Below are 57,671 nucleotides of genomic sequence, written 5' to 3'. Positions count from 1 at the left end.
GCGCTGAGGCCCGGCCCGTCCTCCCCCGCCAGCCCGTTCCGGGCCAGGGCCAGCGCCTGGCGCAACACGGCCAGGTCGCCGACATGGTTGGCCAGGATCAGCACCAGCCTGGCATCCAGGGCGCGGGAGGCCGCCGGGTCCAGCCCGCGATGCGCCTCCATCAGCAGGGCGAAGGCGGCGTCCGCATCGGCCAGTCGGGGCGTGGTGTCCAGGCTCATGGCACCAGGCCTCCGCCGCCGCGGGCGCGTTCCAGCGCCGCCCGTACCGCCACCGGGTCCGGCATCGCCAGCCGGGCCGCGATGTGCTGGTCCGGCCGCAGCAGCACCGCGCCGCCCGGCATCGCGCCGAAGCGCGCGGCGGCCAGCCCGCTATGGTCCCACAGCGCGCCGGGCCGTGCCTCTGCCGCCACATGCACCGGGCGCAACCCGGGCGGGGTGGGGAAGTCCGGCGCGTCGAACAGCAGCAGGCCGAAATCGCCGCCCAGGTGGCGCAGCAGCCAGTCCGGCTGCCCTTCGCACAGCACCGGCGCATCCGGCGCCGCCGCCCCGGCCGGCGCGCCGCCCGCCCAGCCGCCCTGGTCGGCGCTGTTCAGCGGGCTTTCGGCCAGCACCGCCGGGCGCGACAGCCGGCCCGAATTGACCAGGGCGCGGGCGAAGGCGTGGTCCGCCGCCAGATCCAGCACCGCATCGCGATAAGCGCGGGCGTGGTCGGATTTCGGGGTGATGAAGTCCGTCGCCCGCATGGCGTGCAGGATATTCTCCTCCGCCGCCGCGATCCGCTCCGCCTCGTAGCTGTCCAGCAGCCCCGGCCCGGCCGACCCGTTCAGCACCGCCGCGAGCTTCCACGCCAGGTTGTCCGCATCCTGAACCCCGCCATTGCCGCCGCGGGCACCGAAGGGGCTGACCTGGTGCGCCGAATCGCCGGCGAAGACCACGCGGCCATGCACGAAGCGGTCCAGCCGGCGACAGCGGAAGGTGTACAGGCTGACCCATTCCAGTTCGAAGGGCACATCCGGCCCCAGCATCGCCCGCACCCGCGCGGCGACGCGCGCCGGCTGCTGCTCCGCCTCCGGGTCCGCATCCCAGCCCAGCTGGAAGTCGATGCGCCACAGATCGTCCGGCTGCTTGTGCAGCAGCACGGATTGCCCGGGGTGGAAGGGCGGGTCGAACCAGAACCAGCGTTCCGCCGGGAAGCCGACCTCGCCGCGGATCACCACATCGGCGATCAGGAACCGGTCCTGGAACACCTGGCCCTGGAAAGGCAGGCCCAGGGCACGGCGGATGGCGCTGCGGGCACCGTCGCAGGCCAGCAGCCAGTCGGCGCGCAGCGTATAGGGCCCCTGCGGCGTCTCCACCGCCAGCGTCACCCCCGCCGCCTCCGGCGCCAGGCCCGCGACGCGATGGCGCCAGCGCAACTCCACCCCCGCCGCCTGGCAGGCTTCCACAAGCCATTCTTCCACATGGTATTGCTGCAAATTCACGAAGGCCGGGTATTCGTGGCCGGCTTCCGGCAGCAGGTCGAAGTGGAAGGCCTCCCGCGCGCCGTGGAACACCCGGCCGGTCTGCCAGGTGACGCCCTTTTCCAGCATCCGTGGCCCGAGGCCGAGCCGGGCGTAGATCTCCAGCGTCCGCTTGGCGAAGCAGATGGCGCGGCTGCCGGTGGCGACGCTGTCCTCCTCATCCAGCAGCGTCACCGCCACGCCGTGGCGCGCCAGGTCCAGCGCCAGGGTCAGCCCGACAAGGCCGCCGCCGACCAGCACGACGCGGCGGTGGTCGGTGCCGGAAGCCGGCGGCGGCGCGGCGGGGTAGCGGGGCGGCGCCTGCGGCACGGCTCAGCCCCGCGCCTCCGCGCTTTTCATCGCCGTGCCGTGTTCCAGCGCCTGCCACATCGCCACATCGCGCTCCGCGGTCCAGATGCGCGGATGGGCGAGACCCTGCGCCTCGTCGAAGGCGCGGGTGACGTTGAAGGGCATGCAGTGTTCGAAGATCACCCAATGCCCGTATCTGGGGCGCATGAAGCCCATGGTGTCGTCGTAGATCGCCTTCAGGTCCCAGTCCTTCGCCACGCCTTCCCGCACGCGGGTGAACAGGTCCGTGGTGAAGGACCGCGTGCCCTCGATCGCCTCCCGGCAGTCGGCGGCGGTCAGCAGCGCGCGGCCGCGGCCGGGCACCAGCTTCTCCGCCCCCAGCGCCGCCACGGCATCCAGCGTGGCGGACCAATCGGCGAAATGCGCGTCGCCGCAATAGGGGGTGGCGCCGAATTCCACCGTATCGCCGGCGAACAGCACGCGCTCCTTCGGCAGCCACACCACCGTGTCCCCGGCCGTGTGGCTGCGGCCGACATGGATCACCTGCGCCTCCCGCTGCCCCAGCCACAGCGTCATCCGCTTCTGGAAGGTATGGGTGGGCCAGGTCAGGCCGGGGATGCTTTCCCGCCCGCGGAACAGGCGCGGGAAGCGGCCGATCTCGCTGTCCATGTCGGCCTGGCCGCGTTCCACGATCAGGTCGCGCGTGGCCTCGCTGGCGATGATGACGGGGTTGCCATAGCCGCTGGCGCCCAGCACCCGCACCGCGTGGTAATGCGTCAGCACCACCTGGCCGACATGCCGCGGGGTGACGGTGGCGATGCGCGCCATCACGTCCTGCGCCATGGCCGGCGTCGCCTGGGCGTCCACCACCACCACCCCGTCCGGCCCGACGATGACGCCCGAATTGGGGTCGCCTTCCGCCGTATAGGCGAAGAGCCCCGGGCCGAGCTCATCGAAGGAGACGGTCTTGTCGGCCATGTCATTGGCCGAGGCGAATCCGGACATCCTGGGCGTCTCCCTTGCGACCGGCGCAGGTTCAACCGCCGCGGCGCCCACTGCAAGTCGCCGTGTGGTGCCACGCAAAGGGGTGCCCCGGGGCAGCCATGACGCAAACGCGCATTCCCTTCACGGGGTTGAGAGCGTAGGTTGCAGGTGTGGGATGGACTGCGCGTCCCGCCAGGAAAACACAGCCGATGAGCCGCAACGCGAACCTCACCCCGCTGCCCGGAAGCTGCGCCGCCTGCGCGGTCCGCCCCTTCGCCCTGTTCCGCGTGATCCCGCAGGCCCGGGTGGGGGAGATCGCCCGGATCCGGTCCGGCGTCCGGCTGGTGCGGGCGGGCGATGCCATCCTCGATTCCATCTTCACCATGTATGCCGGCTGGGCCTTCAGCTGGACCGCCACGCCGGATGGCCGCCGCCAGGTGCTGGATTTCCACCTGCCCGGCGACCTGGTGGAACGGAGCGAGGATGCGGCGGAGGTGGAGGCGCTGACCGATTCCAGCTTCTGCATCCTGTCGCGCGAAAGGCTGTGCGCCTTCATGGGCCGCGACCCGGGCCTCGCCATGTCCTATGTGGACGGGCTGACCCGCGACCGGGCGCGAATGCGCGAAAGACTCACCAGCCTGGGCCGGCGCGATGCGGCCGGGCGCGTGGCGCATCTGCTGCTGGAACTGCATGGAAGGCTGCTGCGCCGTGGTGGCGCCGATGCGCGTGGCGCGGCGGTACCGCTGAAGCAGGCGCATCTGGCGGATGCGCTGGGGCTTTCCGTGGAACACGCCAACCGCGCCCTGGCGGCGCTGCGCAAGGATGGCGTGGCCACGCTGAACAAGGGGCGGCTGGAGATCATGGACCGCACGGCGCTGGAGGATCTGGCCGGCTGGGCCGGCCTGCCGCCGCCGGAAAGCCTGGCGCCGCAGACCCTGGCCGGGTGAGCGACCGACCCACGGCCGAGGGCCGGTCGAGGCTCCGGCCAAAGGCTGGTTGAGCAGCCCGCCGCGCCCGGTTAGGCTGACCGCATGACCCGCCAGACGCCGCCGCCGCCACGCCCGCCCCGCCGCCTGGTCCTCGGCCTGCTGCTGCTGCTGGCATCCCTGGTCCTGCCGGGCACCACGGCCCTGGCGCAGGGCGATCCCTCCTTCACCCTGGTGAACCGCAGCGGCCAACCGATCCGGGAGGTCTATGTCTCGGCCAGCCAGGACCAGTATTGGGGGCATGACCTGCTGCAGACATCGGTGCTGGCGAATGGCGCCGCCATGCCCATCCGCATCGCCCCCGGCGCCGGCTGCCTGCAGGATGTGCGGGTGGTCTATGCCGATGGGCGGCCGGAGGAACGGCGCCGGCAGGATACCTGCCGGATCACCCAGATGGTCTTCGGCAGCGCCGCGGCGGTGCAGTCCGGCCGCCAGGCCAACCCCTCCTTCAACCTGGTGAACCATGGCGGCCAGCCGGTGCGGGAGGTCTATGTCTCCTCGGTGCGGGACAATGCCTGGGGCGAGGACCGGCTGGGGACGGAGGTGCTGCCGCCCGGCCGCCATCTGGCCGTGCGTCTGCCGGCCGGCGATTGCGTCAACGACGTGCGGATCGTCTGGATGGACGGGCGCAGCGAGGAAAGGCGGCGTCTGGACACCTGCCGTCTGATCAACCTGGTCTTCCGCTAGAGAAAAATGCGGTCAGATGGCATCATCTGAACGCATTTTTGCCGCAGAATCAAAGATTTCTAGCGCACGAGCTGGGTTCGAGCGAACGCAGCCTGCTCTGGCCCAGACCATTTTCAAGCCTTGCGGCTTCGCAAGGCGAGCCAGAAAATGCGTCAAGACAATAGGCCGGAGCCGTTTCACCGTCTTCGCTGGCGGTGAATCGGCTCCAGCCGGCAAACAGCGCAAGGACCCACCGGATGCCGTCCCTTGCCGAGCAATATGCCGCGCTGCGCGACCGGCAGAAGGCCGGCCGGCCGGTGGATTACGAGGCGCTGCTGCGTCGCTTCTACACCGGCCTGCTGCATCCCGGCGACATCGCCATCGACATCGGCGCCTTCAAGGGCACCCACACCATGCCGATGGCGGACGCCATTCGCGGCCCCGGCGGGGCGCTGCACGCCTTCGAGGCCAATCCCGGCATGGCCGCGGATCTGCGCCCCGGTCTGGCATGGCCGGGGCGGGAGCATGTGACCCTGCATGAATGCGCCGTGGCGGCCGTGGATGGCGAGGCCGACTACGTCGTCGCCGTGGATGCGCCGGGCTACAGCGGCCTGCAGCAGCGCGAATACGACCAGCCGAACATGCGCACCCGGCGCATCACCGTGCGCACGGTGAAGCTGGACACGCTGCTCGGCCACCTGCCGCGGCTCGCCTTCATCAAGATCGACATCGAGGGCGGCGAGTTCGACGCCATCCGCGGCGGCGCCGCGCTGATCGAGCGGCTGCGCCCGGCGATCAGCTTCGAATTCGGCCACCGATCCTACGGTGCCTATGGCGTGGAGCCGGCGGCGGTGTTCACCTGGTTCGCCACGCGCGGCTACATGCTGTTCGACATCATCGGCAACCCGCTGCTGACGCCGGAACGCTTCCTGCGCGCCGACAGCATTCCGGGGCTCTGGGACTTCCTGGCGGTGCCGGAGGAGGCGCCGCCGCTGCGCCGGCTGGCCCGGGCGCAGCATCGGCTGGTGGCGACGTAGCGGTGCCACCCGCCCCCCCAGAGGGGGGCGAGGGCATCCGGCTCAGGCTGCCTTCGCGGCCTGCAGCGCCTTCCACACCGTCTCCGGCGTGGCCGGCATGTCGATATGCGTCACGCCGGCCGGCGTCAGCGCATCCACCAGCGCGTTCATGGCGGCGGGCGGGGAGCCCACGGCCCCGGCCTCGCCCGCGCCCTTCACGCCCAGCGGGTTGGTCTCGCAGGTCACCTCGATCAGGTCGACATCGATGTCCGGCAGATCCTCCGCCCGCGGCAGGCAGTAATCCATGAAGGAGGCCGACAACAGCTGGCCGGATCCGTTGTCATAGGCCGTGCGCTCATGCAGTGCCTGGCCGATGCCCTGCGCCACGCCGCCATGCACCTGGCCGCGGACGATCAGCGGGTTCAGCGCATGGCCCACATCGTCCACCACGATGTAGCGCGGCACGGTGACGATGCCGGTCTCGGGGTCCACCTCCACCTCCGCCACGTGGCAGCCATTGGGGAAGGTGTGGGTGTCGATATTCGCGGTCTCCATCGCATCCAGCAGGATCGCGCTTTCGCCCGCCGCCACGCGCCGGCGCTGCACGGCGGCGAGGTCGAGGATGCCGATGCCGCGATCGGTGCCCGCCACTTCGAAGCGCCCGCCCGCGGAGACGAATTCGATATCGGCGACGGAGGTCTCGAGCTGCTCGGCCGCGGCCTGCTTGCCCTTCTCCACCACGCTGGCGGTGGTCACCAGGATGGCCTGGCCTTCCGAGTAAAGGCTGCGCGCGCCGCCGGTACCGCCGCCGGAGGGCAGCGTCTCGCTGTCGCCCTGCCGCACCCGGATCTTGTCGATCGGGATGCCCAGCTCGTGGCTGGTCATCATGGCATAGGCTGTCTCGTGGCCCTGGCCGGTGGATTGCGTGCCGACATAGAGGTCGACCATCCCGTCATCGGCAAAGACGACCTTGGCATTCTCGGTCGCCGCGCCGCCGGTTGCTTCCAGGTAGTAGGCCAGGCCGATGCCGCGCTGCTTGCCGCGTCGCGCGGCCTCCGCACGCCGCGCCGGGAAGCCCGCCCAGTCGATCTTCGCCAAGGCGGCGTCCATCAGCTGCGCGAAATCGCCGCTGTCGTAGCGCTGGCCCATGGCGGAGAGCCAGGGCATCGCGCTCTGCTGCACCATGTTGCGGCGGCGCAGCTCGATGCGGTCCACGCCGATCTGCCGCGCCGTGGCGTCGATCAGCCGTTCCACCAGGTAGTTGCTCTCCGGCCGCCCGGCGCCGCGATAGGCGTCCACCGGCACCGTATTGGTCAGCACGCCGATGACATGGGCGTGGATCGCCTCGAAGCCGTAGACGCTGGCCAGCACCTTGGTGCCGGCGCCGGTCGGGATGAAGGGCGCGAAGGTGGACAGGTACGCCCCCATGCCGGCGTAGTTGCGCGTCCGCAGCGCCAGGAACTTGCCGTCGGCATCCGTGGCCAGTTCACCGAGGGTGATGTTGTCGCGGCCATGGGTGTCCGAGAGGAAGGCCTCGCTGCGCTCGCTGGCCCAGCGCACCGGGCGGCCCAGCTGGCGCGCGGCGAAGCAGACCAGCACATGCTCCGGGTAGAGGAACAGCTTCATCCCGAAGCCGCCGCCGACATCCGGCGTCACCACGCGGACCTTCTCCGCCGGGATGTTGAAGATGCTGCCCGAGAGGATGTTCTTCAGCAGCCAGGAGCCCTGGGTATTGGTGTGCAGGGTCAGCTTGTCGCCATCCCAGGCGGCGGCGGCGGCGCGGGCCTCCATGCTGGCGACGACGACGCGGTTGTTCACCACGGTCAGCCGGGTGACATGGGCGGCGCGGGCGAAGGCGGCATCCGCCTTGGCCTTGTCGCCGGCTTCCCAGTCGAAGACCACGTTGTTGGCGATTTCCGGCCAGACCGCGGGCTGCCCCGGCTCCCAGGCCGTGGCGAGGTCGGTCGCGGCGGGCAGCGCGTCATACGCCACCTCAACCGCCTCGGCGCCGTCGCGGGCGGCCTGGGCGGTCTCCGCCACGATGAAGGCGACCGGGTCGCCGACATGGCGCACCACGCCATCCGCAAGCGCCGGGCGCGGGGTATTGCCGCGCGGCGAGCCGTCGCGGTTCTTCAGCGGGATCAGGCAGGGCAGGTCGCCGATGCCGGCGGCCTTGAGGTCGGCGGCGGTGATCACCGCCAGCACGCCGGGCACGGCCAGCGCTGCGCTGGTGTCCAGGCTGGCGATGGTGGCATGCGCCTGCGGGCTGCGCAGCACGATGCCATGCGCCTGGCCCGGCATGGCGATGTCATCCGTGTACTGGCCGCGCCCCGTCAAGAGGCGCGGATCCTCGACCCGCCGCACCGACTGGCTCAATCCGAACTTCGCCATGGCGTCACATCCCCGCTGCTTCGCACCAGTATCTGCTGCCGAAGGGCCTGCCGTGAAGGGGGTGGGCGCAGCGCCGGCGGAAGCTTGAGCGGCGGGCGCCCGACATGGCGCTCGATCACCGCGCAGGCGGCCACCACGCCCTCCTCCGCCACCACCAGCGCGCCCAGCGCCGCGGCCTCCTGCACCACCGCCGGGCGCTGCAACCGGGCCAGCGCGGCGGCGATCCGCGCCTCGGTGCAGCGCCCGGCACGCAGGACCTCGGCCACCCCGCGCCGGGCCAGCCGCGCGGCATTGTCAAGCTGGTCGCTGGTGAAGGGCACCACCAGCATCGGCCGTCCCGCGGCCAGGGCAAGGTCGGTGGTGCCCGACCCGCCATGGTGCAGCACCAGCGCGGCATGCGGGAAGATCACGTCCATCGGCGCGCGCGGCACCGCCAGCACCCCGGGCGGCAGCCTCGCCGGCAGCCGGGCCTGCGCGGCGTCGGAGCCCGAGAGCAGCAGCACGCGCAGGCCCAGCCGGCCCGCCGCGGCGATGGTTGCGGCATAGATCGCATCCGACCGGTCGCCGCCGATCACCGCCATGGAGCCGCCGAGGCTGGCGACCAGCGGCGCTGGGCCGGAGAGCAGGAAATCCGCCACCTCCGGCGCCAGGGCCCCGCCCGGCCAGCGGCAGAACCCGGTGGGCGTGGCGCCACCCGCCCAATCCGGCTGCGGCCGGGCCAGCTGCGGTGAAAACAGCGCCAGGCCGAAGGGTGGCACCGCCGCGTGGTTCAGCAGCGCATCCCGGGCCGGCGGCAGGCCAAGCTCGCGCCGCGCCTCGGCCAGCGCCCGGCCCCAGCGCGCCAGCGCGGCCTGGGCGAGCAGGCGCAGCGGCCGCCCGACCAGCGGACCCAGCCCGACCAGCCCGGCCAGCCAGGGCAGGCCCGGCGGCACTGGCGGGTCATGGGCGGACAGGAAGGCGATGGGCTGCATCAGCGCCGGTACCCAGGGGAGGCCCAGCGTCTCCGCCGCCATCGGCGCCACCGGCTGGCTGGCGCTGCCCAGCAGCAATTCGCAGCCGAAATCGCGGCAGGCGGCGACCAGCTCCGCATGGGTCTGCCGCACCCCGGGGCCGATCACCTCCCGCATCCGGAAGCTCTCGCCGCGGCCGGGATCGGCCAGCAGCCGGCGTTGCGAATCCTGCCGCACCGTCCTCGGCGGGTCCGGCCCCGCCCGAACAAAGCCTATGCCGGCGCCTTCGATCAGCCCCTGGTGGTGCCCCGGTGCGGCCAGGCGCACCGGATGGCCGCGCGCCTGCAGGCCATGCGCCAGCGCCAGGAATGGGAAGATGTCGCCCTGCGCGCCCCGTGCCGCGATGACGATGCGCGCCAATCGTCACCCCCCTGCGGATCGATCCTGATTCCGCATGGCCAAGGTGGCATATCCAGCCCGGCCGGCAAACCGCGGCGTCCGCCGGCAGGGCCGAATTCACCGCCGCCGCGGGCGCCGCGCTACTCCGCCGCAGCCGGCGTCGGGGCGTCGGGCCGGCGCGCCCCGCCGAAGCGCGCCCGCGTCTTCTCCCGCATCGTCTGGAACACGACATAGAGCATCGGGATGATGAAGATGCCGATCAGCGAGGCCGCCAGCATGCCGCCGAACACCGGCGTGCCCACCGCGCGGCGGGAGGCGCTGGCGGCGCCGGAGGCGATGATCAGCGGCACCAGGCCCAGGATGAAGGCGACGGAGGTCATGATGACGGCGCGGAAGCGCAGCCGCGCGCCCAGCACCGCGGCCTCCCGCACCGGCATCCCTTCCTCGCGCTTCTCCTTGGCGAATTCGACGATCAGGATGCCGTTCTTCGCCGCCAGCGCGATCAGCACCACGAGGCCGACCTGCGCATAGACGTCCAGCGACAGGCCGGCGACGGAGATCGCGGCGAAGGACCCCAGCGCGCCGACCGAGATCGACATCAGCACCGGGATCGGGATCACCCAGCTTTCGTACAGCGCCACCAGGAACAGGTAGGCGAACAGCAGGGCCAGGGCCATGATGATGCCGGTCTGCCCGCTGGCCTGCTTTTCCTGGAACGCCGTGCCGGTCCATTCATAGCCATAGCCGGCCGGCAGCGCGGTGTCCGAAAGCTGCTCCATCGCCGCCAGCGCATCGCCCGAGGAGATGCCCGGGCGCGGCGAGCCGCCGATGCGCACGGACCGGACGTTGTTGTAGCGGTTGATGGTCTGCGGTCCGAGCACGATGCGGATTTCCGCCAGGGCACGCAGCGGCACCATCTCCCCGGCGCTGTTGCGCACATGGATGCGCCACAGATCGGGGATGTCGTCGCGATCCGTCGCCTCGCCCTGGATGTTCACCTGCCAGGACCGGCCATACAGGTTGAAGTCGTTGACGTAGAAGCCGCCCAGCGTGGTCTGCAAGGCGTTGAAGATGTCGCTGATCCGCACCCCCAGCGCCTGCGCCTTGTCCCGGTCCACATCGAGGTAGAGCGAGGGCGTGTTGGCGGTGAAGGTGGAGAACACCGCCGTCAGCCGCGGATCCTGGTTGGCCGCCGCCGCCAGGCCCTGCATGGCGGCGAACATCTCCTCCGGCGGACGGCCTTCCAGGTTCTGCATCTGGTATTCGAAACCGCCACCGGTGCCGAGCCCGATGATCGGCGGGATGTTGAAGGCGAAGGTGTTGGCCGAGCGCACCTGCTGCGTCGCGCCGAACACCGTGCCGATGGCGGCGAAGACCGATTCCTGCGCCGTGGTGCGGTCCTCGAAGGGCTTCATGCGCACCACGATGAAGGCGGCGTTGGACTGCGAGCCTCCATCGATCAGGCTGAAGCCGACGATGGACAGGATGCGGTCCACGCCCGGCACCGGGCGGATGATCGCCTCCACCTGCTCCACCGCCGCGCGGGTGCGCGACAGGCTGGCACCCTGGGGCAGCTGCATCTGCACGAAGAAGGCGCCCTGGTCCTCGGCCGGCAGGAAGCCCTGCGGCGTCCGGTTGGCCATGAACAGGATGCCGCCGCCCGCCAGCGCCACCAGCACCAGCGACAGGAAGGAAAAGCGCACCAGCCGCACCACGATGTTGCCGTAGCGGTCGCGCACCCAGTCGATGCCGCGCATCACCGCGGCCAGGAAGCCCTTGCGCGGCCCATGCCCCACCGGGTGCGGCCGCAGGAACATGGCGCAGAGCGCCGGCGACAGGGTCAGCGCGTTGAAGGCCGAGATCACCATGGCGACGGAGACGGTGACCGCGAACTGGCTGAACAGCACGCCGGACAGGCCGGGGATGAAGCCCACCGGCACGAAGACCGACAGCAGCACCAGGGTGATGGCGATGATCGGGGCGGTGATTTCCCGCATCGCGCGCTTGGTGGCTTCCGCCGGCGTCAGCTCCGGGTGTTCGGACATCACCCGCTCGACATTCTCCACCACCACGATGGCGTCATCGACCACGATGCCGATCGCCAGCACCATCGCGAGGAGGGAGACGGTGTTGGCCGAGAAGCCCAGCAGCAGCAGCACGGCGAAGGTGCCGATCAGGCTGACCGGCACGGCGATGGTGGGGATGATGGTGGCGCGGAAGCTGCCGAGGAACAGCAGCACCACCAGCACCACCAGCACGAAGGCCTCCAGCAGGGTCTTGATGACTTCCTGGATCGTGTCCACGACGAAGGTGGAGGTGTCGTAGAAGACCTGGGTCTGCATCCCCTGCGGATAGCGGCGGGACATCTCCGCCAGCACGCCGGCCAGGTTCGAGGCCGCCGTCACCGCATTGGCGCCCGGCGACAGGTAGGTGGCGATGGTCACCGCCGGGCGGCCGTTCAGCCGGCTTTCCTGGTCGATGCGCGCCGCACCCAGCTCCACCCGCGCCACGTCGCGCAGCCGCAGCAGGGACCCGTTGGGGTTGGCGCGGATGACGATGGCGCCGAATTCCTCCGGCGTCGTCAGGCGGCCCTGGGTCTGCAGGTTGATCTGGTATTGCTGGTCATCCGAGATCGGCTGCGCGCCGATGCGGCCCACCGCCGCCTGCACGTTCTGCGCCTGGATGGCGGCGACCACGTCGGCCGGCGTCAGGTTCAGGCTGATCAGCCGGTCCAGCTCGAACCAGATGCGCATGGAATAGTCGCGTGCGCCGAAAATCTGCGCGGAGCCGATGCCCGGCGTGCGCGCCAGCCGGTCCAGCATGTTGATGGTGACGTAGTTGGACAGGAACAGCGCGTCATGCTCCGGATTCTCGGAGGTGACGGCGATGAACTGCAGCACGGCGGAGGATTGCTTGCGCACCGTCACGCCGGCGCGCTGCACTTCCGACGGCAATCGCGCCAGCGCCGACTGCACGCGGTTGTTCACATTGACCGTGGCGATGTCCGGGTTGGTGCCCAGGGCGAAGGAGACGGAGAGCGAATAGCTGCCGTCATTGGCGCTGTTGGAGGACATGTAGATCATCCCCTCCACGCCGTTGACCGCGCTTTCGATCACCTGCGCCACGGTTGATTCCACCACGGCGGCGGAAGCGCCCGGATAGCTGGTGGTGACGGAGACCTGCGGCGGCACGATATCCGGGAACTGCGCCACCGGGATGCGCAGCATGGCCAGCCCGCCCGCCAGGGTGAGCAGGATGGACAGCACGATCGCCAGCCGGGGGCGATCGACGAAGACGGCGGAGATCATGCGCGGTCAGCCCTGCCGGCCGGCCGGGGCAGGGGCGGCGCCGGGCGGGCGGATCGGCGCGCTGGCCGGGCCGGGCTGCACCGGCTGGCCGGGGCGCACGCGCTGCACGCCTTCCACCACCACGCGCTCCCCGGTCTCGAGCCCAGCTTCCACCACCACCTGGTCGGCGATGGATCGGCCGAGCGTCAGCGGCCGGCGCCCGGCCCTGTTCTCCGCGTCCAGCACCCAGACATAGCTGCCCTGCTGGTCCTGCAGCACGGCGCTGCGCGGGATCACCACCAGCGGCACCGGCTGCGCGCCTTCCACGAAGACATTCACGAACATGCCGTCGATCAGCGCGCGATCGACGCTGCCATCGCTGTTCGCCTGGCCGCGCGGCGGGTTCGGGATCAGGGCGCGGACCAGGATGGTATCCGTGTTGCGGTCCACCTGCGGGTCGATGAACGCGATCCGCCCGACCTCGTCATAGATCTCGCCGGTGATCAGGCGGATGCGCACCCGCGTGGCGTCCGCCCCGCCGCGGCCGGCATAGCGGTCGCGCAGCTCGGTTCCGGTGCGCAGGTTGACGGGGAAGGAGACGCGCATCGGGTCCTGGCTGACGATGGTGGCCAGCGGGTCGCTGCTCGGCCCGACCACGGCGCCGACCGAGAAGGTGGAACGCCCGATCTTGCCGGCGAAGGGGGCCTTCACCTCGGTATAGCCCTGGTTGATCTCCGCCACCCGCAGCTGCGCCTGGGCGGCCAGCAGGTTGGCCTGGGCGGTGCGCTGGGCGGCGGTTGCCTCCTCCACCCGCACCTGCGTGCCGGCGGCGCTGCGCACCAGGTCCCGCGCCCGGGCCAGGGCGCTGTTGGCGTTCTGCAATTCCGCCTGGGCGGAGGCCACCTGCGCCTGGGCGCGCGCCACCTCGGCCTCGAAGGGCGGGCGTTCAAGCCGGAACAGCACCTGCCCTTCCGTCACCTCCTGCCCTTCGCGGAAGGCACGCTCCTGCAGGAAGCCGGTGACGCGGGCGCGCAGGTCGACGCGGTTCTGCGCCTCCACCCTGCCGACGAATTCCGTGCTTTCGCGTACCGGGCGGCGTTCCACCGCCAGCACGCCGACGGCCGGCGGGCCCTGCGGCCCGAACTGGGCCAGTGCGGCGGGGGAGGACAGGGTCAGGCCGAGAAGCGCGCCAGCCAGGAGGCGCCCCAGGAAAGGAGACAAAGCCGCGCGACGCGCGGCCGGGGCAGGGAAACGCATGGGGGACATCCGATTTTCGGAAGGCACCCAAACCGATCCTGACCGCTCGCGTCAAGTTTCCTGCAGGTTACCTTGCTGCGTCACGCCGCGCCTCGAAGGCGGCGATATCGGGCGCCAGGGTCAGGGTCAGCCCGATTTCGTCCAGGCCCCGCAACAGGCATTCGCGGGCGAAGCCTGGAATGGCGAATTGATGCGCGGTGCCATCCGGCCCGGTCAATTCCTGCCGCTCAAGATCAACCGAAAGTGTGGTACCCGGGCTGGTTGCGACGGCCTGGCGCAGGGCATTCACCGTCGACTCGGGCAGGCGCACCGGCAGCAGCCCGTTCTTCAGCGCGTTGGAGAAGAAAATATCGCCGAAGCTGGGCGCCACGACGCAACGATGGCCCATGGCCAGCAGCGCATAGACCGCCGCCTCCCGCGAGGACCCCACGCCGAAATTGCGCCCGGCCACCAGGATGCCGGCGGCATCGAAGGGCGGCTGATTGAGGATGAAGTCGGGCCGCTTCGCGCCCTCCGGCGTGTAGCGCTGGTCATGGAAGCCGTAGGTCGCATAGCGTTCGTCACGCGGGCGGCGCATGAACCGCGCCGGCATGATCTGGTCGGTATCGACATTCGCCTGGTCGAAGGGCGCCGCGATGGCGGTGTAGCGGGTGAAGGGTTCCATCAGGCGGCACTCACCAGCCGGCCGGCCAGGGCGGAGGCGGCGGCCGAGGCGGGCGAGACCAGATGCGTCCGCGCCCCGCGCCCCTGGCGCCCCGCGAAGTTGCGATTGGAGGTGGAGGCGCAGCGCTCCCCCTCCCCCACCGTCTCGCCATGCATGGAGACGCAGAGCGCGCAGGCGCTTTCCTCCCACCGCGCCCCGGCCTCCCGGAACACCCGGTCCAGCCCCTCCGCCTCCGCCGCGCGCTTGACGCGGGAGGAACCGGGGGAGACCAGCATGGGCACGGCGATGCGCCGGCCGCGCAGCACGGCGGCGGCGGCGCGCAGATCCTCGATCCGCGCATTGGTGCAGGAGCCGAGGAAGACGCGGTCCAGCCGGACATCGGCCATCGCCTCGCCACCCTGCAGGCCCATGTAGTCCAGGCTGCGCGCCCAGGCCTTTTGCCTGGCTTCGTCCGGGGCTTCCTCGGCGCGCGGTATGCGACCGGACAGCGGCACGGCTTCCTCCGGGCTGGTGCCCCAGGTGGCCATGGGGCGGATCGTCGCGGCGTCCAGCGTCACCGCCGAGTCGAAGGTGGCGTCGGCATCGGTGAACAGCGCCTCCCAGGCCGGGTCGGGCTGCGCCGGGGCGTGCGGGCGGCCGGCCAGCCAGGCGGCGGTGGTGGCATCGGGCGCCACCATGCCGGTGCGCGCGCCGGCCTCGATCGCCATGTTGCACAGCGTCAGGCGGGCTTCGACCGAGAGCGCGCGCACGGCGGACCCGGCGAATTCGATGGCGCCGCCCAGGCCGCCGCCGGTGCCGATCTGCGCAATCAGCGCCAGCGCCATGTCCTTGGCGGTGCTGCCTTCCGGCAGCGTGCCCTCGAAGGCGCAGCGGATCTGCTTCGGCGGGGTCTGCCAGATGGTCTGGGTGGCCAGCACATGCGCCACCTCGCTGGCGCCGATGCCAAAGGCCAGCGCGCCCAGCGCGCCATGGGTGGAGGTGTGGCTGTCGCCGCACACCACCGTCATCCCCGGCAGGGTCAGCCCCTGTTCCGGCCCGGCGACATGGACGATGCCCTGGTCCGGGTCCGCCAGTTCGAAGGCGCGGATGCGGTGCGCCCGGGCATTGGCCTCGAAGGTCTCGATGATGCCGCGGATCTCGGGGTCCGCCACATCGGCGGTGCGGCGCGCCGTGGTGGGCGCATAGTGGTCGCCGAAGCCGAAGGTCAGGTCCGGCCGGCGCACCGGAAGGCCACGGGCCCTCAGCATGTTGAAGGCGTGGAAACTGCCCTCATGGAAATAGTGGCGGTCCACATACAGCAGCGCCAGCCCGTCATCGCGGGCCTGCACCACATGCTGGTCCCAAATCTTCTGGAAGAGCGTTCGTCCCATACGGGGGAGTCTGGCGCCGGCTTGGCGGAACGGCAAGACCCGGGCAGGCTTGGCGCATGTGGACCGCCCCCCCAGCCGTCATCGCCCCCGCCCTGCTCTCCCGCCTGCCGGAGGCGCAGCGCCGGCTGCGCCGCAGCGCCTGGGCGGACGCCAATCGCGGCGGCGCGCCGGTGGACAGCTTCCTGGAAGGCCCCTGCTTCGATGCGGCGGGCAACCTGTTCTGCACCGACATCCCGCATGGCCGCGTGTTCCGCGTCTCCGGCAGCCAGTGGGAGACGGTGGTGGAGTACGAGGGCTGGCCGAACGGCCTGGCGGCGCGGGAGGGGGAGCTGCTGGTGGCGGATTACCGCCATGGGCTGCTGACGCTCGATCCGCGTTCCGGCGCCATGGCGCCGCTGCTGGAGACGGTGCTGTCCGAGGGCTTCCGTGGGCTGAACGACCTCATCCTGCACCCGGATGGCAGCGTGATCGTCACCGACCAGGGCCAGACCGGCCTGCAGGACCCCACGGGGCGGGTGTGGCGGCTGCATGCGGATGGGCGGATGGACCGGCTGATCGGCAACGGGCCAAGCCCGAATGGCCTGGTGCTGAACCGCGCGCGCACGCATCTGCTGGTGGCCATGACCCGGTCCTGCGAGGTCTGGCGCTTCGCCCTGCGGCCGGATGCGGTGGTGGCCAAGGCCAACCTGTTCTTCCGGGTGCCGGCCGGCACCTCCGGCCCCGATGGCATGGCGGTGGATGCGGCGGACCGGCTGTTCGTCTGCAACCCGGGGCATGGGCAGGTCTGGGTGGTGGACCCGCATGGCGTGGCGACGCACCGGGTGGATTGCACCGGCTTCGGCCGGATGCCCACCAACTGCGCCTTCGCGCCCGATGGCCGGACGCTGGTGATCACCGAAAGCCAGTCCGGCAGCCTGCTGGCCGCCGAGATTCCGCCGGGCTGACACGGGGCGCTTGACGCCGGGCCGGGCGCTCCGGCAATCATATTTGGATAACAGAACGACGTTCTGACAGACAGAACGCAGAACGTCCAGGGAGAACCGTCATGACCATCGCCCGCCGCTCGCTGCTCGCCACCCCTGCCCTGCTGGCCCTGGCCCGGCCCGCCCTGGCGCAGGAGGCCTGGCCCAGCCGCCCGATCCGCATGGTGCTGCCCTATGCCGCCGGCGGCGCCACGGATGTCATCGGCCGCCTGATCGCGGACCGCCTGTCGCAGCGCCTGCCGCAGCGGGTGGTGATGGAAAACCGCACGGGCGCGGGCGGGTCCATCGGCAGCGCCTTCGTCGCCAAGGCGCCGGCGGATGGCCACACGCTGCTGTTCCACAATATCGGCCACGCCGTCATCAAGTCGCTCTACGCCACGCTGGACTACGACCCGGCGGCGGATCTGAAGGCCGCCACCATCGTCGCCGAAAGCCCGATGGTGCTGCTGGTGCCGCCGAATTCGCCGCACCGGACGCTGGCCGAGCTGGTCGCCTTCGCCCGCGCCAATCCCGAGAAGCTCAGCTATGGCAGCACCGGCGGCGGCGGGGCGCTGCAACTGGTCTCCCTGCTGTTCCTGCGCGCCGCCGGCCTGCGCATGACGGAGGTGCCCTATCGCGGCGGCGCGCCGGCGGCGCTCGACCTCGCCTCCGGCACGCTGGACATGCTGTACGATGCGGGGCTGACCGGCTTCGCCCTGGCCAAGGGAGGGCGGGCGCGGGCGCTGGCGCTGTCCGGCCCCAGCCGCAGCCCGGTGATGCCGGAGGTGCCGACCATGGCCGAGCTGGGCTTCCCCGACGCCACCTTCATGGTCTGGCAGGGCATCTTCGCCCCCGGCGGCACGCCGGACCCCCTCCTGGCCCGCCTGCAGGCGGCGGTTGCCGCCGTGCTCGCCGAACCCGCCACCAGGGCGCGCCTGATGGAACTCGGCGCCGAGCGCCTGGTGGGCAACCCGCCCGCCGAGGCGCAGGCCTTCGTCACCGCGGAGATGGCCAAATGGGCCACCATCCTGCGCGAGGCCGGGGTGCGCGCCAGCTGATGCAGCCGCAGGATGGAGGCGAGGCGGAGCGGGCGGAGGGTGTTCCGGCCGATGGCCGCGCGGAAGGTGTCGCGGCGGTGGATCGCGCGCTGTCCATCCTGGGTGCGTTCCGGGAAGGCGATGCGGCGCTGTCGCTGGCGGAACTCGCCGCCCGCACCGGCCTCTACAAATCCACCATCCTGCGGCTGCTGGCCTCGCTGGAACGCGGCCGCTGCGCCGCGCGGCTGGCGGATGGCCGCTGGGCGCTGGGGCCCATGCTGTTCCACTGGGGCGCGCTCTATGCCCGCGCCCAGCCGGTGGAACGGCATCTGCCGGCCATGCTGGCCGAACTCGCCCGGCGCAGCGGGGAGACGGCGAGTTTCTGGGTGCGCCATGCCGACCAGCGGCTGTGCCTGGCCCGGGTGCGCAGCCCGCACCGCATCCGCGACGACCTTTCGGCCGGCGACCTGATCCCGCTGCCACTCGGTGCCGCCGGGAAGGTGCTGACGGCGGCGGACCCCGCCGGGCTCGGCGTGGTCGCCACCTTCGGGGAGCGCAATCCGGAAGCCGCGGGCTGCGCCGCCGCCGTGTTCGGCCTGGGCGGCCGCCTCGCCGGGGCCATCGCGCTCTCCGGTCCGAAGGAGCGGATGCAGAGCCAGGCGCCGGCGCATCTTGCCGCCGTCGCCGAAGCGGCCTCCGATCTCACGAGACGACTCGGCGGCGATCTGACGCCGCGCAGGGAGCAGCACGCATGACCAGCCCGACCCCGCTCGCCGGGATCCGCGTCCTGGAATTCACCCATATGGTGATGGGTCCCACGGCCGGGATGACGCTGGCCGACCTCGGCGCGGAGGTCATCAAGGTGGAGCCGGCCCCGGAAGGCGACAGCACGCGCCGCCTCACCGGCTCCGGCACCGGCTTCTACGCCGCCTTCGGCCGCGGCCGCCGCAGCCTCTGCGTGGACCTGAAGCAGCCGGAGGGCCTGGCGCTGGTGCGGAAGCTGGCGGCGCGGGCGGATGTGCTGATCGAGAATTTCCGCCCCGGCGCCATGGCCAGGCTCGGCCTGGGTTTTTCCCAGTTGTCCGGCACCAATCCCGGCCTGGTCTACTGCTCCTGCAAGGGTTTTCTGCCCGGTCCCTATGAGCATCGCACGGCGCTGGACGAGGTGGTGCAGATGATGGGCGGGCTGGCCTACATGACCGGGCTGGAAGGCCGCCCGCTGCGCGCCGGTTCCTCCGTCATCGACATCATGGGCGGGTTGTCCGCCGTCATCGGCATCCTCGCCGCGCTGTCCGAGCGCCAGCGCACCGGCCTCGGCGGGGAGATCCAGGCCGGGCTGTTCGAGACGGTGGCGCTGCTGATGGCCCAGCACATGGCGCAGACGAAGATCACCGGCGAGGCGCCGCCGCCCATGTCCGTCCGCCGCCCGGCCTGGCCGGTCTACGACATCTTTGCCACCGCCGATGGCGGGCAGGTCTTCGTCGGCGTGGTGACGGATACCCAGTGGCCGGCCTTCTGCGCCGCCTTCGGGCTGGAGGACCTGGCCGCCGATGCGTCGCTGGCCACCAAGCAGCAGCGCGTGGCGGCGCGGGAGCGCACCATCCCGCGCATCGCCGCGGCGCTGGCCGCCTACACCAAGCCCGATCTGATGGCGAAGTGCGAGGCGCTGGGCCTGCCCTTCGCCCCCATCGGCAAGCCGGCGGAATTGTTCGAGGACCCGCATCTGCTGGGCTCCGGCGGGCTGGTGCCGCTGACCCTGCCGGATGGCAGCGCCATCGCCCTGCCGGCCCTGCCGATCTCGGTCGATGGCGCGCGCCCCGGCGGCACCGGCGACCTGCGCGCGCCGGGCGCCGATGGCGACAGCATCGCCGCGGAGCTGGGCTATTCCGCTGCGGAGATCGCGGCGCTGCGCGAGGCCGGCGTGCTGGCCGGCTGATGTACGTCCTGGCGCCGGGCGTGAAGCAGGACCCGGTCCGGCGCTGGGCGCTGCCGGACCGGGTCTTCTTCGCCGCCGGCGCCTGCCACATCCTTTGCTTCGCCTTCCTGCGCCGCTGGCCGCAGGCCGGCGCCGCGCCGCTCTGGTTCCGCCCGGCGCCGGGCTTCACCGGCAACCACATCGTCGCGGCGGCGCCAGGTTGGGTGTTCGACTATCACGGCTACAGCCGGCCGGCCGCGTTCCGGGCGCATATGTGGGCCAAGGCCCAACGCTGGTGGCCCGGCTGGTCGGCCGAGGAGATCGCGCTGCCACCGCAGGTGCTGGTCTCCGAGGCGGAGTCGAAGACCTATCGCGGGCTGTGGCTGCGCGAGCCGGAGCAGTTCCTGCACGATGCGCTGCCCCGGGCGGAGGCGTTCCTCGACCGCTTCCCGCCGCCGCCCTCGGCCGGGTTCAGTCCACCTTGATGTTGCCGGCGCGGATCACCTCCCGCCACTTGGCCAGCTCGGCGCGGATCATCGCCGTGTAGGCCTCCGCGCCCAGCGTGCCGGGGCGCACTCCGATGCGGCCGAACTTCTCCGCGATCTCGGGGGAAGCCATGGCCTTGCCCATCTCCTCCTCCCACCGCGCCTTCACCCCGGCCGGGATGCCGGCGGCGGCGGAGAAGCCGAACCAGTTGGTGGAGGCGACCGCCGGGAAACCGGCCTCGGCGAAGGTCGGCACGTCCGGCAGGGCCGGGGAGCGTTGCGCCTCGCTGGTCGCGATCGGCCGCAGCCGCCCGGCGCGCAGATTGGGCAGGGCGGTGGGCAGGCTTTCCATCAGCGCGGGGATCTGCCCGCCCATCACATCCGTCATCGCCGGCGCCGATCCACGATAGGGCACATGCGTAAGCTCCACCCCCGCCGCGCGGGCCAGCAACTGGCCGATCAGGTGGTTCATCGTGCCATTGCCGCCGGAGCCGTAGTTCATCTCCCCCGGCTTCGCCCGCGCCTGCGCCAGGAAGGCCGCCAGGTCCGGCGCCGTCACGCCCGGCCCCACCGCCAGCACGCTGGGGAAGGTGCCGACCAGGTGGATATGCGTGAAATCGGCCACCGGGTCGTAGGGCACATTGGCATAGAGCACAGGCCCGATGCCGTGCGAGGCGGCGTTGGAGATCATCACCAGGTGCTGGTCGCCGCGCGCCTTGGCCAGCAGGTCGCTGCCGACCATGCCGCCGGCGCCGGGCCGGTTCTCCACCACGATGGGCTGGCCGAGCTTCGTGCCGAACCATTCTGACAGGATGCGGGAGAGGATGTCCGCCGCGCCACCGGGCGGGAAGTTCACGATCCAGCGGATCGGCCGCTCCGGCCAGGCGGGCTGGGCGCGCAGGGCGGGGGCGGCCAGGCTGGCGAGGCCGCCGAGCAGCAGGGCACGGCGCTTCGGGCGGGGCAGATCGAACATCAGGACATTCTCCATTTCTCCCCGCCGGGCAAAGCAACTTCGGTGCCGTAGACGGCACCCGGCTTGCATGGTTCGGTGCAGGCCCCTGCCTCGGCCCCTTCCGGAGACATTGCATGGCGTTCGACCTCATCCTGCGCGAAGCGCGCCTGCCTCTTTCCGCCGCAACTGACCCGCTGGTGGACATCGGCGTGGCCGGCGGGCGCATCGTCGCGGTGCGGCCGGGGCTGGAGGGCGCGGCGGCGGAGGTGGTGCCGGCGCGCGGCCGGCTGGTCTGCGCCGGCTTCGTGGAAACCCACATCCACCTCGACAAATCCTGCCTGTTCAACCGCTGCGCCTGCGAGACCACGCGCTTCCCGCATCTGGCGATGGAGCGCGTTTCCGCCATCAAGCCGCAGATCACGGTGGAGGATGTGACGGCGCGGGCCGGCCGCACGCTGGAGAAATGCGTGCTGCATGGCTGCACCCGGATGCGCACGCATGTGGAGGTGGACCCGCGCATCGGACTGCGCTTCTTCGAGGGCGTGAAGGCGCTGATCGACGCCTATGCCTGGGCCATCGATGTCGAGATCTGCGTGATGCCGCAGGAGGGGCTGACCAACAATCCCGGAACGGACGAACTGATGGTGGCCGCGCTGCGCAACGGCGCGAAGGTGGTTGGCGCCGCGCCGAACTACGACAGCGACCGCGCCGCGCAGATCCGCCGGGTGTTCGAGATGGCCCGCGACTTCGACGTGGACATCGACATGCACCTGGACAGCGGCACCAGCGGCGCGGACCTCGACACGCTGCTGGTCTGCGACCTGACCGAGCAATATGGCTGGGGCGGCCGGGTTGCGATCGGCCATGTCACCAAGCTGTCCACCATGAAGCCGGCGGAGGTGGATGCGGTGGCCAGGCGCCTGGCCGATGCCGGCGTGGCGCTGACCGTGCTGCCGGCCACCGACCTCTATCTCGGCGGCCGCCACCGGGATGCCGATGTGCCGCGCAGCGTGGTGGATGCGAACCGGCTGGTGGAGGCGGGCGTGCTGTGCTCGCTTTCCTCCAACAACATCCAGAACCCCTTCACCCCGTTCGGGGATGGCCAGCTGATCCGCCAGGCCAGCCACTACGGCAACATCATCCAGCGCGGCAATGCGGCGGATGTGCAGGCCATGTGGTCGATGATCACCGACAGCTCCGCGCGGCTGCTGCGGCAGGACGATTACGGCATCCGCGAAGGCGCGCCGGCGGATCTGGTGATGGTGGATGCGACGGATGAGGTGGACGCGCTGCGCGGCATCGCGCCGGTGCTGGCCGCCTTCAAGCGCGGCCGCCGCACCGTGACGCGGGAAGCCGCGGTGCTGCACCGGCCAGGATGAGGCCGAGCCCTTGGGGGCCGGCGCCAGGCGGAGGCAGGCCCCCGCAGTGTCAGGCCAGCAGGATGAAATCCGCCGCGCTGAGCGTCCCGACCCCGGTCAGCACCGCGACCCGGCTGGCGCCGACGCCGCCCACCCCATCCGGGTCCCACAGCAGCGCCTGCTGGTTGGTCTGGTAGATGAACTGCCCGGTGCCGGCCGCCCCGGTGGCCAGCGGCGAGGCATGCGCCACGAAGCGCGCCGCCGGAAGCAAGCCCTCCGCCAGCCCGCCGCCGAAACCCGCCACGGAAATGCCGAGAAGATCCTCGCCGCGGGTGAAATCCGCGATGCGATCCGGCAGGCCGGCGCGTTCGAACAGGAAGGTGTCCTGGCCCGGACCACCGGTCAGCAGGTCGCGCCCTTCGCCGCCCACCAGCGTGTCGTTGCCGGCGAAGCCGAGCAGGTTGTCGCCGCCATCGAGCCCGCGAAGCAGATTGGCGCCGGCATTGCCCGCGATCCGGTTCACCAGCGCATTGCCGGTGCCTTCCGTATCCGCCGCGCCGTTGAAGTTCAGGCGCTCGAGCTCCGCGCCCAGGGTGTAGGAGAGGGAGGAAATCACCAGGTCCAGGCCCTGTCCGGCCAGTTCGACCACGATGTCCTCCGCATTCTCGACCACGTAGCGGTCATTGCCCAGGCCGCCGACCATGCTGTCGCGGCCAGCGCCGCCGCTTAGCACATCCAGCCCATCGCCGCCGATCAGCGTGTCGTCGCCGGCGGCACCGGCCAGCAGGTTGTTCTGCGCATTACCGGTGATCCGGTTGGCCTGGCCGTTGCCGGTGCCATTGACCGCGCCGTCCAGCAGCGTCAGCCGCTCCACATTGGCACCGAGCTGGAAGGTGACGGAGGCCCGGACCTCATCGATGCCCGCGTCGAAGGCTTCAAGGACGACGTCCAGCGGATTGTCGACCCAGTAGGTGTCGTTGCCGGCCTCGCCCAGCATGCTGTCACCGCCCGCCCCGCCGATCAGCAGGTCATTGTTGGTGCCGCCGATCAGCGTGTCGGCGCCGGCGCCGCCCGCCAGCGTGTCCGCCCCGCCCAGGCCACGCAGCCGGTCATCCGCCAGCCCACCGAACAGCGCATCCGTCGAATTGGTGCCGCTGCTGTCCAGCGCCGCCAGGCTGGTGTTGAAGACGAAGCGGTTCGCCGCCAGCGCGCCCAGCGTGGTGTCGCGCAGCGTCACCCGCTCCGTCGCGCCGGCCCACCCCGCCTCGAACACCACATCGGTACTCACCTGGGACAGGAAGGGCTGCAGCGTCGCCAGATCCGCCACGCCCAGGAAGGACAGGTCCAGCACATCGCCCGCGCCGAAATCCTGGATCGTGTCCCGGCCGAACTCCCGCACATCGATCAGGAAGCGGTCACCGCCAGCCCCGCCGATCAGCAGGTCATTGTTGGTGCCGCCGATCAGCGTGTCGGCGCCGGCGCCGCCCGCCAGCGAATCCGGACCGCCGAGGCCCCGCAGCAGGTCATCGCCTTCCAACCCGATCAGCGTATCGGCACTGTTGGTGCCAGGAAGATCGCCGCCCTCCGGCGCAGCCGTGCGTACCGCCATGAAACCCGCCCGAATCCATTTGCCGAAATGATAGGATTAAGCAACGGATTACGGAAGATCAACTCTTGTTGCGGCGACGCGGCGGCGCATGGCCCGCCGCCGAAGCTCCTCAGTGGTGGATGAAGACCGGGCAGCGCGCGCGGCGCAGCAGCTCATGCGTGGCGCTGCCGGTGAACAGCCGGCGCAGGCCGCTCTCCTCGAAGGACCCCACCACCAGCAGCCGCGCGCGCAGGCCCTCCGCCTCCGCCAGCAGCAGGTCCGCGGGGCGGTCGCCCAGCAGCGGCAGGGGCGTTGCCTCCAGCCCGTGCCGGCGCAGATAGGTGCAGCCCTCCTCCGCCATCGCCAGGGCCTCCGCCCGCGTCTCCGCCGCCGAGGCGACGCGCACCGGCGCGCCCTCCGCCATGCCGAGCAGCGCGAACAGCTGCAGCGCCGCCATGGCGGGAATGGAGGCATCGTAGCCCACCAGGATGGGGCCATCGGCCGGCGCCGCCTCCGGCGGCACCACCAGCAGCGGCCGGGCGCCTTCCATCAGCAGGCGCTCGATCACCGGCGCCACGCCATCCTCCGTCGCCTCCAGCCCCAGGGTGCTGTCGCGGCCGATCACCAGCAGGTCATGCGTCGCCCCGGCGCGCAGCAGCGCGGGTTCCGGTGCGTCCTCCAGCCGCATTTCCTCATAGGGGTGGCCGGCGGCCGCCTGGGCGCATTCGGCCAGCGCCAGCTGCGCATCCTCCTGCGCCCGCTTCACCCGCGCCGCATCGCGCCGGGCCTTGAAGGCGGCGCCACCAATCGGCACGAATTCATGCTCGCTGTCTGTATGGGGGCGGTCCAGCACCACGGCGGCGGTCAGCGCCGCGCCGCTGCGCCGGGACAGGGCGATGGCGGCGTCCCGCGCGGCCTTCGCCCCCTGGGTGTCGTCCAATGCGACCAGAATGCTGCGCAGCATGCGTGGCTCCTCCTGCCGCCGCGACTGTAGCCCAGCCGCGCCGGCGGCGGCACCCCGTGCCCGGCGCAGGAACCGCCGACCTGCGCCCCCGAGGGTCGAGCGGCCGCCTTCAGTGGCAGGCGGCGCAGGTGCCGGCGGCCAGGCGGCCGAGCTCCGTCTGGCTGGTGGCACCCTGCACCAGCAGCCAATGGCCCAGCACCGCAACCCCGAGCAGCACCACCACAAGCCCGACCAGCCGCGGCATCGCCAGCCTCCCCGCCATCAACATGCGCAGCTAGGACATTTTCAAGGTTTGCGGCTTCGCAAGGCGACTCGGAAAATGCGTCGAAACAATAAGCTGGAGCCGTTTCACCGTCTTTGCCGGCGGTGAAACGGCTCCAGCTTACCGGACCGGGCGCGCGGTAGCGGCGGCTATGGGAAGCCGGCCCGGCCGCGCGGCCGCAGCGCGAGAAAGCCCAGCGAGCACACCACCAGCCCCACGGCGAAGGTCGCCAGCGCCGCCGCCGGCCCGCCCCAGCCGGCCAGGGCCCCGGACAGGCCCTGGAACACCGCCGCGCCGAAGAAGAAGAACAGGTTGGCGGCGGAAAGCGCCCGCCCCGCCTGCTCCGCCGGCACCGCTTCCCGCACGATGGAAAAGGCCAGCACCTGGAAGGAGATGATGACCCCGAAGGCAACCAGCAGCGCCAGGTCCCAGGCCACCGGCAGCATCGCCACGCCCAGGGCACGGGACAGCATGCCGCCCGGCCCGCCGGCCACGATCAGCAGGATGAAGCCGGCGCAGAGCAGATGGCTGCCGGCCAGCAGCGCCGTGGCATGGCCGATCCGCCGCAGCACCAGCCCGGCCAGCAGCGGCCCCACCGTCAGCGCCACGGTGCAGGCCAGCAGCACATGGCCGGCGGCGATGCGGTCCAGCCCCTTCACCTCCATCAGCCAGGGTCCGCCCCACAGCCCGCGCAGCCCCAGCACCGCGGCGAAGGAGGCGAAGACGAAGACCATCACCGCCCGCACCGCCGGCAGCGTGGCCATCCGCGCCACCTCGCGCAGATCGGCCGCCAGGGTGCGGCCCGGCGCCGCCGCCGGCCGATCCGCCGGCACCAGCAGCAGCACGGCCGGCACCGCCAGCGCGGCGATGGCGGAACAGGCCCAGAAGCCGGCGCGCCAATCCACCGCCTCCACCAGCAGCGCCAGCGGGCTGGCGGACAGCAGCATGCCGGTGTTGCCCACCGCCTGGATCAGCCCGGACCACACCGCGAAGCGCCCGGTGGAAAGCCGCCGCGCGGCGAAGGTGATGGGGCACATCAGCATCCCCGAACACCCCGCCCCCAGCACCACCTGCGCGGCCAGCATGGACCACGGCCCGGTCGCCACCGCCCCCAGCACGGCACCGGAGCCCGCCACAATCAGCAGGCCGAGCGAAACCCGCTTCACCCCGAAGCGGTCCAGCGCGATGCCGACCGGGATCATCACGGCGGCGAAGGCCAGCGGGAAGGCGCCGGTGATCTGCGCCAGCGCCTCGGCGGAGATGCCGAGGTCGCGCGTCAGCACATCGACGGCAATCGCCGGGATGGTGCGCACCGCGTTGGAGAAGACATGCCCCAGGCACAGCACCAGGATGGCCAGCGGCAGGCCGGGCGGCATGCGATCAGTTCCGGAACATCTTCCCCGGGTTGAGGATGCCGCGCGGGTCCAGCGTGGTCTTCAGGCTGCGCATCACCGCCAGCGCCTCCGCCCCATGTTCCTGTTCCAGGAAGTCCCGCTTGCCCAGGCCGATGCCGTGCTCGCCGGAACAGGTGCCGCCCAGCGACAGGCCGCGCGCCACCACGCGGCGGTCCATGTCCCAGGCGCCTTCCAGCCCGTTCGGGTCCGCCGGGTTGTAGAGGATCATCTGGTGGAAATTGCCGTCGCCGACATGGCCGACGATGCAGGTGGTGTGGCCGAGTTCGCGGGCTTCCTGCTTGGCGCCCACCAGCGCTTCCGCCAGGCGGGAGATCGGCACGCAGACATCGGTCGTCAGCGCCTTGTGGCCGGGCTTCCAGGCCACCCCCGCCCAATAGCTGTCATGCCGCGCCTTCCACAGCTTCGCCCGGGCGGCCGGATCGGTTTCCCAGCGGAAGCCGGACCCGCCATGTTCGCTGGTGATCGCCTCCACCAGCCCGGCCTGTTCCGCCACGCCCGCCTCGGTGCCGTGGAATTCCAGGAACAGGGTGGGCAGGACGGAAAAGCCATCGAGCTTCGAAAAGGCGATGGAGGCCGCCATCATGTCGTCGTCCAGCAACTCGATGCGCGCCACCGGGATGCCCATCTGCATCACCTGGATGGTGCTCTCCACCGCGCCGGCCAGCGTCTCGAACTGCACCACCGCGCTGCTCATCGCCTCCGGAATGCCGTGCAGCCGCAGGCGGACCTTGGTGACGACGCCGAGCGTGCCCTCGCTGCCGATGAACAGCCGGGTGAGGTCATAGCCATTGGCGGCCTTGCGGGTGCGGCCGCCGGTCTCGATGACGCGGCCATCGGCCAGCACCACCTCCAGCCCCAGCGTGTTCTCCCGGATCGTGCCGTAGCGCACCGCGTTGGTCCCGCTTGCCCGCGTCGCCACCATGCCGCCCAGGGTGCAGTGGCTGCCGGGGTCGACCGGGAAGAACAGGCCCTTGTCTCGGAGAAACTCGTTCAACTGCTGGCGGGTGACGCCCGGCTCCAGCAGGCAGTCCATGTCCTGCTCGTTCACTTCCAGGATCGCCGTCATGCGCGACAGGTCGAGGCTGATGCCGGCGCGCACCGGGTTCACATGGCCTTCCAGGCTCGTGCCGGCGCCGAACGGCACCACCGGCACGCCATGGTGGTGGCACAGCGCCAGCAGGCGGCTCACCTCCTCCGTGGTTTCGACGAAGGCGACGGCGTCCGGCAGGGTCGGCGTGGAATTGTCCTCGCCATGGCTGTGCTGGTCCCGGATCGCGGCATTGGTCGTCATGCGCTCGCCCAGGAAGGTGCTGGCGGCGGCGATCACGGCATCCACGGGCCGGGGCGAGACGGTGTTCATCGGGTGCTCCACGCGGGTCGCGATGGGCGCCCCGTCGGCGCCACCCTGCCATGCGCATGCGGACCCCGCAAAGCCGGCCCAGCCGCGTTGACGCCCCACCGCCCCGGGCCTAGCGTCCAGTCATCATACAACCACCCGCTGGGGGAACGAACAGAATGGCAAACGGCGTCAAGGCGGCCTGGGCGGCAGGCAAGCCCGTGGTCAACGGGTGGCTCGCCATCCCCAACGGCTTCACCGCCGAAGTCATGGCCCAGGCAGGCTGGGACAGCCTGACGGTGGACATCCAGCACGGCGTGCAGGACTACATGTCCATGGTCACCTGCTTCCAGGGCATGCAGCCGCATGGCGTGACCCCGATGGTCCGCGTGCCGTGGAACGAGCCGGGCATCATCGGCAAGTGCCTGGATGGCGGCGCCAAGGGCATCATCTGCCCGATGGTGAACACCGAATCCGAGGCCCGCGCCCTGGTATCCTACTGCCGCTACCCCCCGAAGGGCGCGCGCAGCTTCGGCCCGATCCGCTCCGGCATCTACGGCGCCGCGGCCGACACCAATGCCGCGAATGACGACGTGCTGGTCATCCCGATGATCGAGACCAAGACGGCGCTGGACAATCTGGAGGCCATCGTCGCCGTCCCGGGCGTCGATGCCATCTATATCGGCCCGTCCGACCTCAGCCTCTCGCTCGGCATGGCGCCGCTGCAGGACCGGCAGGAGCCGGAATTCCTGGCGGTGCTGGACCGGATCCGCAACACCGCCCAGGCCGCCGGCGTGAAGGTGGGCATCCACACCATGACCGGCGCCTATTCCAAGCAGATGTTCGAGCGCGGCTTCAACCTGGCCACCATCATGAATGACAGCGGCCTGATGCTGACGGCGGCGCGCGCCCAGGTGGCGATCGCCAAGGGCTGATCCGACCCCGAGCGGGAAGGACGGGCGGGGCGGGGCCGGGCGCCCCGCCCACGCGCCGCCCGCTGCTGCGGCCGAGTCGCCGAACGTTTCAACTTGACATTCCATTCACAAAGATTGAGACATTCGCCAGTTGGTTGAGTGCGCTGGCAACTCGACCAGACCAGGGATGGCGGGTGTCGCTGGCGGCACGGCCTACCCTGGCGGGCAAGGCCGCGCTTCCCCGATCATCGGCCTGGCTGGACCAGCGGTCTGGAGGCCTGTCGCGCCGTGAAGGGTATCGTCTTCACCGAATTCCTCGAAATGGTCGAGGAGACGCATTCGATCGATCGGGTGGACTCCATCATCGCGGAGGCCGCGCCGCCGCATGGCGGCGCCTATACCGCGGTCGGCACCTATCCGGCGCAGGAGATGGGCGCGCTGGTCGGCGCCCTGGCGCGGCAATCCGGCACGCCGGCGCCCGAATTGCTGCGCAGCTTCGGCACCCACATCTTCGGCCGCTTCAGCACGCTCTATCCCGGTTTCTTCACCGGCGTGACCGACACCTTCGATTTCCTGGAGCGGATCGAATCCGTGATCCACATCGAGGTGCTGAAGCTCTACCCGGATGCGGAACTGCCAACCGTGCTGGCGGAACGTACCGGCCCTGGCCGGCTCCGCGTCACCTATCGCTCGCCCCGCTGCATGGCGGATTTCGCCGAGGGGCTGATCGAGGGGGCGGCCGCACATTTCGGCGACGACATCACCATTGCCCGGTCGCTGCCACGCGGCGCGGCGGCCCCCGAACTGGTATTCAGCCTTGCTCGCGCCGAATAGGCCTGGCATGGCCGAAGGCACCGGCCGGGCGGAGGAAGCGACCTGGCTGGCCCGGCTGGAACGCGAGCGCAGCGCCCGCAAGACCGCCGAACGCCTGCTGGAGACCAAGGCGCGGGAGCTGTTCTTGCGCAACCGGGAACTGGCCGAGGCCGCGGCAACGCTGGAAACCCGCGTCGCCGAGCGCACGGCGGAGCTGCAGACGGCGCTGGCGGCCGCGGATGCCGCGGTGAAGGCGCGGCTGGCCTTCCTGGCCATGGTCAGCCACGAGTTGCGCACGCCGCTCAACAGCATCCTCGGCGGCCTGGGCCTGGTGCAGGAGACGCGGCTGGACGCGGAATCCTGCCGGCACCTGGCGCTGGTCCGCGGCTCCGCCGATGCATTGCTGCGGCTGATCGACGACATCCTGGACCTGGCGCGGATGGAAAGCGGCGCCGTGGCAGTGGAGCCCTCGGTCTTCGACGGCCGGTCGCTGCTGGTCGACGCGGTGGAATCCCTGCGCCCGGCGGCGGTCGCCAAGGGCCTGGCGCTGGATCTGCGCTGCGAAGGGCTGGAGCAGCCCTGGCTTTCCTCCGATGCCGGGCGGATCCGCCAGGTGCTGCTGAACCTGGTCAGCAACGCCCTGAAATTCACCGAGGATGGCGGCGTTTTGGTTGTGGCGCGACTTCAGTCACAACCCCAAGAGGCGTCTTTTTCGGATGATTCACCACCGGAGGCTGTGCCAGGCCAGGCGGCAGGCCAGGTGCTGGAGGTGACGGTGACCGATACCGGCCCGGGCCTGTCCGAGGCCGACCTCGCCCGGCTGTTCCAGCCCTTCGTCCGCGCCGGCAAGGCCGGGCGGGACCGGCTGACCGGCACCGGGCTGGGCCTGGCCATCAGCCAGCGCATCATCGAGACGCTGGGCGGGACCATCGGCCTGGACAGCGTGCCCGGCCAGGGCACCACCTTCCGCTTTCACATCCCGGTGGCGCCGGCCAGCGCGCCGGCGCCGGAGCCGGCCCTGCCGCTGCAGGCGGGGGTGGCGCGCACCGGCCGCCTGCTGGTGGTGGACGACATCGCCACCAATTCCCTGGTCGCCGCCGCGCATCTGCGCCGCGCCGGACATGAGGTGGATGTGGCGACCAGCGGCGAGGAAGCGCTGGAGGCCGCCGGGCTGAAGGCCTACGACATCATCTTCATGGACCTGCTGATGCCCGGGATGGACGGGCTGGAGGCGACCGTATTGCTGCGCCAGCAGCCGGGCCCGAAGCCGCGCATCCTCGGCCTGACGGCCTCCGTGCTGGGCGAGGTCCGGCAGGATTGCCGGCGGGTCGGCATGGACGACGTGCTGGCCAAGCCGATCACCGGGCCGATGCTGCTGGCCGCCACCGAGCGATGGCTCGCCCGCCCGGCGGAGCCGGCTTTGATCCCACCGGCGGTGCCGGCTTCGGTCCCACCGGCGGCGCCGGCTTTGGTCCCACCGGCGGCGCCGGTCACGCCTGCAGCAACAGCGCCTCCACCATCGCCCGGTCCGGGGTCGCCCCGTCCCGGGCCCTGAGGCCACCGGCGGCGGAAGCGAAGCGCATGGCGCGGCCCACCGGCTGGCCTTCGGCGATCGCCAGCGCATAGGCGCCGTGGAAGACATCCCCCGCGCCCGTGGTGTTGGTGGCCTGGACGCGGAAGGCGGGGGTGACGCGCGGTTCCGGGTCCTCCGCCGTCAGCCAGAGCGTCCCCTTCTCCCCCCGCGTCACCGCGGCGGCGCGGCAGCCCTCGGCGATCGCCTTGCGCAGACCGTCCACCGGCCGTGCGCCGGGGGCGTAGTTGGCCAGGCCGGGCTCGGAGAACACCGCATGGTCGCAGCGCGGCACCAGGTCCAGCAGCAGCCGCGTCTCGCTCTTCTCGCCATCGATCACGGTCGGCACGCCGCGGGCGCGGGCATAGTCCAGCGCCCGGGCGCTGCCTTCCGGCCAGCGCGGGTCGCACAGGAAGGCCCGCGCACCGTCCAGCAGGTGCAGCGGCAGCCAGGCCGGATCGGTGCCGAGATTGTCGCCGCGATAGGCATAGATGCTGCGCTCCCCCACCGGGTCCACCAGCACGGCGGAGACCGGGGTGCGGGCGTTCGGCGCGCGGTGGCAATGCGTCACGTCCACATCCTGCACCGCCAGCGCCTCCAGCAGCGGCGGGCCGTTCAGGTCGTCGCCGACGCGGCCCCAGAAGATGCAGCGCCCGCCCAGCCGCGCCACGGCGACCGAGGCATTGGCCGCCAGCCCCCCGGCACCGAGGCGATAGCCCGTGGCGCGGTTCTTGGACGGCGGCTGGACGATATCCTGGACCAGGAAAGTGTGGTCCATGACGACGCTGCCGAGGCAGACGACGACAGGTCGGGGGTCGGGTTCGGTCATGCCATCCAGGGTTCCATCGCGGGGCAGGGTTCGCCAAGCGGAGATTGCGCTGCCCGACTGGCTGCGTGCACGCATCCTGCACCTGGACCCGGACCTGCTGGTGCTGGACAAGCCCGCCGGGCTGCCGGTTTCCGCCCGAAGCGGGGAGACGCTGGAGCATTGGCTGCCGGCGCTGCGCCTCGGCAAGTCGCGCCTGCCGCAGCCGGCGCACCGGCTGGACACGGACACCGCCGGCTGCCTGGCGCTGGGCCGCACCGCGCCCATGCTGGCCCGGCTGAACGCCGCCTTCGCGGCCCGCCTTGTGGGCAAGACCTATTGGGCGGTGGTGCGGGGCGATCCGGGCGCGGCGGCGGGCGGCGAATCGGGCCTGGTCGATGCGCCGCTGGCCAAGACCAGCAGCGCCGCGCGCGGCTGGCGCATGGTGGTGGACCCGAAGGGCGACCCGGCCCGCAGCGCCTGGCGCGTGCTGGGCCGCGGCGGCGGGCTGTGCTGGCTGGAATTGTCGCCGGAGACCGGTCGGACGCACCAGTTGCGGGTGCATTGCGCGCATCTCGGCTGCCCGATCCTGGGCGACGCGCTGTATGGCGGCGGCCCGGCCGGGGCCCAGGGCGGCGGGCTGCACCTGCTGGCGCGCGCGCTGGTCCTGCCGCTGGACCCGGTGCTGCGGGTGGAAGCGCCGGTGCCAGCCCATATGCGCGCCGCGCTGGCGGGCTGCGGCGGGTGATCAGCGGCGGCCGAACAGCGCGGCCTAGAGCCGTTTCACCGCCAGCGAAGACGGTGAAACGGCTCCAGCTCATTGTTTCGACGCATTTTCCGAGTCGCCTTGCGAAGCCGCAAGGCTTGAAAATGCTCTGGAAGCGCGGAAGCCATCCCGGGCCATCCGCTGCCCGGTCGGCGGCGGCGTGATCAGCGCACCCGCAACTCGGCGGCGGCGGCAATGCCATCCGCATCCAGCACCGTCACCCGGTAGAAGCCGGGGCCGGGCGGGATCCAGGCGGCCTCGCGCCGGGCGCGCTGGTGCGGCAGCGGCGCGCCATCCACCAGGAACAGCAGCGGCCGGCGGCCACCGGCGGCACGCAGCGTCACCGGCCCGGCGGCATCGGCCAGCTCCGCCCCCGGCATGGGGAACAGCAGGCGCAGCCGGTCGGCCGGCTGGGCGAAGGGGCGGGCGGCGGGGCGCACCCGCAGCGCCGGTCGGGGCGCGGCCGGCAGCCGGGCAAAGACCGCGGCCAGCACCGGCAGCGTCGCCGCCCGCCCCGTCAGGCCGGGGAGCGGCGTGCCATCCGGCCGCCCGACCCACACCCCCGCCACATGCCGCGCATCCAGCCCCAGCGCCCAGGCATCCCGCCCGCCCCAGGAGGTGCCGGTCTTCCACGCCACGCCGGAAGGCCCGCCGCCCGGGAAGGGGTTCACCAAGATGCCCGCCACCTCGGCCGCCGGGCGGGCCCGCAGCACGACCGCCCGCGCCGCCACCGGCCCGGGCTGCGCCACCAGCGGCGCGGCGCGGCCGGCATCGCCCAGCAGCGCATACAGCGCCACGAGCTCCCGCAGCGTGGTGCCGGCGCCGCCAAGCGCCAGCGGCAGGGAGGGCTCGGCCCCCTGCGCCAGGCGCGGCGGGCTGCCGGCCGCCTTCAGCGCCGCCGCGTAGCGCAGCGCGCCGAGTTCCGACAGCAGCGCCACCGCCGGCAGGTTCAGCGACTGCCGCAACGCCTCCGCCGCCGTCACCCGGCCGAGGAAGTCGCGGGCGAAATTCTCCGGCGCGTAATCGCCGAAGCGCAGCGGCAGGTCGGCCAGCAGCGTCTCCGGCCGCGCCAGCCCGGCCTGGAAGGCCATCGCATACAGGAAGGGCTTCTGGGCCGAGCCGGGGGAGCGCACGGCCTGGGTCAGGTCCAGCATCCCGGCGCGGGCCTCCACCCCGAAGCTGCCGCCGACCAAGGCGCGGATTTCCCGGCTGCCGGTCTCCGCCACCAGCAGCGCCATCGCCGCCTGGTCCGGCAGGGCAGCCAGGCGCTGCGCCGCCAGCGCCTCCATCGCCCGTTGCAGGTCGCGGTCCAGCGTGGTGGCAAGGCGTGCCCCCGGCGCCGCGCCGCGCGCCACCTGGCGCGCCAGGTGCGGCGCCAGATTCGGCATGGGGTGGCGCGCCCGTGGCACCGGGCTGGCCAGTGCCAAAGCGCGTTCCGGGGCGGTGACGCCGCCGGCCCCCGGGGCGCGCTGGCGCAGCAGCGCATCGCGTGCCGCCTGCGCCGCCGCCGGGTGGCGGTCCGGCCGCAGCGCCTCCGGCCGGCGTGCCAGCGCCACCAGCAGCGCCGCCTCCGCCGCGTCCAGCTGCCCCGGCGGGCGGCCGAACCAGGCGAGCGCGCCGGCCTTGATCCCCTCCAGATTGCCGCCCTGCGGCGCCAGCGTCAGCCAGATGCCGAGGATCTCCTCCTTGCCGAGGCGTGCTTCGAGCTGGAGGGCACGCAGGATCTCGATCGCCTTGCTGCGCAGCGTGCGCGGCCGCGGCGCCAGCAGCCGCGCCACCTGCATGGTCAGGGTGGAGCCGCCGGAGACCACCCGCCCGGCGCGCAGCCATTGCCAGCCGGCGCGGGCGAGGGCCAGCGGATCGACGCCGGGGTGCCAGCGGAAGCGGGCATCCTCGGCGGCCAGCAGCATGGCCACCAGATGCGGCGGCACCTCCGCCACCGTGGTGCGCAGCCGCCAGACCCCGCCTGGCGCCGGCAGGGTGGCCAGCAGCCGGTCCTCGCGGTCCAGGATCTCGATGCCGGGATGCAGGCGCGAGAGGTCGGGGGGCAAGGCGCGGTCGAGTGCGAACAGGCCGAGCGGCAGGGCGAGGAGGGCGCCGAGCAGCACACGCCGCCAGCGGCGCGCGGGCGGCGTGGCCCCCCTCACCCAACCCTCCCCCCTCGATGGGGGGAGAGGGCTCTGCGGCGCGGCGGGGCGCATCACTCGGCGGGCAGCACCGTGATGCGGGCGGCGTTCTGGCGGGCGAGGATGCCGGGGCGGTACATGTCCTGCGCCTCCATCCCCGGCAGTTCGAAGCTGCCGGCGCTCACCGCCCGCACCCGCACCGCCAGCCGCGCCAGCGGCTGCTGCGCGGTCAGGGTGACGGCGGCGGCGAAGCGGTCGTCGCGCGCCGGCTGGCTGTCCGCCTCGGTCAGCTCACCCAGCCAAGCCATGCCCTGCACCTCGCCCGGGCCGAGCCGCCCGGCGATCTCCCACCCCGCCGGCAGGCCCTGGATCAGCATGGCCTGGTGCCGGTCCCCGGTCGTCGCGCGGGCTTCCAGCAGCAGCACGAAGCCGGTGCCGGCGCGGAGCGTATCCAGGTTCAGCGGCTGGCCGCCCAGGTCCAGGAAGCGCCGCGCCACCCGCATTCCCTGCGCGGCCGCCGGCAGGGGCGAGGCCGGCACGCCGGCGATGGACACCGCCTGCACCACCGGCGCGTCACCCCGGTTGCGCACCTGGCCGGGCGCCGCCAGCGTGGCGGTCACCACCGGTGCCACCGGCAGGTCCCGCCCCTCCAGCGTGATGCGCGCCGGGCGGCCGTCGCGCCCCAGCACGAAGGCGGCGGCGATGGCCCAGGCCTGTTCCTGGGTGTTGCTGACCGCGGGGGTGAGATCCGCCCCCGGCAGCCGGGCGAGCACCGCCGGCAGCCTGTCCTGCGCCACGCCGGATTCACGCAGCAGCAGGGCGGTGGCCAGGGCATCCCGCGTGGCGCTGCCGAAATCCACCGCCCAGACGCGCCGCGCCGGCGCCGCCAGGGCCGCGGCGAAGATCGCCTCCGCCCGCCCGGCATCGCCGGCCCGGGCGAAGGCCGCGGCCAGCTGCGCCCGGGCCAGCGGCGTCGGCAGGCTTTCCAGCTGTTCCGCCAGCCGCCGCGCCGCACCCAGCCGGTTGCGCCCGGCCAGCGCCAGCACATGCACGCGATAGGCCTGCACGGCGAGGAATTCCGGCGTGTCGCCGGTGGCTTCCAGATCATCCTCCGCCGCGCGCAGCGCCGCCTCCAGCGCCGCCTCCGGCACCGGCGCCCCGCCGGCGCGGGCGCGCAAAAGCGCCTCGGTGGCGTAGAGGCTGGCCCATTCCTGCACCTGGCCCTCCGCCGACCAATAGCCGAAGCGCCCGTCATAGCGCTGCCGGTCGACGACGGAGGCGATGGCGCGGCCGAGCAGCGCCGCATCCTCCTGCGCCGTGTCCGGGTTGGCCGGGGCGGCGGACAGCGCCAGCACGCGGGACGCCGCCTGTTCCACACAATCCAGCGGGAAGCGCCGCAGCGCGCCGAGCAGCGCCAGCGGGTCGTAGCGCACCGGCGCGCCCCAGTTGGCGGTGGCCCGCCAGGTGCCGGGCAGGAAGCGCTCGGTGGGCAAGGCCAGCGCGGCGGTCGCCCCCGGCGCCAGCGTGCTCACCGCCACCTCCGTCACCGCAGGGCGGGCGGAGCGGACGGTGATCGCGGCCTCCCGCTCCGTCCGGAAGCCGCCGGGGCCGGTCACCGCCAGGCGCAGCACCCCCTGCCCCGCCGCGACCGCGCGCAGGCCAGTGGCGGGCAGCGCGCGGGCGCCGGCGGCGAGGTTAACATCGAGGCTGGCCGGCCCGTCCAGCGCGATGGCGCCGGTGGCGGCCAGCGTCACGCGGAAGGCGCCCGCCGGCAGTTCCACATTGTGCAGCAGCACCGGCAGCCGGGCGGTGTCGCCCGGCGCCAGGAAACGCGGCAGCTGCGCCTCGGCCACCGCCTGTTCCCGCACCGTCATCGGCCGGGACGCGGCGCCCACCCTGGCGCCGTCCCAGGCCACCGCCATCAGCCGCAATTCGCCGGCGAAATCCGGCAGGTCCAGCGTCACCGTGGCGCGGCCATCGGAATCCAGCGTCACCGGCCCCTTGAACAGCGCCACGGTGCGCTGCGGCACCTGCAGCAGGGCTGCGGCATCCAGACCGTCGCCGCCCTGGCGCAGCACCGCCGCCTCGCCCTCCGCCGGGGCGATCAGCCGGCCGTAATCGTCGCGGATATCGAGGCCCAGGCGCCGCCGCGCCAGGAAATGCGCCACCGGGTCGGGCGAGGCGAAGCGGGTGAGGCGCAGAATCCCCTCATCCACCGCGGCCAGCGTCACCATGGCCTGGCCGCTGGCCCCGGCGATGCGGAGGGGCACCTGCACCGGGCCACGCGGCCGGGCGAGGTCGGGCGCCTCGATCGCCACCTCCAGCCGCCGTGCCGCCGGGTCCAGCCCGATCCAGGCGAGACCCAGCGCGCGGCCCGGCCGGCCGGCCGGCGCGCTGCCGGGGCGGAAGACGGTGACGGCGAGATGCGCGCCGGGGCCCCAATCGGCCGAAACCGGCACCTGCACCTCCGCCCCCGCCTCCGGCAGGTCGATCTCGCGCAGCGAGACCAGGCGGTCGGTCAGCACGGCGATGCTGGCCCGGCCGGCGAAGGGCGGCGTCAGGCGCAGCGTCGCCACCGCCCCGGCCGCATAGGCCCGACGATCCGCGGCGACATCCACCCGGTCCGGCACCTCGGCCGATTCGGCCTGCGCCCAGCCGGCGCGGAAGCGATAGCTGGCAATGGCCAGCGTCCCGGGCTGAGTCACCTCCAGCCGGTAGCGGCCGAAGGGCAGGCTGCGGGCGAAGCGGGCGGGCTGGCCGGGGGCCACGCGAAGCTCCGCCGAATCCACCGGCTCGTCGCGCCAGACCGTCTCGTAGCGGGCCAGGCGTTCGCGGACCACGATCCGCCAGTCCGGCCTCTCGCGCACCAGCCGCACCCGCAGCGTGGCGGCCAGCGCCTCGCCGCCCGGGCTGACCGCGGCAAGATCGAAGGCGGCTTCCGCCCCGGCATCCACCGCCCCGCCCTCGAAGGCCGGGCGGATGGCCAGCAGCGGGCCGGGGCTGCGCACCGGCAGGGTCAGCCGGGTGGCACTCGCGCGGCCGCCGGGCTCGTTCATCGAAACCGTCACCTCCGCGCGCAGCGGGCGGGTGGTGTCGGGGGCCTGGGGCAGGTCCAGGGTCAGGGTGGCGCGGCCCTCGGCATCCGTCTCCGGCACGTCGAAGGCCTGGAGGTCGGGGGTGAAGCTTTCATCCTGCAGGCCGAACTGCCAGCCGCGCCAGGCCGGGAAGGGCTCCGGCTCCACCGCCAGGCGCAGCTCCGCGCTGCCCGTCAGCCCGGCACCGGGGGCGCCATACAGGAAGCGGGCACGCACCGGCACATCCAGCGCCTGACCCGGCACCAGCGGCCCGGGGGCGGGGCCGGCGGTCACTTCCAGCCGTTCCGGCACGAAGGCATCCACCCGGAAGGACGTGGTCCCGATGGGCGGCGCGTCCGGATCGGCCAGCACCTCCACCTGCCAGGCCCCGGCCGGGGCGCTGGCCGAAAGCGGCACCGGCACCAGGAAGGCGGCGCCGGCCACACGCTCCGGCACAGACTCGAAAAACACCTGGCCGTTCGGCCGGCGGATACGCAGGCGCGCCGGCAGATCCACCGGCTGGCCGCCGCCATCGCGCAGCAGCGCGCCCACGCGCACCACCTCCCCCGGCCGGTAGATGCCGCGGTCCAGCCACAGGAAGGCATCCAGCGGCCCCGGATGCGGCCGGCCTTCCGCGCCGCGATCCGTCAGGTCGAAGGCCGCGCTCTCCAGGTTCAGCGTGGCGAAATCGGCGCCCGAGAAGGCCTGCACCGCGACCGGCGCCAACGGCCCGGCGCCGCGCAGCGCCGCGGCGGGGAAGCGGGCCAGCCCGTCCGGCCCCGTCATCGCCTCCGCCAGCACGTCGTTGTTGCGCGCCATCAGGGCCAGCCGCACGGCACCGAGCGGGGTGGCATCGGCGAAGCTGCGCATCTGCACCGCGAGCCCCTGAGGCCCGCGCCAGGCGGTGATGCCGAGGTCGGTCGCCAGCACGGCGAGCGAGGCGCTGCCGCCACGCGCCGCGCCATCGCCCGGCCGCGCCACCAGCACATACATCCCGGGCCCCGCGGCGCGCAGCGCATCGGGCAGCGGCAGGGCATTGCGGACCAGGCGGTTGGCCGCGGCCGGCGGCAGTTCCGCCCGACCCTCCCAGACCACCCGGCCGAGATCCTCGGACAGGTTCTCCGCCATCCAGTCATCCATCGCCTGGCCCGGGCGCCAGTCCCGCATCAGCGGCACGGTGTTGCGCTCCGTCACCCGCACCAGCTTCAGGCTGAGCGCGGAGACATTCACCGTGGCCACCGTCACCCGCGCCGGCTGGCCGCGGGGCAGCAGGAAGGCGCGGTTGTCGAAGGCGATGCGGGCGGCGCGGTTCGGCATGGCGATGGCCAGCGTGGTGTCGCGCAGCACCCGCAGCCCGTCCTCGCCGGGCATGCCGGCGCGCAGCGTCAGCCGCGTGGTCGCCCCCCAGGGCAGGCCGGCGACGCAGAGCGAATCACCCTCCCGCTCCACCGCCATGGCGGGCAGGGGTGGGTCGGCGCGCAGCCAATCCTGCGGCTGCCAATCCGTGCGGCGGGCCGGCGGCGCGGTGAAGGCCAGGCAGGCGCGGGCCGGCTCGGCATCCGGTTCCGTGGTGATGCGGCGCACCACCAGCCCGGCCTCGCGCCGCGCGGCGGCCAGCGCCTCCCGCGCCCCGGCGTCCTGCGGCGCGCGGTCCACCACGGCTTCCAGCGCCTCGATCTGCCAGGCCGGCTGCCCCAGCCGCCGCAGCGCCTCCGCCATCACGGTCAGGGAAGGGATCTCGGGCGGGCCGCCGGGCACGTTCAGGAAGGCCTGCCAGCCGGCCTCCAGCGCGCGGCGGGCCTCCGGCGGGGTGCGGGCCAGCTGGGCGCGGGCGAGGGCGGTCCAATGGTCGGCATTGGCCTGGCCGGCGCCGATCCGCTCCTCCCACGCCTGGGCGGCGGCGGCCCAGTCCTGCCGGGCTTCCGCGGCGCGGGCGCGGGCTTCCGCCTGGGCCCGCTGCTGCGGCGTGCCGCCGGCGGGAAAGCGCCTGGTCAGCGCGGATTCATAGCGGCTGGCATCGTTGGACAGGCCGGGCAGTTCGAAGGCCGGGGCGGGGGTCGGCAGCAGCCAGCCCAGGACCAGCAGCAGCGGCAGGATCAGGCGAAACATGGTGGGCTCCCGGACCGGCGTTGGCGGCAGCATGGCATGCCGCCGCCGTTGCGTGCAGCCGCTGCCGCGCCGCAATCAAGCCGGCGGCAGCGCCTTGTGGCCGGAAACCCGCGCCCCGGCATCGGGGGCCAGGCGCAGCGCGCCCGGCAGCATGGAGAGGATGACCAGCCCGGCGAGGACGAAGCCCATCTGGAATTCCGCCAGGCCGGGGCTTTCCGTGCCGTGCCAGGCCATGCCGGCCGACAGCGTCAGCGACCCCAGCACCACGCCCAGCGCCACGGAGAATTGCTGCAGCGTGCCGGTCATGGCGGTGGCCGCCGCCAGCTTGTTGGTCGGCACATCGGCGAAGGCCATGGTGGCCATGGAGGTGAATTGCAGGGACCGGGAAAGCCCGCCGGCCGCCAGCACCAGGAAGATGGCAATCGGCGGCCAGGACGGCGTGAACAGGGCGCAGACCGCCACCCCGGCCGCAGCCAGCACCGTGTTCGCCACCAGCACGGTGCGGAAGCCGAAGCGTCGCAGCACCGGGCGGATCAGCGGCTTCATCACCAGCGCCCCCAGCGCCGTGGCGAAGGTGACCAGCCCGCTGGCCGAGGCCGAGAGCCCGAACACCAGCTGCAGCGTCAGCGGCAGCAGGAAGGGCAGCGCGCCGGCGCCGATGCGGAACAGCGTGCCGCTGAGCATCGGCATGCCGAAGGTGGGGATGCTGAGCAGCCCCAGATCCACCGCCGGCCGCGTGGCGCGCCGCGAATGGCGGATGGCCGCCAGCGTCACCGCCGCCCCCAGCCCGAGCATGGCGAAGGTCACCCCTTGCGGCACGATGGGCCGCCCCACCGTCTCCAGCCCCGAGACCAGCAGCGCGAGCGACAGACCCCACAGCGTCAGCCCCCTGCCATCCAGCGGCCCGGGGTCCTGCGGTTCCAACTCCGGGATGAAGCGCCAGACCAGCAGCAGGCCAATGGCGCCGACCGGGATGTTGATCCAGAACACCGCGCGCCAGGACACCATGTCCGTCAGCAGCCCGCCCACCGGCGGACCGAACACCGGGCCGAGCAGCGCCGGCATGGTCAGCCACGTCATCGCCGTCAGCAATTCCTCCTTGCGGACGCGGCGCAGCAGCAGCAGTCGGCCGACCGGCACCATCATCGCCCCGCCCAGCCCCTGCAGCACCCGCGCCGCCACCAGCGTGCCCAGCCCCTGCGACAGCCCCACCAGGGCGGAGGCGCCGGTGAAGACCACGATCGCCAGCATGAACACCCGCCGCGGCCCGAAGCGGTCCGCCACCCAGCCCGAGACCGGGATGAAGACGCAGAGCGCCACGAGGTAGGAGGTGATGGCGACGGACAGATGCACCGGGTCCCGCCCGAGATCCGCGGCCATGGCCGGCAGCGCGGTGGCCACCACGCTGCTGTCCAGATTCTGCATGAACAGCGCGCTGGCGACGATGGCCGCGACGATGCGCGGGTCGCGCGGCGCTTTGGCGGTCTCGCTCACCCGGCCGCCATCTCCCGCAGCTTCGCGCGCTGGATCTTCGGGCCGTTGGGCCCGTCCACCACGGGAAAGGCCGCCAGCGCCACGATCCGCGCCGGCTGCTTGAATCTGGCCAGCGACCGGCGCGCCGCCGCGGCCAGGGCGGCCTCGCTGTAGCCCGGGCCGGGGATGACGAAGGCCACGGGCCTGCCGCCGGCCTCCACCACCTGGGCCGCGGCGACGCCGGGCTGGGCCTGGAGGAACCCCTCGATCTCCTCCGGCGAGACCAGGAAGCCGCCGATCCGCAGCGCGTCGCCGCGCCGCGTCAGGAAGCCGAAGCCGCCATCGGCCTGCGCCGCCGCCAAATCGCCGCTGCGGAACCAGCCCTCCGCGGTGCGGGCGGCGGCCGTGGCCTCCGGATTGCCCAGGTAGCGATCGAACAGGGAGGGGCCGCGCAGCAGCAGTTCCCCATCCTCCGCGATGCGCCAGGCGGCCGCCGGCGCGAAGGGGTGGCCGCCGCCCACCGCGCGATGCGGCCCGGCGGGGGCTTGGCCGGCGAACAGCGCCTGGGCCTCGGAACTGCCATAGACGCCGCGGGCAGCCAGGCGCAGCCGGTCCGACTCCGCCAGCACGCGGTCCGCCTGGCCGTGGAAGCCGGCGAAGCCGGTGAAGGCGAAGGGGGCGTAGGGGCGGCTGCCGGCGGCCTCCGCCAGCTTCAGCAGCAGATCGTCGCCGCCCACCATGTGGGTGATGCCGCCGGCGCGGATGGCGGCATCGGCCTCCCTCGCCTCGAACCGCTCCAGGCAATCGATGCGCGCGGCGCCGGCCAGGGCGGCCAGCGCCGCGGTCAGCCCGAAGGTGCCGCAGAGCGGCACGGCGGCCAGCAGCGCCGCGCCCGGTGCCGCCGTGCCGATCGCCGCTGCCACGTCGCCCGCATGATGCGCCAGGCTGCGCTGGCGGTGCAGCACCAGCTTCGGCCCGGCGGTGGTGCCGCTGGTGGTGAAGGTCAGCGCCTCCGCCTCCGGCCGCGCCCAATCCGCGGCCTCCGCCCCATCCAGCAGCGCGGCACGGGGCAGCACCGGCAGGCCGGCGAGGCTGCCCGCGCCGAGCCCATCCATGCCCAGCACCAGCCGCAGCGAGGGCGGCGGTGCCGGCAGCACGGCGGCGAGGTCGACGGTGGCGAAATCCCGCGCCACGGCGATGGCCACCGGCTGCGCCCGGCCGAGCAGGTTTTCCAGCTCCGCCTGGCGGAAACGCGTGTTCAGAAGGATGGCGCAGGCCCCGCGCCGGGCGAGCGCGAACAGCAGCAGCAGAAAATCCGGCCGATTCGGCAGGAAGATCGCCACCCGGTCGCCCGGCCCGATGCCCGCCCGTTCCAGCCCGCCCGCCAGGCGCCGCACAAGCGCCGCCGCCTGCGCCCAGCCGAGGCCGGGGAAGGCCGGCGCATCCGGCCGCGTGGCGGCGCTGTGCTCGATCAGCTCGGTGAGGGTCGTGGCGCGTTCCATTCTTCCGCATGATGCGACTGCACGGCGCGCACCGCCAGACCACCCCGCGCGCGGCAGCCCCGCTTGACGCGCCGCGGCCGGGGCGTGACGGTCATCCCATGCCGAATGCAACGCCCGATCCCGTCACCCTCGCGGTGCTGGAAAACCGCTTCCGCGCTGTGGTGGAGGAGATGGGGGAGGCGCTGCTGCGCACCGCCACCTCCCAGATCCTCAACTCCTCCCGCGATTTCTCCATCGCGCTGTGTGACGCGCGGGCGCGGCTGGTGGCGCAGGCGGACCATATCCCGGTGCATGTCGGCGCCATGCCCTTCGCCGCCCAGGCGGTGCTGGACGCCTTCCCGGGCCAGATGCGGCCGGGCGACACCTTCCTGCTGAACGACCCCTGGCATGGCGGCAGCCATCTGCCCGACCTGACCATTGTCTTGCCCGTCTTTGACGGGCCCCGGCGCGATTCAGACCCTCGGCCTGCGGCCCCGGATCATCGGGACGGGAATGTCGACCCTGATTTGGTCTTCCTCTGCGTGGTCCGCGCCCACCAGTCCGACATCGGCGGCGCCACCCATGGCGGCTACAACCCCTCCGCCACCGAGATCTGGCAGGAAGGCATCCGCATCCCGCCGATCCGGCTGGGCGAGGGCGATACGCTGCGCGAGGATCTGGTCGCCATGCTGGCGCTCAACACCCGCATCGCGCGCGACTTCCGCGGCGACCTGATGGCGATGTGGGGCGCCGCCAGGCTGGGCGCGAAGCGGCTGCAGGCGCTGCTGGCCAGCCACGGCGCCGCGACGCTCGCCGCCGCCACCGATGCCATCCTGGACCTGGCGGAAGCCCATGCCCGCCGCATCATCGGCGGCTGGGAAGACGGCACCTGGCAGGGCGTGGCGCTGCTGGACGATGACGGCCATGGCGCGGAGGACATCGCCATCCGCGCCACCGTCACCAAGCGGGGCGACAGCCTGACCGTGGATCTGACGGACAGCGACCCGCAGACGCTCGGCTTCGTCAATTCCTCCTGGCCCAACACCGTCTCCGCCGTGCGGATGGCGCTGGCCTATCTGCTGGACCCGGAGGTGGCGAAGAATGACGGCGCCTTCCGGCCGCTGACGGTGCTGGCGCGCGAAGGCACCGTGGTGCGCGCCGCCCCCGGCGCGGCGGTGACGCTCTGCACCAGCCATTGCTCGAACGAGATCGTGGAGGCGGTGGTCAAGGCGCTCGCCGCCGCCTGCCCGGACCGGGCCATGGGCGGCTGGGGCCGGCGCTTCCGCATCGCCATCCAGGGCGAGGACCCGCGCCGCCCGGGCCGCCGCTTCGTCTGGCACCTGTTCCATGCCCGCCCCGGCGGCGGCGGCCATGCCCAGGGCGATGGCTGGTCCGGCGTCGGCGAATGGCATTCCGCCGGCGGGCTGAAATTCGGCAGCGTTGAGATGGCGGAGGCGCGCTTCCCGCTGTTCTTCCGCCGCCATGAATTCCTGCCCGGTTCGGCCGGGGACGGGCAGTTCCGCGGCGGGCTGGGCGGGGAGCTGGAGCTGGTGGTGGAAACCTCCGGCCCGGCCCGCGCCAACACCGCCGGCGACGGTGCCCGCCACGGCGCGGCGGGCATGCTGGGCGGGCAGGATGGCGCGCCGCACCGCTACACGCTGATCCCCCGCCAGGGCACGCCGCGCGACCTGCGCACCAAGGAAACCGGCGTGCAGCTGGCGCCCGGGGACGTGATTCATGTGCGCTCCGGCGGCGGCGGCGGCTGGGGTGACCCGGCCCGGCGCGAGCCCGCCGCCCGCGCGGCGGATGCTGCGGAAGGTGTGGTCTGATGCGCGCCCCCTACCGGATCGGCTGCGACGTCGGCGGCACCTTCACCGATGTCGTCTGCATCGGCGCGGATGGCGAGACGCTGCTCGCCAAGGCCGCCACCACGCCCGATGACCAGTCCCGCGGCGTGCTGGATGGCCTCGGCGTGCTGGCCGGGATGCTCGGCCTGCCCCTGCCCGACCTGCTGGCCGCGACGGAGCGCCTGGTGCATGGCACCACGGTGGCGACCAACGCGCTGCTGGAACGCCGCACCGCGCGCATCGGCCTGCTGACCACCGAGGGCCATCGCGACGTGATCGAGATGCGGGAGGGTCTGAAGCCCGAACGCTACGATCTGCGCCTGCCGCCCCCCGCGCCCCTGGTGCCGCGCCGCCTGCGCCTGCCCCTGCGGGAGCGCCTCCGCGCCGATGGCGCGGTGGCAGTGGCGCTGGACCCCGCCAGCCTGGAGGCCGCCATCGCCGCGCTGCGGGCGGAGCAGGTGCAAGGCGTTGCCATCTGCCTGCTGCACGCCTGGCGCGACCCGTCCCATGAACAGGCGGCCGGGGCCGCCATCGCCGCCGCCCTGCCCGGCACCTATGTGACGCTCTCCTCCGACGTGCTGCCGCAGATCAAGGAGTTCGAGCGTTTCTCCACCACCGTGGTCAACGCCGCGGTCGGGCCGATCGTCGCGGGCTATCTCGGCCGGCTGGAAACCCGCCTGGCGGAGGCCGGGCTGCGCGCCCCGCTCTTCGTCATCCTCTCCCATGGCGGGGTGGCCCCGGTGGCGGAGGCCGCGCGGCTGGCCGCCGGCACGGCGCTCTCCGGCCCCGCGGGCGGGGTTGCCGCCGGGCTGGCGCTGGCCCGCGCCGGGCTGGGGGCGGACCTCGTCACCTTCGATGTCGGCGGCACCTCCACCGATGTCGCGCTGATCAGCGGTGGGGAAGCCGCGCTGGGCCGTGGGCGGATGGTGGGCGGGGAGCGCATCGCGCTGGAGAGCCTGGACATCGTGACGCTCGGCGCCGGCGGCGGCTCGCTCGCCCATGTCGGTGCCGGCGGGATGATGCGCGTCGGCCCGCGCAGCGCCGGCGCGGTGCCCGGCCCGGCCTGCTACGGCGCCGGCGGCACCGAACCGGCGGTGACGGACGCGAACCTGGTGCTGGGCTACCTGGACCCGGCGCGCTTCCTGGGTGGCAGGCGGGTGCTGGACCTGGCGGCAGCGGAAGCGGCGGTGGCGCGGCTGGGCGCGACGCTGGGCCTCGGGATGCTGGCCTGTGCCGCGGGCATCCATGCGCTGGCCAATGTCGCCATGGCGGATGGCATCCGTGTCGCCACCGTGCGCCGCGGCGTCGATCCGCGCGGCTTCTGCCTGCTGGCCTTCGGCGGCGCGGCGGGGCTGCATGCCAGCGCCGTGGCGCGGGACCTCGGCATGCGGCGCGTCGCCGTGCCGCTGCTGGCGGCCGGGCTATCCGCCTGGGGGATGCTGCAGACCGACCTGCGCTACGAGGTCGCCCGCAGCCTGGTCGGCGCCGCCGGCCTGCCGGAGGAACCGGCCCTGCGCGCCCTGTTCGCGGAGCTGGAAGCCAGCGCCCGCGCCCGCATGGCCGAATGGATGGATGGCGAGCCCGCCATCCGCCGCAGCGCCGACCTGCGCTATGGCGAGCAGGTCTTCGAGGTGGGCGTGCCGCTGGATGGCGTGGACTGGCCGGCCCCCGGCCTGCCCGCCGCGCTCGCCGAGGCCTTCCATGCGCGGCACGAGGCGCTGTTCACCTATGCGCTGCGCGGCGAGGAGGTGGTGCTGGTGACGGCGCGCGTGGCCGCCATCGGCCGCCTGCCGTCGCTGCCGGCACCGGCGCAGGTGGCCGGCGAGCCTGCCGCCCCGGTGGCGACCCGCCGCGCCTTCGTGGCCGGCGCCCTGCGCGACCTGCCGGTCTTCGCCTTCACCGAACTGGCGCCGGGGCAGCAGGTGCCCGGCCCGGCGATCGTGGAGAGCGACACGACCACCGTGCTGCTGCTGCCGGGCGACGTCGCCCATCTGGATGCGCGCGGCTGGCTGGAGGTGGCGGTGGAGGAGGGTTAGGCCGCAAAAGCCCTCTCCACCCGCAGGGGGGAGTGGGCTTATCCCCTTTCAGGCGGCGCGGCCGTAGTCCAGCCTGGCTTCGCCGGCGGTGTAGGTGGCGATGACGGGCACCAGCTCCGCGCTCGCGCCCGGCTGCTGCGACAGCCAGCCGGCATAGAGGCCTTCCAGCACCGCAGCCACCCAGCCGCCCTCCGCATCCTGACCGGCGCCGACCGCCGGGGCGGCGGCGTGGGTGACCAGCAGGCATTGCCGTTCGATGTCCACGGCCAGCTGGCAATAGCCCCATTCCGCCGCGCCCAGCGCGTCGTTCATGTGGCCTTCCAGCCCCTTCAGCGTGTCGCAATGCGGCAGCGGCATCGCCTCCGCCATGCGGCGGCCGATGGCGCGCATCAGCGCCGCGCGGCCGTCCTGGTCCAGATGCTCGTCCAACGTCTCCACCAGGGCACGGACGAAGCTGCGCCACTGCCCGGACACGCCGCGGCGGGCGAGGTAGGCGGCGGTGGCCGGTTCGGTGCGCTCAGCCTGTGTCATGCCCGGGTCCCGTTCAGCGATCGAAGCGATAGCGGGCATAGACCAGACCGCGCGTCTCGCTCCAATCCGCCGCCTGGTCGAAGCGCAGCGCGCCGCCGATCCGCAGCTGCGGCGTCAGCATGTATTCGAGGTCGCCGCGCAGCCCGCCGGTCAGGCCGGTCTTGGTCTGGCCGGCATAGAAGGCGTCCACCCCCGTCTCGCTGTTGGCGCGGGCCTGAAGCTGGGCCTGCAGCGCCGCGTCGTTCGGGAACAGCTCGGCCCGATCCTCGGTGAAGGTGGTCAGGCCGATGGAGGCGCCGGCGCGATAGGTGAAGTTGTTGGATCGGCCCCGCCAGTCGATCGGCACGTTCGCGGCGATGAAGCTCTGCGGGCTGAAATAGCCGCCATGGCCCAGCGTGAAGAAGCGCAGGTTCTTGTCATAGGCGAAGTAGACGAGGTCCAGGCCGGTGACCAGTTCCTCGGTCGCGGAGCGCCAGATCGGCGTCTGGAAGCCGGCCCCGGCTTCCATGCGGCTGTTTTCCGCCACGCCCTCGCCGGTCATGCTGAAATAGCCGCCGGCGACGTAGAAATTGGTGTCGCCGCTGGCGAACTCCACCTGCACGCGGCCGCCGGTGCGCACCACGCCGCCCCAGATGCTGCCCTGCCCCGGGTCGCGCAGGCCGCCCCAGGACAGCAGGCTGTCCGTCATCGCCCGGCGTTCCGCCGTCACCCGCAGCCGCACCCCGTCGCCGATCTCGGGCGCGATCTCGATGCCGCCGACCACGTTTTCCTGCAGGAAGCCCAGCGGGGTGGTGCCGATATCAACGGCGAAGCCGCCGCGCGCATAGGCGGCGCCGAGCGCGACGCCGGACTGGCTGCTTTCCGTTTCGCTGGCCTGGCTGGCCTGCTGCCGCGTCAGCGTGCCCTGCGACCCGGGCAGGGTCAGCGGGAAGCTGCCGAAGCGGCGCATCGCCGGCAGGGTGCCGGACAATTCCCCATTGTCCAGCGCCACGGCGCTGGCGCGGGCCGTCAGCCGGCCGCCGATGCCGGGCATGGCAATGCTGCCTTCCGCGCCGACATGGCTTTCGGTCAGCGCATCGATGCCATCGTCGCCGGAGCGCACGCGCATGCCCAGCGCCGGCGTGATGCGCGGCGCCGCTTCCTCCCGCACCTCGGTCAACTGCCGAGTGATCTCGCTCAGCAGCGGGTCGGTGGCCTGCGGCGCGGCGCCGAAGCCCTGGATCTGCGCGAATTGCTGCCCCGGCATGGTGGTGGCCGGCGCCTGCGACAGATCCTGCCCGGCCAGCGGCACGCGGCGGAACGGGTTCTCATAGCCCGGCTGCGCCGGCTGCCCCGGCACGGTGGCCTGGGGCGAGGCGGTGCCGCCCAGCAGGCCAGGGGTGGCGGTGACGCCGATCTGCTGGCGCCGCATCGCCGCCGCCTGTTCCAGCGCGGCACGGGCGCGGCGCTGGTCGCCCCAGCCACGCGCCAGCCGCGCTTCCAGCAGCGGGATGCGCGGGTCGTTCGGCATCAGCGCCCGGCCTTCGGACAGCAGCGCCTCGGCCCGCGACCAGTCGCGGTTGGCGATGGCGGCGTCCATCGCCGCCTGCCGCGCATCCGTGTCGCGCGGGTTGCGCGACAGCACGGCCTCGGCGATGCGCCCGGCCTGCTCCGGGTCCCGCGCCCCCTGGTACAGCCGGGCGAGCGCCAGGTTGGCGGCCGGGTTTTCCGGGTTCTGTCGCAGCGTCGGCAGCAGCGCATCGAAGGCCGCGGCCTGGTTGCCCGCCTGGTTCAGCTGGTCCGAGGCGCGGATCGACAGGCCGGCGGAGATGCTGTTGGCCTGGCGGCGCTGGTCCGCCGTCAGCCGCCCGGCATCGATGGCGGCCGCGGTGTTGGCGGCTTCCTGGTTCAGCCCGGCTTCCAGCAGCGCCGTGGCGGCAGCCAGCTGGGCCGCCGGCGCCTGGCCGCGCGCCGCGATCGCATACATCCGCGCCGCTTCCTGTGCGCCGCGCGTGTCGTTCAGCGTGGTCAGCGCCCGCACCGCGGCGGGGCCGGCTTCCCCGGTGGGGTCGCGCCGGCCGGCAATGGCGATCAGCCGCTGGCGGGCTTCCGCCCGCCGCCCGGCGCGGGCGAGGCCGACGGCGGATTGCACCTCCGCCTGCACCCGGGCGGAAGCCAGAAGACGGTTCTGGTCCGCGTTGCGGGCGCGCGCGGGGATGCGGTTCAGCAGTTGCACCGTGTCGCTTGGGCGGTTCTGCTCCAGCGCATAGATCGCGGCGGCATGGATGGTGTCCGGCGTCGCCCGCGTGGCGACGCTGGCGCCGATCAGCTGGTTGGCTTCCGCCGCCCTTCCGGCGCGGGCCAGCAGCCGCGCGAGATCCAGCCGCGGCCAGGGATTGGACGGGTCGTTCTGGATCGCGGCCCGCAGCAGCGCCGCGGCGGCTTCCGGGTCATCCGTGCGCAGCGCCTCGGCGCGCAGCGCATCGGCGCGGACCTGTGGCGCGTTGGTGCCGCCGATGCGGCGATAGACTTCCTCGGCCTCGGCGAACTTGGCCTGTTCCTGCAGCGCATTCGCCAGGCCGGACAGGGCCGCGCCGAAATTGCTGCGCCGCGCCAGCGCAGCGCGGTAGCGCTGTTCGGCCACCGCGGCATTGCCCTGGCGCAGCGCGATGTCGCCCAGCAGGGCCTCCGCATCCGGCCGGTCGCCGCCATTGCGGGCGACGATGCGCGCCAGCAGCGGCTCGGCCTGGGAGAAATTGCCCGCGGCCACCATGTTGCGCGCCGCCTGGATGTCGGGACCGGGGGCGCCGCCGCCACCACCACCCGGCGCCGCCGGGCGCTGGCTGGCGCCGCGCAGCGCCTGTTCCCAGGAGGAGCGGCGGGAGGGATCGGCCTCGATCGCCGACTGCAGCAGCCGGCGCGCATCGGCCTGGCGGCCCTGGCGCAGCCGGATCAGGCCCATGCCGCCCAGCCCGTCCGCGTCGTTCGGCTCCGTCGCCAGCACGGCGGTGAAGCGTTCCTCCGCCTCCCGCAGCCGGCCGGCGTTGAAGGCCGCCCAGGCCTGGACCTTGGCGTCGCCCACCACGTCGGTGGGCCCCTGCGGCGGGTTGCGCGCTTCCTCCAGCCGGCGCTGGATCTCGGCGTCATTCGGGAATTGCTGGAGATAGCCTTCCAGCGGCTGCACCGACTCCGGCCCCGGGCCCATCCAGGTCAGGGCCTGGCGCCAGGCGGCGGTGGCGCTCTGCTGGCTGTCCGGTCGGGCGGAGAGGCGGCGCAGCGCCTCGATCCCCTGGGCGCGGGTTTCCTCGCGATAGGTCAGCACCTGCGCGTTGGCCAGCTGCACCGCGGTGTTGGTCGGGCTGCGCGCGGCCAGGCGGCCGAGGCCCTGGCGCGCCTCGGACCAGCCGCTCTCGGTGCCGGCCAGGGCCTGGTAATATTCCAGCGCGAAGCTGTCCGGCACCGGGGCCCCGCCGAACAGGGCGCGGTAGCGTTCCACCGCTTCCGCGTTCCGCCCGGCCTGCGCCAATTGCCGCGCCTGGGCCAGCGCCCCGGCATCCACGGTGGAGGTGCGCACCGCCACATCCGCCTGCAGGGTGCGCGGGTCGGCCGGTGCCGCCTGGCGCAGCGTGCCCAGGGCTTCCTGCGCCTGCGCGACATTGCCCTGCTGTGCCTGCGCCTCGGCGATGCCGGCCAGCGCCTCCGCGTTGCGCGGGTCCACCTGCAGCACGCGCTCCAGCGTCCGCACCACCTGGTCCGGGCGGTTCTGCAGCTTCCAGTAATTCGCCTGGTCCAGCAGGGCTGCCACGCCACGGTCCTGCGCCAGGGCCGGGGCGCCGGCCAGGGCGGCGGCCACCAGCGCGGTGCCGAGCAGCGCGGCGCGTGTGCTCCGCTTCGGGAAAAAAATCATGTGGTCCTCGTCCGGAGGCGGATCGCAGCGCGGCGGCGCAGGGCCCAGTAGGCGGGGATCGCGACGATGGCACAGGAGATGCCCAGCAGAAGCAGCAGCAGGTCCGGCCGGGTCTGCAGGAAGTATTGCGGCCAGATATAGGGCGGCAGCGCGCCGACCGTGTAGTGCCCGCCCAGGTTGAATCCGCTGATCCGGCCGGCGGACAGGATCGCGAGGTCGCCCTGCACGCGCGGCGCCTGCTCCGGGTCGCGCAGCGCGGCCAGCATCTGCTCCAGCCCCTGCGGCGTGGTGCCGGTGAGCGCGACGATGGACTTGCCGGAGCGCAGCGGGCTTTCGAAGCCCATCAGGATGCCCAGCCCATCGCCCGGCGAGGTCAGCATGGCCTGCGCCTGTTCGCGCGCCACCCGCGGCTCGTCACCCAGGAACAGGTTGCGGAAGCCTTCAAGCGCGTCCGGCAGGGCGACGGACATGCGGTTGCCATCCAGCACCACCGGCCCGTCGCGGCCCAGCAGAGTCTCCAGCGCCGCCTGCCGGCCGAGCGTGCCGATCACCAGCAGGTCGCGGTTGGCGACGCTGTCCAGCGCCGCGGCACGCACCACCTGCAGCCCCGTGGTGGCGTGCCCGACATGCGACGCCAAGCGGCCCATCAGCGTCAGGAAGGCGGAGAGTTCCACCTCGTTCGGGCGGTCCGGCAGCACCGCGGCGGTGTCGCTGAAATCGGCCATGCGGGTGAAGGGGAAGCCCGAGCCGGCGAAGAAGGCGAGGTTCGGCAGGGTGGCAAAGCGATAGGCGTCGGACAGGTCGATGGTGCTGTCCGGGTCGATCCCGGCGCGCACATCGGCCGGCACGGCGATGCAGTCGCCGCGGTGCAGCGGGCGCATGTCGAAGCGCATCTGCAATTCGTTCATGCCGAAGATCAGGTAGGGCGGCAGGCCGAAGCGGCTCGTCATCCGCTCGCTCTGGCCCAGCTGGCTGGTGAGCAGCGAGACCGGCCAGGGCGCCTCGGCATCGCGCAGCGGCAGGCTGCGCAGGTAGATGTCGTTCAGCGCGATGTCGAGGCGGGAGACCGCGACATCCATGATCGGCCCGGGCGGGGAGCGGTAGTGCAGCTCCACCGGCAGCGGCCGGCCGCGCCAGGTGTAGAGGTCGGGCGCCGTGCGGAACGGCACGGAGATCGGGCCGGGCGCATAGCCGAAGGCCTGCAGCTCGGAGGGGTCCACCAGCTCGCCCAGCCGCACCGGCCGGTCGCTGCGCACCCAGCGCGGCGCGTCATAGGGCTGGCGCGCGGGGATGCTGATGGGCTGCACCACGGCGACCTCGCCGGCCAGCGCTTCCTTGCTGCCGGCCAGCACCACCGCGGCCTGCTGCGCTTCCTGGCCGCTGCGGCCGCCGATCACCAGGATCAGGCCGAAGCGGTCGGTCGGGTTCGGCACCAGGGCCAGCGTCGGGCCATCGAAGCGCGGCAGGGCGAGGCCCGGCACGCTTTCCTGCCCGCCGGCCACCACCACCGCATTGCCGCGCTGCGGCAGGGTGAAGGAGACGGGGAAGCTGGCGCCGCGGTAATCCGCCTGCACCGCGAACCAGGAGGCGACGGTCGCCGCCGCGGCCAGCGATTCATTGCTCGCCTGCTCCGGCACCACCACCGGCAGCGACAGCGGCTCGCGCAGCAGGCGCGGGTCGAAGAAGGGCTCCGGCAGGCGGGCCAGGTCGCGCTGCAGGGGCAGGCGCTCCAGCGTCAGCTGCAGGGTCGAGAGGTCGGAGATGTTGGCCCAGAGCAGGCCGGAGAGCGGGTCGTTGCACTCCACCGTGTAGCGGCCGGTGAAGCGGAAGTTCAGCCGGTTCAGGTCGGCGAAGAACACCGGGTTGATGGGGAATTCCAGCGGGCCGAAGGCCGGCCGGTTGCGGTCCGGGTTGATCACGCCGACGAACTGCTCGTTCAGCGCCATCGCCACCTGGCTGTATTCCGGGATCAGCGCCGGGCTGGTCGCGCCCTGCAGGACCAGCCGCGCGCCGGTGACAACCTCGTCACCGCGGACGCCGAACAGCACGCCCTGAAGGTCCGAGGTGCCACGCATCTGCATCGGCGCGCGCAGGCCAAGCTGGCGCAGCGTGCGGGTTTCCGTGCGGGTGGAGCCGAAATCGCCGGTCGGCGCGCCGAAGCTGCCGATGATCGGGCCGCCCTGGAAGCCGGGCTGCGCCGCCGGCAGCGGCGGCAGGCCGGTATTGGCCGTGGTCGTGCCCGGCAGGGTGGAGGGCGCGCTGGGGCCGGGCTGGCCGAAGGGCGAACCCGGCTGCGCCGTGCCCGGCTGCCCGAAGGGCGTGCCCTGCACCTGCAGCGGCACGGTGCCACCCTGCGGTGCGCCGAACGGGGCCGGCTGGCCCTGCGGCGCCCCGAACTGCGCCGGCTGGGCGCCGAACTGGCCCTGCGGCGTGGCGCCCAGCGGCACGGCGCCGGCCTGGGTGCTCGGCGCGCCGAAAGTGCCGACGCCCGGCGATTGCGGCGTGAGCGTCAGCGGCAGGCCCTGCGGGCCCGGCTGCAGCGGCGCCGGTGGCGGCGGCGCGCCGCGCAGGTTCACCTGCGCCTGCGCCAGGCCAGGCAGGCCGAGCGCCAGCGCCAGGAGAATGGCGGCAGCGCGGCGGATCGTGCTTTCGCCACGCGGGCGGCGGGCGGGCGTGGCCGTTGCCGCCTCACCGGCTTCCACCGCGGCACCGGCGGCGGTGTCCGCCCCTGCCGGCGGCTCGACGCGCACCACCACGCGGTTGCGCCGCTGGCGGCGGGTGAAGAAGGAGAACTGGCTGTCGCCGCGGAACAGGCCGCCGATCGAGCGCGCCACCTCGCCCAGGCTGCGCAGCGGCTTGTCCTCGCGCACGTCGTCCCAGTCCACCCACGCATCGGCGCGGCCGAGCACGGCGCGCACGATGTTGCCCTCGTCATGCAGCGTCTGGGCCGCGAAGCGCACCTGCATGCGGCCCTCCTGCCAGCGCAGCACCTCGGCCGGGATGGCGACCCATTCCGGGCCGACATCCAGCTCGAGCGTGATGCTGGCATCATCCGGCACGTCCGCCGGCCGCTCGATCGCCACCGCGGCGCCGCCCAGGGACAAGTCCATCGTCTCGCCTTCCACGACCCGGCCATCGGCCAGGACCACATTGGCCGCCACCACCGCGCCGACGCGCGCTCGCTCGCGCACCTGCCGCCGCTCCCGGCCCACCGCCAGGCCCGCCAGCACCACGACGAAGGACAGCACGGCCCAGATCATGTTCAGGGCGAAGGCCTGGAAATCGAGGCTCTCCACCGCATTGGTGGTGAGGCCGTAGATGCCGGACAGGATGCCGGCGACCAGCGCCAGGGCGAGCACCATGTTCGGGCCCACCGCGCGCAGGTCGAAGAAGCCTTCCTGCAGCGTGCCGCCCTTGTCGGTGACGTTGAACTTGCCCTTCTTCGGGTCCAGCAGCGTCGCGAGCATGACCGGGATCAGGTACAGCGCCAGCACCGTCTCGTAGATCTCGGACCAGAAGCTGTGCCGCACATGGCCGGACAGGCGGCTGGTGGCGCCCACCGAATGCAGGATGTGTGGCCCGGCATAGGCCAGGATGGCCAGCGGGGAGGCCGCGATGATGCTCTCGCCGAACAGCAGGAAGGCCAGCGGCGCCGTCAGGAAGACGAAGCGCGGCAGCGGGAACAGGAAGTGGAACTGCGACATGAAATAGCAGCAGCGCTGGTACAGCTTCAGCCCCGGCCCCATCATCGGGTTGTCGATTCGGAGAATCTGGATCATGCCGCGGCCCCAGCGCATACGCTGGCCGATGTGCAGCATCAGCCGTTCCGTCGCGAGGCCCGCGGCGAGTGGCACGCGCAGATAGGCTGTGCGCCAGCCGCGCCGCTGCATCTTCAGCGAGCAATGGCAGTCTTCCGTCACAGTCTCGGTCGGCACGCCGCCCACTTCCAGCAGCGCCTCGCGCCGGATCACGGCGCAGGAGCCGCAGAAGAAGGTGGCGTTCCACAGGTCGTTGCCCTGCTGCACCATGCCGTAGAACAGCAGGCCCTCATTCGGGACGCGCTGGCCGGAGGCCAGGTTCCGCTCGAACGGGTCGGGCGAATAGAAATGGTGCGGCGTCTGCACCATGGCCAGGTCGCGGTCGCGCAGCAGCCAGCCGACCGTCAGCTGCAGGAAGGCGCGGGTGGCGACGTGGTCGCAGTCGAAGATGCAGATGTACTCGCCATTGGTGACCTTCAGCGCGGCGTTGATGTTGCCGGCCTTGGCGCCCTTGTTGTCGGCGCGAATCAGGTAGTTGCAGCCGACCTGTTCGCAGAAGCGCCGGAATTCGTCGCGGCGGCCGTCATCCAGCAGGTAAACGTTCATCTTGTGGCGCGGCCAGTCGATGGCCAGGGCGCCATAGATGGCCGGCTTCACGATCTCCAGCGGCTCGTTGTAGCTGGGGATGAAGACGTCGATGGTCGGCCAGTCCTCCGGGTCCTCGGGCAGCGGCACCGGCTTGCGGTCCAGCGGCCAGATTGCCTGGAAATAGGCCAGCAGCATGGTGGAGACGGCGTAGACCTCGGCCAGCAGAAGGCCGGTGCCGAGGAAGGTCTGCGAAAAGCTGGTGAATTCCAGCGTGTCCACCAGGCGCCAGTAGATATACCGCATGGACACCAGGCAGGACATGAAGACGACGAAGATCGTCATCGCCCGGCCGGGGATGCGGTTGGCCACCAGGTACAGCAGGAAGCCGGCGACGGCGAGCCAGGCCTGCTGCTCCGCCGCCAGCGGCGCCACCATGAAGGTCAGGCCGATGACGACGGCCAGGGCCATCAGCGGCCAGGCGACCCAACTGCGGGCCCAGGGGCCGCTGCGGAAGGCCCGACCCCGGCGCAGCGACTGCGCAAAGCTCATCGCGCGCCCCAGCCCATGCTGAAGGCTTCAGGCGCCGCCGGCAATGCGGCTTCAACGGCGCGGGCGATGCCACGGATGTCTTCCGCCGCGCGCGAGTCCGGGGCGATCTCCTGCACCAGCTTCTGCATCGCCAGCGCCTCCGCCATGGTTTCATCCCGGCTCACCGCGCCGAGCAGGCGCGGGCCGAGGTGACGCGCCACGGCATCGGCCGCGGCGCGCGACAGGCGGGAATTCAGGTCCACCTCGTTCAGCACCACCCGCAGCCGCCCGGCGAACAGCGCCGCCATGGTGCCCGAGCCGAGGAAGCGGCCGCTGTCGATGTCCGGGATCAACGCCGCGCTGATGGCTTCCGCCTGCAGCACCGCGATGACCATCGACGCCATCGGCACCAGCACCGCCAGGGCATGCGACGGCCCGGGGGAGGTATCGGCGATCACGGTCAGGCCGGGGTCGGACAGGATGGAGCGCATCGGCGCCGCCAGCAGTTCCGGGTCGCGTTCCAGCGCCGCGGCCAGGCCCAGCGCGCCGCGCAGCTCCATGGCGCCATGCGGGAGCACCATGACGCCGGAGGCGGTCTCCCGCACGCAGGCGCGCCAGTCCGGCCGGCGCGGCAGGTCGGCGGTGAAGCCGCCCATGTCGGTCAGCGGCACGCCGAAATGCAGGCGCAGCGTGTTCTGCGGATCGAAATCGACCACCATCACCCGGCGGCCTTCGCGCTGCAGCGCGTCAGCCAGGTTGGCGGTGAGGGTGGTCTTGCCGACGCCGCCCTTGGGGGATGCGAAACAGATCAGCGGCATGGTCGGAGACAGCCTCCCGTCAGGTCGTGGCGCCGTCTGCGGCCGGGGGGCGGCGCAGGGCGAGAAATGCGTCGGTGGTTTCGGCCGGGTCGCCGGCCAACAGGCGCAGCAGTTCCGGCAGGGGCAGATCGATCTCGGCGGCGGCCAGGATCGCAGGCAGTGGCGCCGCCGGGGGGGCGGCCGGGGTGGCCGGCGGGGCGGCGGCGGCCATCGGCTCCGGCTCCGCCATCCGGCGCGGCAGCAGGCCGCCCGGCAGGTCCAGCGCCTCGATCAGCGGGAACAGCATGGCCGGCTGCGCCGACGCCACCGCCGTGCCGGCCGCGTCGGGGGTGGCGACAGCGAGTTCGGCCAGGGTGGACAGGGCGGGACGGGGCGCGGCGTGCAGCGGCATGTCGCCGGCGCGCAGCAGCGTCATGTCCTCCACCCCGAAGCTGCGCGGGGCGGCGGGGGCCGCGGCGGCGGCGGGTGCCGGCGTCCAGCCCCGCGCCGCCGGCACC

The 57,671-nt window shown here is 72.7% G+C and carries 41 protein-coding genes (2 of these 41 only partly in view); 16 read left to right on the top strand and 25 right to left on the bottom strand.

All coding sequences use genetic code 11. The features are described 5' to 3' along the window. On the top strand, positions 1-7 hold the final stretch of the coding sequence (locus tag HEQ75_RS09015) for a DUF2939 domain-containing protein (protein ID WP_168029466.1). The gene continues 674 nt to the left of window position 1, outside the view; the window shows 7 of its 681 coding nt (coding positions 675-681); its start codon lies beyond the left edge, outside the window; it ends in the stop codon at positions 5-7. Here the strand turns inward: HEQ75_RS09015 and HEQ75_RS09010 are convergent. The 3 genes in view from HEQ75_RS09010 to HEQ75_RS09000 are tightly spaced (at most 3 nt apart) and all read right to left on the bottom strand, a layout consistent with a single transcriptional unit that may run on beyond the window. Beyond that, positions 1-218 carry the 5' portion of a DUF2783 domain-containing protein gene (locus tag HEQ75_RS09010; RefSeq protein ID WP_168029464.1) on the bottom strand. It extends 10 nt beyond the left edge of the window, so only the first 218 of its 228 coding nucleotides appear in the window; it begins with the start codon at positions 216-218; its stop codon lies off the left edge, out of view. The genes HEQ75_RS09015 and HEQ75_RS09010 overlap by 17 nt on opposite strands. Next, positions 215-1,828 (bottom strand): FAD-dependent oxidoreductase, encoded by a 1,614-nt coding sequence (locus HEQ75_RS09005; RefSeq protein ID WP_168029462.1) that lies wholly within the window; start codon positions 1,826-1,828, stop codon positions 215-217. Before HEQ75_RS09005 ends, HEQ75_RS09010 begins: the two co-directional genes overlap by 4 nt. A 3-nt stretch (positions 1,829-1,831) precedes the next feature. Continuing rightward, positions 1,832-2,812, bottom strand: coding sequence for an MBL fold metallo-hydrolase (locus HEQ75_RS09000; protein ID WP_168029460.1), 981 nt, complete (start codon positions 2,810-2,812; stop codon positions 1,832-1,834). Between the two features lie 188 nt (positions 2,813-3,000). Between HEQ75_RS09000 and HEQ75_RS08995 the strand changes: the two genes are divergently transcribed. The 3 genes from HEQ75_RS08995 (at position 3,001) to HEQ75_RS08985 (ending at position 5,480) form a co-directional block, all read left to right on the top strand. Beyond that, entirely contained in the window at positions 3,001-3,738 is a 738-nt protein-coding gene (locus HEQ75_RS08995; RefSeq protein ID WP_168029458.1) for a Crp/Fnr family transcriptional regulator, read from the top strand. 84 nt (positions 3,739-3,822) lie between these two features. Beyond that, on the top strand, positions 3,823-4,464 hold the full coding sequence (locus tag HEQ75_RS08990; RefSeq protein WP_168029456.1) for a hypothetical protein: 642 nt from the start codon (positions 3,823-3,825) through the stop codon (positions 4,462-4,464). A 236-nt stretch (positions 4,465-4,700) separates the two neighbouring features. Further along, positions 4,701-5,480 (top strand): FkbM family methyltransferase, encoded by a 780-nt coding sequence (locus HEQ75_RS08985; protein ID WP_168029454.1) that lies wholly within the window; start codon positions 4,701-4,703, stop codon positions 5,478-5,480. A 42-nt stretch (positions 5,481-5,522) separates the two neighbouring features. On the opposite strand, the gene HEQ75_RS08980 is transcribed toward HEQ75_RS08985, so the two are convergent. The 6 genes from HEQ75_RS08980 to leuC all read right to left on the bottom strand — a co-directional run bounded on the left by HEQ75_RS08980 (position 5,523) and on the right by leuC (position 15,777). After that, a complete protein-coding gene (locus HEQ75_RS08980; protein ID WP_168029452.1) occupies positions 5,523-7,850 on the bottom strand; it encodes a xanthine dehydrogenase family protein molybdopterin-binding subunit in 2,328 nt (775 codons plus the stop codon). Further along, entirely contained in the window at positions 7,832-9,220 is a 1,389-nt protein-coding gene (locus tag HEQ75_RS08975; RefSeq protein WP_168029450.1) for a glycosyltransferase, read from the bottom strand. Before HEQ75_RS08975 ends, HEQ75_RS08980 begins: the two co-directional genes overlap by 19 nt. A gap of 119 nt (positions 9,221-9,339) precedes the next feature. Beyond that, positions 9,340-12,507, bottom strand: a complete 3,168-nt coding sequence (locus tag HEQ75_RS08970) for an efflux RND transporter permease subunit (protein ID WP_168029448.1) — start codon at positions 12,505-12,507, stop codon at positions 9,340-9,342. Positions 12,508-12,513: 6 nt separating this feature from the next. Then, positions 12,514-13,707 carry an efflux RND transporter periplasmic adaptor subunit gene (locus HEQ75_RS08965; RefSeq protein ID WP_235961419.1) on the bottom strand — a complete coding sequence of 398 codons (1,194 nt, stop codon included), beginning with the start codon at positions 13,705-13,707 and terminating at the stop codon, positions 12,514-12,516. Positions 13,708-13,810: 103 nt separating this feature from the next. Then, positions 13,811-14,407, bottom strand: a complete 597-nt coding sequence (leuD, locus tag HEQ75_RS08960) for a 3-isopropylmalate dehydratase small subunit (RefSeq protein ID WP_168029444.1) — start codon at positions 14,405-14,407, stop codon at positions 13,811-13,813. Then, entirely contained in the window at positions 14,407-15,777 is a 1,371-nt protein-coding gene (leuC, locus tag HEQ75_RS08955) for a 3-isopropylmalate dehydratase large subunit (RefSeq protein WP_168029442.1), read from the bottom strand. The genes leuD and leuC overlap by 1 nt, the downstream gene beginning before the upstream one ends. A gap of 56 nt (positions 15,778-15,833) precedes the next feature. Between leuC and HEQ75_RS08950 the strand changes: the two genes are divergently transcribed. The 5 genes from HEQ75_RS08950 to HEQ75_RS08930 all read left to right on the top strand — a co-directional run bounded on the left by HEQ75_RS08950 (position 15,834) and on the right by HEQ75_RS08930 (position 20,176). Then, a complete protein-coding gene (locus tag HEQ75_RS08950; RefSeq protein ID WP_168029440.1) occupies positions 15,834-16,721 on the top strand; it encodes an SMP-30/gluconolactonase/LRE family protein in 888 nt (295 codons plus the stop codon). Positions 16,722-16,822: 101 nt separating this feature from the next. Next, positions 16,823-17,797 carry a Bug family tripartite tricarboxylate transporter substrate binding protein gene (locus HEQ75_RS08945; protein ID WP_168029438.1) on the top strand — a complete coding sequence of 325 codons (975 nt, stop codon included), beginning with the start codon at positions 16,823-16,825 and terminating at the stop codon, positions 17,795-17,797. Further along, positions 17,797-18,531: an IclR family transcriptional regulator gene (locus HEQ75_RS08940; protein WP_168029436.1), complete on the top strand. Its 735-nt coding sequence runs from the start codon at positions 17,797-17,799 to the stop codon at positions 18,529-18,531. The genes HEQ75_RS08945 and HEQ75_RS08940 overlap by 1 nt, the downstream gene beginning before the upstream one ends. Next, a complete protein-coding gene (locus HEQ75_RS08935) occupies positions 18,528-19,712 on the top strand; it encodes a CaiB/BaiF CoA transferase family protein (RefSeq protein WP_168029434.1) in 1,185 nt (394 codons plus the stop codon). Before HEQ75_RS08940 ends, HEQ75_RS08935 begins: the two co-directional genes overlap by 4 nt. Continuing rightward, positions 19,712-20,176 carry a hypothetical protein gene (locus HEQ75_RS08930; RefSeq protein ID WP_168029432.1) on the top strand — a complete coding sequence of 155 codons (465 nt, stop codon included), beginning with the start codon at positions 19,712-19,714 and terminating at the stop codon, positions 20,174-20,176. Before HEQ75_RS08935 ends, HEQ75_RS08930 begins: the two co-directional genes overlap by 1 nt. Here HEQ75_RS08930 and HEQ75_RS08925 read toward each other — a convergent pair. Beyond that, positions 20,163-21,149, bottom strand: a complete 987-nt coding sequence (locus HEQ75_RS08925; protein ID WP_168029430.1) for a Bug family tripartite tricarboxylate transporter substrate binding protein — start codon at positions 21,147-21,149, stop codon at positions 20,163-20,165. The two genes, HEQ75_RS08930 and HEQ75_RS08925, sit on opposite strands and share 14 nt — an antisense overlap. 113 nt (positions 21,150-21,262) lie before the next feature. Here HEQ75_RS08925 and HEQ75_RS08920 point away from each other — a divergent pair, with 113 nt between their 5' ends. After that, complete coding sequence (locus tag HEQ75_RS08920; protein WP_168029428.1) at positions 21,263-22,507, top strand: amidohydrolase family protein; 1,245 nt, start codon at positions 21,263-21,265, stop codon at positions 22,505-22,507. Between the two features lie 49 nt (positions 22,508-22,556). On the opposite strand, the gene HEQ75_RS08915 is transcribed toward HEQ75_RS08920, so the two are convergent. The 5 genes from HEQ75_RS08915 to HEQ75_RS08895 all read right to left on the bottom strand — a co-directional run bounded on the left by HEQ75_RS08915 (position 22,557) and on the right by HEQ75_RS08895 (position 28,075). Continuing rightward, positions 22,557-24,095 carry a calcium-binding protein gene (locus HEQ75_RS08915; RefSeq protein ID WP_168029426.1) on the bottom strand — a complete coding sequence of 513 codons (1,539 nt, stop codon included), beginning with the start codon at positions 24,093-24,095 and terminating at the stop codon, positions 22,557-22,559. A gap of 109 nt (positions 24,096-24,204) precedes the next feature. Continuing rightward, the gene (locus tag HEQ75_RS08910) at positions 24,205-25,038 is read right to left on the bottom strand and encodes a universal stress protein (RefSeq protein ID WP_168029425.1); all 834 of its coding nucleotides are present in this window, start codon (positions 25,036-25,038) and stop codon (positions 24,205-24,207) included. Between the two features lie 109 nt (positions 25,039-25,147). After that, a complete protein-coding gene (locus HEQ75_RS08905; RefSeq protein WP_168029423.1) occupies positions 25,148-25,300 on the bottom strand; it encodes a hypothetical protein in 153 nt (50 codons plus the stop codon). A gap of 149 nt (positions 25,301-25,449) precedes the next feature. Further along, entirely contained in the window at positions 25,450-26,676 is a 1,227-nt protein-coding gene (locus HEQ75_RS08900; RefSeq protein WP_168029421.1) for an MFS transporter, read from the bottom strand. A 4-nt stretch (positions 26,677-26,680) separates the two neighbouring features. Next, positions 26,681-28,075 (bottom strand): FAD-binding oxidoreductase, encoded by a 1,395-nt coding sequence (locus HEQ75_RS08895; RefSeq protein ID WP_168029419.1) that lies wholly within the window; start codon positions 28,073-28,075, stop codon positions 26,681-26,683. Positions 28,076-28,230: 155 nt separating this feature from the next. Here HEQ75_RS08895 and HEQ75_RS08890 point away from each other — a divergent pair, with 155 nt between their 5' ends. The 3 genes from HEQ75_RS08890 to HEQ75_RS08880 all read left to right on the top strand — a co-directional run bounded on the left by HEQ75_RS08890 (position 28,231) and on the right by HEQ75_RS08880 (position 31,333). Next, a complete protein-coding gene (locus HEQ75_RS08890; RefSeq protein WP_168029417.1) occupies positions 28,231-28,986 on the top strand; it encodes an HpcH/HpaI aldolase family protein in 756 nt (251 codons plus the stop codon). A gap of 267 nt (positions 28,987-29,253) precedes the next feature. After that, positions 29,254-29,799, top strand: a complete 546-nt coding sequence (locus HEQ75_RS08885) for a heme NO-binding domain-containing protein (protein ID WP_168029414.1) — start codon at positions 29,254-29,256, stop codon at positions 29,797-29,799. A 7-nt stretch (positions 29,800-29,806) separates the two neighbouring features. After that, entirely contained in the window at positions 29,807-31,333 is a 1,527-nt protein-coding gene (locus tag HEQ75_RS08880; RefSeq protein WP_168029412.1) for an ATP-binding protein, read from the top strand. Here HEQ75_RS08880 and HEQ75_RS08875 read toward each other — a convergent pair. Then, positions 31,269-32,177, bottom strand: a complete 909-nt coding sequence (locus tag HEQ75_RS08875; protein ID WP_168029410.1) for a PfkB family carbohydrate kinase — start codon at positions 32,175-32,177, stop codon at positions 31,269-31,271. The genes HEQ75_RS08880 and HEQ75_RS08875 overlap by 65 nt on opposite strands. Between HEQ75_RS08875 and HEQ75_RS08870 the strand changes: the two genes are divergently transcribed. Next, positions 32,176-32,901: an RluA family pseudouridine synthase gene (locus HEQ75_RS08870; RefSeq protein ID WP_168029408.1), complete on the top strand. Its 726-nt coding sequence runs from the start codon at positions 32,176-32,178 to the stop codon at positions 32,899-32,901. The two genes, HEQ75_RS08875 and HEQ75_RS08870, sit on opposite strands and share 2 nt — an antisense overlap. A 182-nt stretch (positions 32,902-33,083) precedes the next feature. Here the strand turns inward: HEQ75_RS08870 and pbpC are convergent, their stop codons facing one another. From pbpC to HEQ75_RS08850, 4 genes are all read right to left on the bottom strand, one after another. Continuing rightward, positions 33,084-35,066, bottom strand: coding sequence for a penicillin-binding protein 1C (gene pbpC / locus HEQ75_RS08865; RefSeq protein ID WP_168029406.1), 1,983 nt, complete (start codon positions 35,064-35,066; stop codon positions 33,084-33,086). A gap of 53 nt (positions 35,067-35,119) precedes the next feature. Next, positions 35,120-40,228 (bottom strand): alpha-2-macroglobulin family protein, encoded by a 5,109-nt coding sequence (locus HEQ75_RS08860; RefSeq protein ID WP_168029404.1) that lies wholly within the window; start codon positions 40,226-40,228, stop codon positions 35,120-35,122. A gap of 75 nt (positions 40,229-40,303) precedes the next feature. Further along, complete coding sequence (locus HEQ75_RS08855; protein WP_328733490.1) at positions 40,304-41,722, bottom strand: MFS transporter; 1,419 nt, start codon at positions 41,720-41,722, stop codon at positions 40,304-40,306. Beyond that, positions 41,719-43,203: an AMP-binding protein gene (locus tag HEQ75_RS08850; RefSeq protein WP_168029402.1), complete on the bottom strand. Its 1,485-nt coding sequence runs from the start codon at positions 43,201-43,203 to the stop codon at positions 41,719-41,721. Before HEQ75_RS08850 ends, HEQ75_RS08855 begins: the two co-directional genes overlap by 4 nt. 98 nt (positions 43,204-43,301) lie before the next feature. Between HEQ75_RS08850 and HEQ75_RS08845 the strand changes: the two genes are divergently transcribed. Then, the gene (locus HEQ75_RS08845) at positions 43,302-45,011 is read left to right on the top strand and encodes a hydantoinase B/oxoprolinase family protein (protein ID WP_168029400.1); all 1,710 of its coding nucleotides are present in this window, start codon (positions 43,302-43,304) and stop codon (positions 45,009-45,011) included. Continuing rightward, positions 45,011-47,065 (top strand): hydantoinase/oxoprolinase family protein, encoded by a 2,055-nt coding sequence (locus HEQ75_RS08840; RefSeq protein ID WP_168029398.1) that lies wholly within the window; start codon positions 45,011-45,013, stop codon positions 47,063-47,065. Before HEQ75_RS08845 ends, HEQ75_RS08840 begins: the two co-directional genes overlap by 1 nt. A 48-nt stretch (positions 47,066-47,113) precedes the next feature. Here HEQ75_RS08840 and bcsD read toward each other — a convergent pair whose 3' ends face one another. From bcsD to HEQ75_RS08815, 5 genes are all read right to left on the bottom strand, one after another. Then, entirely contained in the window at positions 47,114-47,596 is a 483-nt protein-coding gene (bcsD, locus tag HEQ75_RS08835; RefSeq protein ID WP_168029396.1) for a cellulose biosynthesis protein BcsD, read from the bottom strand. Between the two features lie 13 nt (positions 47,597-47,609). Then, a complete protein-coding gene (locus HEQ75_RS08830; protein ID WP_168029394.1) occupies positions 47,610-51,482 on the bottom strand; it encodes a cellulose biosynthesis protein BcsC in 3,873 nt (1,290 codons plus the stop codon). Continuing rightward, positions 51,479-56,377 (bottom strand): UDP-forming cellulose synthase catalytic subunit, encoded by a 4,899-nt coding sequence (bcsA, locus tag HEQ75_RS08825; RefSeq protein ID WP_168029392.1) that lies wholly within the window; start codon positions 56,375-56,377, stop codon positions 51,479-51,481. The genes HEQ75_RS08830 and bcsA overlap by 4 nt, the downstream gene beginning before the upstream one ends. Then, a complete protein-coding gene (gene bcsQ, locus HEQ75_RS08820) occupies positions 56,374-57,174 on the bottom strand; it encodes a cellulose biosynthesis protein BcsQ (RefSeq protein ID WP_168029390.1) in 801 nt (266 codons plus the stop codon). The genes bcsA and bcsQ overlap by 4 nt, the downstream gene beginning before the upstream one ends. Positions 57,175-57,193: 19 nt before the next feature. Further along, on the bottom strand, positions 57,194-57,671 hold a 478-nt coding region (locus HEQ75_RS08815), incomplete at its 5' end, for a hypothetical protein (protein ID WP_209318445.1).

The organism is Falsiroseomonas selenitidurans, from assembly GCF_012103215.1.
GTDB lineage: Bacteria > Pseudomonadota > Alphaproteobacteria > Acetobacterales > Acetobacteraceae > Falsiroseomonas > Falsiroseomonas selenitidurans.
Note: the sequence above shows the minus strand (reverse complement) of the source record. Positions and strands in the feature narration are given on the sequence as shown.

Bases quoted from the DNA above. Each gene is read 5' to 3' on its own strand.
- HEQ75_RS09000 (WP_168029460.1), bottom strand. From the start codon at position 2,812: ATGTCCGGATTCGCCTCGGCCAATGACATGGCCGACAAGACCGTCTCC.
- HEQ75_RS08995 (WP_168029458.1), top strand. From the start codon at position 3,001: ATGAGCCGCAACGCGAACCTCACCCCGCTGCCCGGAAGCTGCGCCGCC.
- HEQ75_RS08990 (WP_168029456.1), top strand. From the start codon at position 3,823: ATGACCCGCCAGACGCCGCCGCCGCCACGCCCGCCCCGCCGCCTGGTC.
- HEQ75_RS08985 (WP_168029454.1), top strand. From the start codon at position 4,701: ATGCCGTCCCTTGCCGAGCAATATGCCGCGCTGCGCGACCGGCAGAAG.
- HEQ75_RS08980 (WP_168029452.1), bottom strand. From the start codon at position 7,850: ATGGCGAAGTTCGGATTGAGCCAGTCGGTGCGGCGGGTCGAGGATCCG.
- HEQ75_RS08970 (WP_168029448.1), bottom strand. From the start codon at position 12,507: ATGATCTCCGCCGTCTTCGTCGATCGCCCCCGGCTGGCGATCGTGCTG.
- leuD (WP_168029444.1), bottom strand. From the start codon at position 14,407: ATGGAACCCTTCACCCGCTACACCGCCATCGCGGCGCCCTTCGACCAG.
- leuC (WP_168029442.1), bottom strand. From the start codon at position 15,777: ATGGGACGAACGCTCTTCCAGAAGATTTGGGACCAGCATGTGGTGCAG.
- HEQ75_RS08950 (WP_168029440.1), top strand. From the start codon at position 15,834: ATGTGGACCGCCCCCCCAGCCGTCATCGCCCCCGCCCTGCTCTCCCGC.
- HEQ75_RS08945 (WP_168029438.1), top strand. From the start codon at position 16,823: ATGACCATCGCCCGCCGCTCGCTGCTCGCCACCCCTGCCCTGCTGGCC.
- HEQ75_RS08940 (WP_168029436.1), top strand. From the start codon at position 17,797: ATGCAGCCGCAGGATGGAGGCGAGGCGGAGCGGGCGGAGGGTGTTCCG.
- HEQ75_RS08935 (WP_168029434.1), top strand. From the start codon at position 18,528: ATGACCAGCCCGACCCCGCTCGCCGGGATCCGCGTCCTGGAATTCACC.
- HEQ75_RS08930 (WP_168029432.1), top strand. From the start codon at position 19,712: ATGTACGTCCTGGCGCCGGGCGTGAAGCAGGACCCGGTCCGGCGCTGG.
- HEQ75_RS08925 (WP_168029430.1), bottom strand. From the start codon at position 21,149: ATGTTCGATCTGCCCCGCCCGAAGCGCCGTGCCCTGCTGCTCGGCGGC.
- HEQ75_RS08920 (WP_168029428.1), top strand. From the start codon at position 21,263: ATGGCGTTCGACCTCATCCTGCGCGAAGCGCGCCTGCCTCTTTCCGCC.
- HEQ75_RS08915 (WP_168029426.1), bottom strand. From the start codon at position 24,095: ATGGCGGTACGCACGGCTGCGCCGGAGGGCGGCGATCTTCCTGGCACC.
- HEQ75_RS08910 (WP_168029425.1), bottom strand. From the start codon at position 25,038: ATGCTGCGCAGCATTCTGGTCGCATTGGACGACACCCAGGGGGCGAAG.
- HEQ75_RS08905 (WP_168029423.1), bottom strand. From the start codon at position 25,300: ATGGCGGGGAGGCTGGCGATGCCGCGGCTGGTCGGGCTTGTGGTGGTG.
- HEQ75_RS08900 (WP_168029421.1), bottom strand. From the start codon at position 26,676: ATGCCGCCCGGCCTGCCGCTGGCCATCCTGGTGCTGTGCCTGGGGCAT.
- HEQ75_RS08895 (WP_168029419.1), bottom strand. From the start codon at position 28,075: ATGAACACCGTCTCGCCCCGGCCCGTGGATGCCGTGATCGCCGCCGCC.
- HEQ75_RS08890 (WP_168029417.1), top strand. From the start codon at position 28,231: ATGGCAAACGGCGTCAAGGCGGCCTGGGCGGCAGGCAAGCCCGTGGTC.
- HEQ75_RS08880 (WP_168029412.1), top strand. From the start codon at position 29,807: ATGGCCGAAGGCACCGGCCGGGCGGAGGAAGCGACCTGGCTGGCCCGG.
- HEQ75_RS08870 (WP_168029408.1), top strand. From the start codon at position 32,176: ATGCCATCCAGGGTTCCATCGCGGGGCAGGGTTCGCCAAGCGGAGATT.
- HEQ75_RS08875 (WP_168029410.1), bottom strand. From the start codon at position 32,177: ATGACCGAACCCGACCCCCGACCTGTCGTCGTCTGCCTCGGCAGCGTC.
- HEQ75_RS08860 (WP_168029404.1), bottom strand. From the start codon at position 40,228: ATGTTTCGCCTGATCCTGCCGCTGCTGCTGGTCCTGGGCTGGCTGCTG.
- HEQ75_RS08850 (WP_168029402.1), bottom strand. From the start codon at position 43,203: ATGGAACGCGCCACGACCCTCACCGAGCTGATCGAGCACAGCGCCGCC.
- HEQ75_RS08845 (WP_168029400.1), top strand. From the start codon at position 43,302: ATGCCGAATGCAACGCCCGATCCCGTCACCCTCGCGGTGCTGGAAAAC.
- HEQ75_RS08840 (WP_168029398.1), top strand. From the start codon at position 45,011: ATGCGCGCCCCCTACCGGATCGGCTGCGACGTCGGCGGCACCTTCACC.
- bcsD (WP_168029396.1), bottom strand. From the start codon at position 47,596: ATGACACAGGCTGAGCGCACCGAACCGGCCACCGCCGCCTACCTCGCC.
- HEQ75_RS08830 (WP_168029394.1), bottom strand. From the start codon at position 51,482: ATGATTTTTTTCCCGAAGCGGAGCACACGCGCCGCGCTGCTCGGCACC.
- bcsA (WP_168029392.1), bottom strand. From the start codon at position 56,377: ATGAGCTTTGCGCAGTCGCTGCGCCGGGGTCGGGCCTTCCGCAGCGGC.
- bcsQ (WP_168029390.1), bottom strand. From the start codon at position 57,174: ATGCCGCTGATCTGTTTCGCATCCCCCAAGGGCGGCGTCGGCAAGACC.